The organism is Synechococcus sp. W60.1 (genome assembly GCF_047461575.1).
Lineage (GTDB): Bacteria > Cyanobacteriota > Cyanobacteriia > Thermostichales > Thermostichaceae > Thermostichus.
The window spans coordinates 49,497-103,450 of sequence record NZ_JANSHL010000011.1; the positions used below are offsets into that span (position 1 = coordinate 49,497).

Genomic DNA, 53,954 nt, shown 5'->3' on the forward strand with positions numbered 1-53,954 from the left:
GTACTTCATCAAAGCGCATTCCTCCCGGCACTGACCCTACGGGTACAGTGCGGGGCTCCTGCGATTTCTAGCTGAAGAAAAGCGAGCAGGAATGGCTCAGTCGCCTGGGAGCCTTGGGCAACCCAACCAACGGCGGATCTACTGCTGGCCAATTCAAATCTGCGGTGGGATTGTTTTCTGGAGAGTTGCCGCTACCATTACACTTTGAGCGTTGCCACCGGAAACTCCCCGGCGGGAAAAGAAGAGGGGGCTGCGTCCAAAGTGGGGGATTAAGGTCATGTTCCAGCGTATTGCTCTCGGCTCTGCTGCATTGGGATTGCTTCTGGCCATACCCGTCCTTCCCAGCCACGGGTTTGGAGAGCCCCGGGTCGTTCCTGATACCCCGTTCTACTTCGACAACCACCGCTTCGATCGCTACCCAGATGCGGTTGTGGTGCGGGTGGTCAACGGCGACACCCTAGTGGTGCAAATCGAAGGGGAACAGAAGATGCGCCTAATCCGGTTGGCCGGGATCGAGGGTCTCAGCCCGGAAGAAAACCCCTATTACCAGCAAGCCATTGAACTGATGCGGGAGCGCATCCTCTACCGCACCGTCAAGCTGGAAGGGGATAAGTTGCTGCGCAACGTAGATGCTACGGGCTTGGTGGAGGCCTATGTCTGGTTAGAAGGCCATCAGATGAACGCCATGTTGGTGCGCAATGGCCTGGCCCGCATCATCCCCTACAGCCACAACATCAAGTACGACAGCTACTACGGTGGCCTACAAGAAAAAGCCCAGCAGGAGCGCCTTGGCATTTGGAGCCGTCTCTGAGTTGGCTTTATACTGAACTTCAGTTCTTTAATCTTCAAGGGAGCAGAGAGGAAAGAGCTTCTCCCTTCTCTCCCGTTACTTCCTCTAGGTTATGCCTAGCCTGCCTTGACGGTTGAACCCACTCCAGCCCCCAGGGATCCCAATCGCTGGGTGAGGCGGCTGCCTCTGGTGACCGGCCTTTTGGGCAGCGTCCTTTTGGTTATTAATCGACTGGCCTTTACGCCGGAATTGCTTACCAGCCAGTCCCGTTCAGATGCCTTGGGGATCCTCCTCAGCGCCGTTTTGATCCTGACCGGCCTGCTGTGGCAGCAGATCCAGCCTCTTCCACCCCAAACGGCCCCCCTGCAGGGGATCCCCGGCTGTGATTGGCATCCCGATCTTTCCGAAAGCGAGAAACTGGAGCTGGCTTGGGCCTCCCATACCCTGCTCAGCACCACCGCCGCCCGCACCGTGGTGATCTGGGTGGGTGGGCGAACCCTCCTGCAACGGGGGATCCTAGCCACCCCCGGCCAGATGCCCTCCATTCAGCCCAAGAGCGTTTTACAGCGGGTCTTGCAGACGGGGCGGCCCGTGTATTTGGTGGATCTCAAGCTGTTCCCGGCCCGCGCCGAGTTCGATGGCCTGTTGCCCCCCGGATCCCAGGCCGTGCTGTGCCAGCCCATCGGCCAGCGAGGGTGCTTGATTTTGGGGAGCGATACCCCACGCAGCTTCAGCCGGCAGGAGCAAACCTGGATTGCCGCCATTGCCGACAAGCTAGCAGCCACCCTACTCCCCTCTCCCCCTGGGAGAGGGGCTGGGGGGTGAGGGCTAGGCGGCGCTCTCTAGGCTCACCTGGAACACTTCGCTGAAGGCTTTTTCCACCTTGTAGCCGGAGTCGATGGTTTCCAAGGGATCCTTGCGCAGGCGGTGACGCAAACACAGGCTGATCACCCGACGGATATCGGCGGCGGTGACCTCACTGCGCCCCTCTAGAGCTGCCAGGGCTTTGGCAGCCCGGTTGGTTACAATGTCTCCGCGCAGTCCATCCACCTCCAAAGCCGCGCATACCCCAGAGATCTTCAAGCGCAAGTCGGGATCCACTGCCACGTTGGGCAAAAGATGTTGGGCTTTTTCGATGCGCTCCCGCAGGCGCTGCTGGGAATCGGCATACTTGGCCAAAAAAGCCTGGGGATCGGCGTCGAACTGGCTGCGCTCCTCCACGATCCGCACCCGCAGGGCAGCATCTCGCACCGTTTCGATCTGGACGAACATGCCAAAGCGATCCAGCAGTTGAGGCCGCAATTCCCCCTCTTCCGGGTTGCCGGATCCCACCAGCACAAACCGAGCCGGATGACGAATGGAAATGCCCTCCCGTTCCACGGTGTTCCAGCCTGAGGCCGCCGCATCCAGCAACACATCCACCAAGTGGTCATCCAGCAAATTGACTTCATCCACGTAAAGGATGCCTCGATTGGCCTTGGCCAACAGCCCTGGCTCAAAAGCCTTCACCCCCTGAGCTAAGGCCCGCTCAATGTCGAGAGTGCCACACACTCGGTCTTCTGTTGCCCCCAAGGGCAGATCCACCATCGGCACCTGGATCCAAGTGCTTTCCAGCGTTTCTCCCGCCTGCAGGCGCTCCCACACTTGATCGCTCATCAAGTCCCGCTGCCGCGGGTGGCTGTTGAAGGGATCCCCTTTCACCACCTCGATCTGGGGCAGCAGGTCGGCCAAAGCGCGGATGGTGGTGGATTTGCCCGTGCCGCGATCCCCCATGATCAGCACTCCGCCAATGCGCGGGTCGATCACGTTGAGGAGCAAGGCCAATTTCATCTCCTCTTGGCCAACGATGGCCGTAAACGGGAAAACCGGGCGACGTTCCAAATGCATAGGGGCAATAACCAACAATTCATCCCCATTATCCCAGAGGCCACTCCCTTCTGGGTGTCAGATAGGCTGGAAAGGGACTGGAACTGGAACCTAAAGACCAGTTTTCGGTCAAATGGAAAAGCAAGCTCAGTTGTCAGCGTGGACGACGCCCTGGGCTTTCACAGAGAGGAGCAGATAGGATCGAAGCCCGCGGGGTTCATCAGAGTGTTGAACCGGCGTGGGGCCGAAAGCTCACAAAAACCCTAGGCAACCTGAGCAACAGTTGGCGGGTGGGGAGACATCAGCGGTGTCAGGCAAAGCAAGTCGGAGACGGTGGACGGCATTTCCAATCCAAAGCGTGGTCCAAAAAGGGCTGGTGGGTTTGATCTGGGTTTGCACTTGGATCCCTGTGCTCACTGTCTCTCTGGCCGTGGCTCAAACCCCCACCACCTCTGTGGTGTTGAGCGATGAGCAGGTAACAATGTACGCCCGTATCGTCTTGGAGATGGAGCCCCACCGGCAAGAGGCCCAAAAGCGCTCCCAAGCCACAAACGACCCAGCCAGCAAAGATCAAATCCGGCGAGAATTCATCCGCACCGCGACCGAGATCATCACTCGCCACGGTATGACTGTGCCCGACTACAACCGCATTACGCTCTTGATCCGCTCCGAAGAGGGCAAAGCTTTGAAACAGCGCATTGAGGCCGAAATTCTCCGCCTGCAAAGCGAGGATCCCCGACCGCCAGTCCGATAAAAGTGACTGGTAAAAGTGACTGGGGCCGGAGAATGAAGATAGGCTGGAAGCGAACGTTGGTGTTCATCCAGGCGAGCGGGGGAAAAAGATGAACGAGCCCATGTCGCCGTCAGTGCGGGCGGCTGTCGAGCGGATGAAGTCTCGCTTGCGCCTGACTCGTCGCTTCGGGTTTTGGTTCCAGGCGATCTTGGGGGCGACGGCGCTGCTGCTGTGGTTCGGCTTTTTAATTGGCCAGAATACCGTCTATCGAGATGACTCGCTGGGGGCTATCATCGCCTTCTGGTTCACCTTGTTTACGTTGCTCACCCTGGCAGCCGGTCTGTTCTTCAACTGGCGCTACTTGCTCCACGCGGAGCGCCGCTCAGCTTCTGCCGATGCCTTAAGCCAATTGGATCTGCCCAAGCAGTTGCAGTTGGTCACCTATATCAGCCTCATTGGGGCCTTCCTCGCTCTGATTGGTATGGAAGCCCAAGTGGGCGAGCTGTTGGCGCGCATGTTTTCCCGCACCCAGGCCAACCAGGTGACAGGAGTGCTGCTGCTGGCCGCCAACATCAACGTGACGTTTGCCCACTTCGTCTGCTTGGCAGGGGTTCTCTGGATTACCGGTGTCCTCGACCGCGAACCCTAGCGCCGGATCCCTGGCCCAGTTTTGGGAGTCATTGGCATTTACGTTTTTGACCAGTGACAAGACGGCTTGTCGCTTTTGCCGGGGTATAGCAACAAACCCCCCAACCTGGGAGAGGAGCTGGGGGGAAGCACCTCGGCCCTGCCTGAGTTTCCTCCGGACAAGACCTCAGCAGGAGCGATGGCTTCACTTGAAGCCCACTGCCGCTTGCCAGACAAAGGCCAGCAGGAAAAACAGAACAGGGATGATCGGCAAAATGTCGATCAGCGGGTCAAACAATTCATAGCCTTCCGGCAAACTGGCCAGGAGCATCATCGCTGACATGGCAACAAACCTCAGGGGAAAACGCGGCTGAAGGAACTGCTTTTTTCAGAATCGAAATAGAGTGTAACATCACCAAGCAGGGATCCCGGCCAAGTTCAAGAAACTTGACATACCCCCCTGCCTACAGGCAAGGGATTCTGGTTCCTGGTTCTGCGACAGCACTTACTGTGTTGGGTTGTCCCTCCACGACAGCGGTGCTTATTTCCCCAGGCGTTCCCTCTTCCGTTCGCGTCAGCCTAAAGAACGCCAATGTTGGAGAGGCCCAAAACGACCCCCACCCCCAGCAAGTGGCCAAAACTGGCAACCCCAATGACTTCCGGCCAGGTCATTCCCAGTACTGGCCCGGTCTCTGAGGCCACTCCAGAAGAGGATTTGAAGCTCAGGTAAGCCAGCCCTGTGCAGAGCAGAATGATCACGGCGCTCAGGGGGGACCAGGGGCTGGTTTGAGCGGTCAAAGCCAGCGGCGCGACAACAGGCATCATGGTTTTCGTCCTCAACTCAGGTTGACCGACCCTTAGATTACCGCTCCTGCTGAACCCCGGATGGGATCCCCTGGCGATCTACACATGAATTGCAACAGAGGCTGCAACAGAACCTCACACTACGGCTTTTCTCCGGCTTCAGGGACGGTTTGCTATTGCCGGGATCCTGCAGGAATCCTCTAGGTAGGAGAAGAAGGTGCCCCCAGGGCTGTGGTTGATAGGAAAATGAGGCTTGGGCTGAGAAGCTGGGCAGGTCTCTGCCGTATACTAACGAAAGTTAACAAACTTATCTCTTCGATCTCTTTTCGGTGTGATGACTGGGACGCGCTGCCTCGACCCATCCTCTCTGTCTGCACTGTGCGCACCTAAGGATGGCTGCCGATGACTGTTGCTGCTACTGCTGAATCGGCCCACAAACCCTTCGCATTGCCTCGTGAGCTGTTGGGGCCACCCTCAGAATTTTGGAATCCCACCTTGCTGATGTTTTTGGCTGCGGTGGTGCTTTCGGCCTCTTGCTTTGGCGGGTACGCCTTTTGGCACTGGCCCAAATGGATGGTGTTCTGGCTCAATTTTGTGGCCCTCTATGTTCTGGGCACGGTGATTCACGATGCTTCCCATGGCTCGGCCCACCGCAACCGCTTTCTGAACGAGGCACTCGGACACGGCTCTGCCCTGTTGCAGGGTTTTGTCTATCCCGTCTTTAAGCGGGTACACATGCAGCACCACGCCCACGTCAACCATCCTGAAGACGATCCAGATCACTATGTCTCAACGGGAGGGCCGCTGTGGCTGATCGCGCCGCGGTTTTTCTACCATGAGGTGTTTTTCTTTAAGCGGCAGCTCTGGCGGAAAGGTCGCTGGGATCTGCTGGAGTGGGGCTTGAGTCGGCTGGTGGTTATCCTGACCTTTGGTCTGGCCAGCTACTTCGGCTACACCGACTACATCATGAACTATTGGCTACCCCCTGCCTTTATCATGGGGTTCTTGCTGGGCTTGTTTTTTGACTACCTGCCCCATCGCCCTTTTCAATCCCAAGAGCGGTGGTCCAATGCCCGCGTCTATCCCGGATGGCTGACCAACATTCTGCTGTTGGGGCAAAACTATCACCTGATCCACCATCTCTGGCCTTCTGTTCCCTGGTACAAATACCAAGCAGCCTACTGGGCAGCCAAACCTGAGCTGGACGCGCGCAACTGCCAGCAAACGCTGGGGATCTGGGAGAAGGGAGAGTTTTGGGGCTTTTTGTACGATGCTCTGATCGGTCTGCACTGGCACAAGCCCACTTCAGCTCACCCCGCTGCGCCAGCCAATCCAGAATCGGAGGGATCCCCTGCGGATCCACAGCTTGGCTAGCATGGTTTGGCCAACGCTGCAAGTCCCGCAGGTGCTGCTGTTTGTGGAAGCGGCCAGCCTGTTGCAGGACTCTAGCCAGGTTTTGTTGCAGGCCGGTCGGGCAACGGCAGATTTGCCGGAGTTGATTGCAGAAGCACAGGCGCGGGCCGAAGCCCAGGTGCAGCTCCTTGGGATCCCCGCAGACTTGCGGGCACAGGTGCGAGGGATCCTCAGGTTGACCTCGCCCCAAGAGGTGCTGGCCTACTTGCAGGACTTGCTGGACAGGGGATCTGGCCCGGATTTGGAAGCCTTTTTGGAGCAGGCGGGATCCGCCTCTACGGTGCTGCGCTTCCCCCCCCTGTTGGTGGGGGCTGTGGCTCTGCAGGTGTTGCTGGAGCGGTTGGACTTTTCTCCAGAAGAGCGGGCTGTGGTGCAAGCCCAACGGGATCAATGGGAACAGGCCCTGGCGGAATTGGCCATCCACCACAGGGTTTCCCCAGAGCCGCTGCAGGCTGCTGCCGAGACGGTGCTGCGGGCGGCTTCAGCAGAGGAGCTGCTGCAACTGGGTCAGGATCTTTTTCAAGATCTCCAAGATCTCGCTGTTGCTGATTCTGAGCCAGAAGCCGAGCCTCAGGTGGAATTGGCGGGGCCTCTGCTGTTCATGATGGTGGCCGATCACCTGTTGGCCCAAACGGAGTATCCGCTGACCCCGGAGCAGCGGCTGGACTTGCAAACCAATCGCGCCGAGGCAGAAACCCGCTACTTGGCCATGCAAAAGTTGGGCCGCATTGAAAACTTGGCGGAGCAGCAGGCTTATATTCGATCCTGGATTGACCAAGCTTCCGTACCGGATTTGCTGCAGGCTTTGGATCGCTTTTTTGCGGCGTCTGAACCCAACTCATGAGGCTCAGGGATCGCCGAAGATTTTGGATCCCCTATGCTGGAGTCAAAGGGATCCCACTTGAGGTGCGAAAGTGGACTGGGGCAGCCTGTTCTGGATTTTCCTGATCTTCAGCTCTTTGCAACCTCTGCTGAACCGTCGTGCCCAAGAGTTCCGGCGCTTGATGGCCATTCGGGAGTTGGAGCAAAAGCGGGGCAGCCGGGTGATTCTGCTCATTCACCGCCAGGAGTCGATCAGTTTTTTGGGGATCCCGGTTTCCCGCTACATCAGCATCGAGGACTCCGAGCAGGTATTGCGGGCGATTCGCCTCACTCCACCCAATACCCCGATTGATTTGATTTTGCATACCCCCGGTGGCCTGGTGCTGGCTACGGAGCAAATTGCCCGCGCCTTGATCCGCCATCCGGCCAAAGTGACAGTGTTTGTGCCCCACTACGCCATGTCGGGGGGGACGATGCTGGCCCTGGCCGCCGACGAAATCGTCATGGATGCCAATGCAGTCCTGGGGCCGGTGGATCCACAGTTGGGGGGGTATGCTGCCGCCAGTATTCTGCAGGTGGTGGCGGATAAACCCATTGCCGAAATCGATGACCAAACCTTGATCCTGGCAGATCTGGCCCGCAAAGCGATGCAACAGGTACAGAACTTCGTGCGGGATCTCCTGAAGGACGATGTGCCCAAGCGCAAAATTGCCCCCGAACGCATCGAGCCCCTCATCCAGTACCTAACCAGTGGACAAGTTACCCACGACTACCCGATCACTGCCGAAGAAGCCCAAAGGTTGGGCCTGCCCATTTCTACTGAGTTGCCACCCCAAATCTATGCCCTGATGGACTTGTACCCACAGGCCACCATGGGCCGCCCTTCCGTGCAGTACATCCCCATCCCCTATGATCCTCGCCCCTCTCTGCCCAGGGGGGGATCCCGCTCTGGCTTAGGGTGAACTCTTGGCGTAAGCTTCCATAGCTTCCAGGCGCAGCCCCCCTGCCCGGCGAAACAGCTCTTGTCCGGTGTGCAGATGGCGGTCGTCGAAGTTCAGGGGGAAATACTGCAGCTCCTCTAGAGCGTCCTCTAGGTGGTTGAGGGCGTAGTAGAGGCGAGAAGCCACTCCCCCCAGGCTGCTGGGATTGGGGAGGCGGCCAAAGATCTGCTGGGCTTGGGCCAGTTTCTGCGCACACTCTTCCAGATAGTCAGCAAAAGACTGCAACAGGTTGGGATCAAAGGGATCCGCCGCCAAAGCATGCAACTGAGGCTCTAGGGAAGACAGCAGGGGCCCCAAAACTCGGTTTAGGGGGGTGTAGACCTGTCGGATCCAGGCTGCACGGGCGATGGCTTCGTGGCTGACGGTTTCACGGGGGGATCCCGTCGGCTGAGGGCAGGGTGAGGTGCGGCTGGAGTGCAATTGCCGGTCGTAGTCGCGGCGAGATTGCGGATCTTTGAGCACCGCGTAGGCAGCGTTGATCTGGCGGATGCGCTCAGCGGTGGCCCGATCTTTTTTGGCCAGCAGGCTGTCGGGATGGTGGTACTTGACCAAACGACGGTAGGCGGACTTGATCTCCTCCGCCGTCGCCCCCACGGAAACGCCCAAAACTTCGTAGTGGGATCCGCTCTCCATACTCCCCAGGCTTGCCGGAAAGAAAAGAAACTTCCACATTGTACCTGCAGCCTAGAATAAAGGTGAGTTTTCCGGTGCTGCCCCATGTCTTCTTCTCCACAGGGATCCCCCCATCCTTTCAGTGCCCTCTTGGGGGCCGCCATCGCCGTCAGTTTGGGCTACGGGTTCTTTCAACTGCTGCTCTCGATGTTGGCCAAGTTGCCGCCAATTGAGGTGGAGATTGGATCGTTGGCCCGCGGAATCAGCATTCTGGTGCGCTACCTGCTGGTCGGTTCCGTTTCCCTGATTGCCTTCATGTTTGCCATGGTGGGGTTGGGGCTGGCGGCCTATTGTGTGCAATTGCTGGGAGAGCGGCTGACCTCCTCTCAGCGCTGAACCTAGGGGCACAACCTCTGGCCGACTCGTTGGGCGTTTATCATGATGAGCCAGCTTCTTCTCAGCGCAGCACCACCTTGGGGGAGAGCAACAAAGTCAGGGATCCCTGGCGGTAGTCAATCCGGCCTTCGGCAAAGCGCACTTGGGCTAGGCCCGCTTTTTTGAGGGTGATCGCGTGGGCGTTGGCCGGGTTTAGACCAACAGCCGCTTGTACCCACAGGCTCAGATCCGGCTGGTGACCGACCAGAGCCAAAGACGCCAGAGGTTCCCGCTCTGCTTGCCAGCGCACCAGGTCAGCAAAACTGCCGCCCGGAGCCAGCGGTTCAAACACCTCCACAGCTTCGGCCAGGTTCTCGTCCAAAAAGATCTCAGCCGTCTGCCGAGCCCTCACCAGGGGACTGGTGAGCAGGAGATCCCACCTCCAGCCCATGTTCTTGAGCTGGCGGGCAATCTTGCGGCAGCGCCTGCGACCTTCGTCTGTAAGGGCCCGAAAGGCATCCTCGACTTCTGGCCGGGGTTCCTCGGCTATGCCATGGCGAATAAAATCCACAGCCAGCTCCTGCCGGGCAGCTTGCTTTTCTGCCGCACCCTGATAGTGCTCCGCACCGCTAACGCGACAGTGCTCCGCACCGCTAACGCAAACGCCCTCCTGTTGTTCAAACCCAGAGACCATAGAACCCCGTCCTGTCAGCGCGAACGGCACTGTCAAATCTTGACTGCCAAATCTTGGAATAACTGTAACTCTCCCAGAATACTGTGGGAAAAAAGCCCACTCCCTCTACGGCAGCACTCCCGCGACAAAACCGGAAGTCATGAAGAAGACGAGGGGTTATGCAGTCGCTGGCTGACCAGAGTGCGCCCCTCCTGGGTGTAGAGCTGCCAGTAGTTCCAGTAGTTGCCAAACACGGACTTCACATAGCTCCGGGTTTCGGGGAAGGGGATCTGCTCCACAAACACGTCCGGATCCCCGAAGCCAAAGCGGTTCAGCCATCTGGCCACGTTGCCGGGGCCACCATTGTAGCTGGCCAGGGCCAGCAAGGTGTTGTCTTGATAGGTGCGGTGGGTGTAGTCGAAGTACCAGGATCCCAGGTAGAGATTGTCGGCGGGGTTGGTGAGGCTGTACTGGGCCAGGCCGATCTGCTGGGCAATCCAGCGGCCAGTAGCGGGCATCACCTGCATCAAGCCCAAAGCCCCCGAGGCCGAGACGATCTCTGGCTCAAAGCGGGATTCCTGCCGGATCAAAGCCGCCACCATCAAGGGATTGAGGTTAAATTGCCGTGACCAGTGGGCCAAGCCGGGTTGGGCGTAGGGATCCCCGCTCCAGGAATTGTCTGGGCCGGCATAGTAGTGCAGCGGATAGATGGCCTGCCAGAAATCTTGGCGCTGCCTCAACGTCTCCAGCAAGGGATCCGGCTCTTCGCTAAAGCGCAAAGCAGCCACCTGGTTAATGCCCCGCAGGTGATCTCCGGCGCTGTTGCGCAAAATGCCCGTGACAAAGCGCTCGGCAACGCTCATCTGGCGGGGATCCCGCTGCACGGGAGCTTCGCCCTGCCAGCGTTCCCAGGCCAGTTGGCTGGCTCCCATCAAATGCAGGGTTTGCGTAACTGCAGAGACCCCTGGCAACGGTTGGCGCACCGGCTGAAAATCCACCTCAACCCTTTTGCGCCCGCTGTAGAAATCCCCCACCGGCCAGCCCAGTTGCACTGCCGACCGCCAGCCGTAGTAGGTGTGGGGAAACTGACGCAGTACCTGCCGATAGGTCTGCCGAGCTGCAGCCACATCCCCCTGCTGTTCCCGCCATTTGCCCGCCCAGTAGAGCAGTTGTGCCCCCATTTCTGTATCCCGCTGGGCGGATCCGATCTGTTGGGCCAGGGCGATGGCTTGGCTGAGATTGCCTGCTTGTGCTTGGCTCCAGGCCACTGTCCAGGCGGCATTGGCCGCAGCTTCGCTGGCTGGAAAGCGATCCCAAAGGGCTTGCCGAGTAGCCTGGGCCGATTGGGGGCTGGCGTTGCGATCATAGAGCTGGCTGAGGCTAAGCAACGCCTCTGGAGCTTCTTTATCTGAGCCGGATCCCACCTGTCGGAGGAGTTCAATTGCCGTCGGCAGGTCGCTCAGTTCCGCCAAACGGCGGCGGGTGAGAGAAGCCTCTGGCCCATCGGGAAACTGTGCCAGCAGCGCTTGGTAAGCCGCTTTGGCCTGGGGAAACTCCCGCGAGATCTGGTGGCTGCGGCCCCAGCGGTAGAGGTTCTGAGAGGTGGCGGGGGCACGCCCATAGGCCCGGGCAGCTTTGCCGTACTCCCGTTGCTCCCAGTAGGCATCGGCGAGGATCTGCCAGTCGGAAGCCGTGAGGGATCCCTCCTGAGCCTGCCGCCAGCGATCCAGCAGCGGCGTTAGCCCAGGGGTTTGCGGGTGATGTTGGGCCAAATCCCGCAGCAGGTCATAGCGGTCGGGATCCAGCTCCAGCAAATGCTTGAGGGCACGTCCGGTCAGCGGATGGGTGGGAAATTGCTGCCGCAGCCGATCCACCTGGCCCATCCCCCAGAGGGCATAGGCAGCGACAGGGCTGTGGGGATATTCCTGCAAAATCTTGGGCCACCAGATCCCTTGGGCTGTTTCCTTGTCCTGCAACTGTTCATAGGCTTGGGCCCTGAGCTTCCAAATCTCTTCCCTCAGAACCGGCAGGCTCTCTTCCAGCCCCTGCAAATGCTTCAAGGCAGATTGCGCTTGGCCGGCTTGCAGCGCTGCGTAGGCCCGCAGAAAGGCCGTTGTGGAAGTTTGGGGCAGTTGCGTCGGATCCCTGCCTTCTCGTGCAGAGGCCACTTCTACGGTTTCTGCCCAGGATGAGGTGTAGAAGCCCCAGACAGCTCCACCCAGAGCCGCTCCTGCTGCCAGCACACCGGCAGCCCATCTTGTCCAGCGTCGTTGGCTGCTTGTCAGGATCCCCATGCTTTACCTCCCCACCACCTCTGACCTACGATACTCAACTTGACTGCGTTGAGTCACCAGACAACTCGATACTTGCGAAACGGCTGGAAAGCTCACCTGGCAAGCGGTCGCCGCGCATTGTGGCCAGGCGATAGGCAGGGAGAGATACAGCGATTTCTTCAAACTTCAAACGGCGGTGAAACGGCTCATTTCCCCAATTGCGCTGCCGGGCTTTCACTGCGGTACACCTTGGCCCCGACACTGCGCAGCTTTTCGTCAATGGCTTCATAGCCACGGTCGATGTAGTGCAATCCGTGGATTGTGGAGCAGCCTTCAGCCGCCAGGCCGGCCAGCACCAGGGCTGCACCCGCCCGCAGGTCGGCGGCCACCACCGGAGCGCCGGAAAGAGACGGCACCCCCCGGATCAGGGCCACTCGGTTCTTCAGGCGAATATCGGCTCCCATGCGGTTGAGCTCGGGAATGTGGTGCATGCGGTTTTCAAACACCGTCTCCTCAATGGTGCAACTGCCCTCGCTCAAGGCGGCCAAAGCCATGATCGGCGCCTGCACATCGGTGGGGAAACCGGGATAGGGCAGCGTTTGAATATCAGTTGCCTGACAGAGCCAGCCTGAGCTCAGTTGGGCTGGGGCAATGCGCAACCGGTTTGGGCCCTCTTCTTCCACCCGCAGACCCATGGCTTGCAACTTGGCGATCACCGCCCGCAGATGATCGGGAATGACAGGGCCAACTGTGAGGTGAGAGCGGGTAATGGCCCCGGCAATGAGATAGGTGCTGGCCTCGATGCGGTCGGGAATGACCGTGTACTCTGTTCCATGCAAGCGGGGCACCCCTACCACCACAACCGTATTGGTGCCGATACCGCGAATGCGGGCCCCCATGGCTTGACAAAAGCGGGCCAGATCCGCCACCTCCGGCTCTTGGGCGGCGTTCTCGATCACCGTTTCTCCATCCGCCAGCGTAGCGGCCATCATCAAGGTCTCGGTGGCACCGACGCTGGGATAGTCCAGGTAAATACGGGTTCCCAACAGTTTACGGGCATAGGCATGAACCACCCCATGCTCGATTTGGACCGTTGCCCCCAAGGCTTGCAGACCCCGCACATGCAGATCCACAGGACGAGACCCGATCGCACAGCCGCCGGGCAGGGGAACTCTGGCCACCCCCAGCCGCGCCAACAGAGGCCCTATGATGAAAAAGCTGGCCCGCAACTGGCTGACCAATTCATAAGGGGCTTGAGAGGTTTTCAGGGAGCTGGCATCCAGGTCCAGGGTATTGCCAACATGGGAAACCTTAACTCCCAGCGTGGCCAGGATCTGCCCCATGCGTTCAATGTCCAGCAGACGCGGCACGTTGTGAATTCGACAGGCCTCAGGAGCCAAGATGGACCCGGCCATCAGCGCCAAGGCAGAGTTTTTTGCCCCGCCAATAGGGATGTGGCCACTCAGGGTCTGCTTGCCAATGATTTTCAGCACTGGCCCCATCATCTCTGGCGCGGTTGCCATGCCGGTCTGGGGCGGCGTCAGGCCAGGCTCTAGGGGATCCGCCCCGCTGACGCGATTGTCAAAACCTTTCAATCTCCCTCCTCACCCACAAAAAATAGGCGAACCCTTCTCAGAGAATACTCTGGGGATCACAGCAGCGGCTAAACTCGCAAGCCAAATTGGGTGTGAGGAAGAAGTTCCCATGGCTGTGCTTCTATCCTGCAGCAGCGGACAGGGGAGCGGCTAGGCCAGTTCACCAGATGCAGGTTCTCAGCGAAGGCAACTGGGGGGCAGCCCAACAGCAGGGGGCGGTATGATGGATGCTCAGGGGAAGTGCTTGCAAGGAAAACAGGAAGGAGACAGCCGATGATTGCCACTCAAGTCTCTGCCCAAGAGTTGTTTCGGGCCGCCTATGAAAACCGCTACACCTGGGATCCCGCTTTCCCAGGCTACAGCGCCGAGGTCACCTATTGGGATGGGGAGCGCACATTCGTTGGGCAGGTGCGAGTGGGAGCAGACCTAAAGGCCACTGTTACCGGCGTAGAGGATGAGGAAGCTCGAAAAGCCATTCACAACCAACTTTGGGAGATTGCCATTCACCGGGTGCGCCGCAGCTTCGACGAGACCCATGGGAACAACACCTTCCGTTATGGCCAAACCCTGCCCGATGGCACAGTGGAGATCCTGGTGGGGGGCAAAGCAGAAGGGGATCGCTACCACGTGCGCGATAACCAGGTTACCATGGTGCACCGGCATATCCACGGAGTGGTGGTTACCATCCACACCTTCAGCAGCCACGATACCGGCGAAGGCTATCTTTCCCACCGCTACGATTCCGTCTATCACGATCCCCAAACGGGCGAGCAAAAAGGCGGGCGCAGCCAATTCGAGGATCTGTACACAAAAGTGGGCAAGTATTACATCCTCTCGGAGCGGCGTATCCAGACGGAGACGGAAACCGGCCCTGTGGAGAAGCGCTTCACCTTCAGCAACTTGACCTTGCTAGACGTTGGGGCGTGAGCGACCCGGCATTGCTCTCTGCGGGGTAGAGGGCCGGCTCTCCCATTCGTCATTGTTGGGCAGCTACCGGGAGGCTGAGTTCACGCCCTTCTTGGCGGCCAAGCCTTTCTCGATAACGGGAAAGCCGATCTGTACGCTTTCAAGCTTTGTTGCAGAACGATCCTCCCGGTTAGAAAAAGCAAGAGAGCCTGAGCTATGCTTTGAATATTCTCCCGCCTGCGATTGGCATGGACAACACCACAGCAAGACCCGACCCGGATGCCGAAGCCCCCATTGGTGCCCCTGACCTGATCATTCGCCCCGCCCAACTGGGGGATCTGGAGGCTGTGGAAGAGATTTTGGCGCAAGCCTTTGATGAAGAGTACAGCAGCCGCTCGGTGGATATTCGTCGCCAAGTGCGGCGGTTGCGCCAGTGGTATGGGCCCCTGAAAACCCTGACCCTGTTTCCCAATCGCTTCCAGCACATGTTTACAGTGCATGTGGCGGAGCTGAAGGGCAAGATTCAGGGGGTGATTCAGGTTTCTCCCTTCAACCATTCCCGCAGCACCTGGCGGGTCGATCATATCGCAGTGGCGCCCTCTGCCCAGCGACAGGGGGTGGGATCCCGGCTGCTCAAGCACTGCATGGAGCACTTTCGGGAAGCTCGCACCTGGATCCTGGAGGTGAACATCCACAACAAGGGGGCAATGGCGCTCTACCGGCGCAACGGCTTCCAACCCTTGGCTCAGATCACCTACTGGTCGATTCCAGCCGATATTCTGGCAGCTCTCAGCCAGCACGAGCCCAAATTGCCCAACCTGGTGCCGGTGACCAACCGGGATGCCTATGCCATCTACCAACTGGATACGGGATCCATGCCGGCCACTGTGCGCCAGGTGTACGACCGTGAGGTGAACGATTTTCGCACTAGCCCACTGGATTGGCTTTTGGAGCAGGCCAAATGCGCCATTAGCCAGACGGAGCGGGTGGAAGTGTGTGTTTACGAGCCCGAACGCAAAACCGCCATCGGCTACTTCAACTTGAAGTTGGATCGCACCGGGCAGCAACCTCATGTGGCCAAGCTTACGGTTCACCCTGCCTACACTTGGCTCTACCCCGAACTCATGGCCAAGATGGCCCAGCTTACCCAGGCTCATCCGCCGCAATCTCTGGCCTTGGCCTCCACTGATTACCAGCCGGAACGGGAGGAGTTCTTGCTGAAGCTGGGAGCCCAGGATGTAGAGCGGACGTTGCTGATGTCGCGTTCGGTGTGGCACAAAATCCGCGAAAGCCGCCTCTTTACCTGGGATAGTGCTTATCTCAACGCGATGCTGCGGGGATTACAGGTGAAGCAGCCGGTGCCGGAGCGGTTTGAGGGGCCGCCGGAGGGCTGGGTAGAGCACCACTTTCATCCCATTAGCCCAACTGAGCCGGATCCCAGCTCTGGTCGCATCAGCGGTGTGGAGTCTTCACCAGGGCTCTCCAGAGACTCCCAATCTGAGGCTTCTCCACCCCCTAGCTAAGGGAGAGAGAGCCCCAATCCTGGCTTGCTTGCACCTTGCGAAAAACGGATGAAAGACCCGAAGGGCAATTCTACTGCGGATCCCTCTTGGCGGGCGCTGATTCAGGCGGCACTGCACCGGAACCGTAGCGATCCCGGTGTGCGGTATTTGCAATTGGCCACGGTGGATCCCCAGGGGCATCCGCGCAACCGCACGGTCGTTTTCCGGGGGTTTTTGGGCGATACCGACCGCATTCAATTGGCGGTGGATAGTCGCAGCGAGAAGATCCGACAAATTGCCCACTGCTCCCAGGCTCAGATCTGCTGGTATTTCTGCAAAACCCGCGAACAATTCCGCATTGCCGGCACCCTTGAGGCCATCGCCGCGGATCATCCGGATCCCCAAGCTCAGCGCCAGCGGCAGCAGTTGTGGCAACAGATATCGGAAAAAGGACGGCTCCTCTGGTTTTGGCCGGAACCCAAAGGGCCGCTCGCCCCGCCAGAGGCTTTTATTCAAGAGTTGCCGAAAGAGAAAGATCCGCTGCCCCCGCAGACTTTTGTGGCATTACTGCTGGAGCCAACAGAGGTGGATCACTTGCAGCTTAAGGGGGATCAGATCTATCCCCAATTGCGGACAGTGTACGAACGTACCTCCCAAGGGTGGCAGCGTCGGGCTGTGAATCCCTAAAAGGGATCCAAACTTGCTTAGCCTGGTCTGGAGTGGGGGATCCCTTCTTTCCTTGACGTTCCCCGAAAGCCCAAAGAATAGAGGAATGGACGTGTTAACGTAGCTGAACAATCCTGTTCTGCACGGTGGGGGGCGTTGCCCTCAGATGGAACTCTGTATGCGCATGCCTGGTCTATCGGTGGTAGGGCAACGGCTGATGCCTTTCCTCTAATCGACACGTATCACTTGGGCTTGCAGTGGTCTCGATGTGCGTCTTGATCTGGTCATTTTCTGCCTACATTGCTCGGGCTGTCGCCTCTCTTTTCGCTGGTGGGCCATCCATGAACAGGGCCTTGAGGGGCAAGGGATCCCTAGTGTTGTCTGCCGCTCTGGTTGGGGTAGGGGTTCTCGTGCAGGGATTGAGGGCACAGACTCTGGAGAAACCGACGCTGAAAGCCTTGGAGGATTCCGTTGAGGGGAATGTTGTCCCTGTTCTGCACTCAGAACCTGCCTTGCCCCCCCAGGCTGTCCCCACCTCCGCCCGTACGGGACCCTTTCGGGTCGGCAATCGCACGCCCCATCCGGTTCGGCTGGTGATCTTGATGCGCAGCGGCGAACGGATGATCAATCCGGAAACGGCCCACTGGGACTTTGCCCCTGGAGAGGGGGGGAGCGAGGGATTGCTGCTGAGCTTGGGAGAGGAACCGCTGCAAATCGGCCCCGGAGACATTGTGGTGGCTTTCGCCCTGGATGGAACCCGCCGGCTATTGGGGGCCCAATGTGGTGGGAGAGTCTCTGGCCCCGTTTTGGGATGGGGAGAGCGGCTCCTGGTCGATGATCTTGCAGCCTTAGGGTGCTCCGCGCGCAGCTTGGACATTTGCAGCGGTCACCTCAAACTCCTCTGGGGCAACTTCTCCATTCCTCACTCTTCTGGGCCAAAGGGGGAGGATCCAAGCAACAGAACATTTTGAGAACAGTCTCCAAACCATAGTCATTTCAAGCTAGATTGAGACACTCCCCAAGCGCTCTGTGCCGCTGCCGCGACCAACCCCAGCTCTTCTCCCAGAGAGAGAGGGAAGTTAGGGAACAATGCAACAGAAATGTTTCATTCCTGTTTAATAATGACTACACAAGTGGCTGCGCAGTTTATAGCTCTGTAGGGTGTTGGCCAGCAGCATCGTTACCGTCATCGGCCCTACGCCGCCCGGTACGGGCGTGATGGCAGCGGCCAACTCTTTGACCGCTTCATAGTCCACATCTCCCACCAATTGCTCGGCTCCGGTGGGGGTCTCGATGCGGTTGATGCCAACGTCGATGACCACCGCGCCGGGTTTCACCATGTCTGCCCTCAATAGGCGGGGGCGGCCCACGGCCATCACCACAATGTCGGCGGCGCGGGTCACTTCTGCCAAGTCGGGGGTGCGGGAGTGGGCTAGGGTGACCGTCGCATCGGCGGCCAACAACATCAAGCTCAAGGGCTTGCCCACCAAGATGCTGCGACCGACCACCACTGCCTTTCGGCCTGCAATCGGGATCCCTTCTGCCTGCAACAGGCGCATCACGCCCAAAGGGGTACAACTGCGTAGGCCGGGCTCGCCGCGCAACAGCCGGCCCAGGTTGAGGGGATGGAGTCCATCCACATCTTTGTCGGGATTGATGGCCAGAAGGGGGGGGATGGGATCCCAGCCGGGGGGCAGGGGCAGTTGGACGAGGATGCCATCCACCCGCTCGTCCTGATTGAGTTGGTCGATGGTGTCGAGCAAATGGGCAGGGGAGTCTTGGGCGGAAAAATGTCGGCCAAAAGAAGCAATGCCCAACCGCTCACAGGCCCGCTCTTTGCCACGCACGTAAGCCGCACTGGCGGGATCCTCTCCAACCCGCAGCACTGCCAATCCCGGTGGCCGCCCCACCTGGGGTATCCAAGCTTGCACTTGGGCGGCCATCTCCGCTTGCAAGCGGGCGGCTAAGGCTTTGCCATCGAGGATCTTTGCGGGCATGGGGGCGCAAGGATAAAGACAACCATCCAACGACCATCCATAGTGAAGCAGAATGGCGACAGCAGTGCAGGGGGAATGATCAGGTGGGATCCCTATGATTCGGGCAGGTCTTCTTCCTCTTGGCCCAATTGCTCGATGATGATCTCCACCTGCTGCCGCTTTTGCTCTAAAAAGTCCGCGCAGGTTTTCAGGGTTCGGGCGGCCTGTTGAAAGCGCTCCACCACCTCGGCCAGATCCAGCTCCCCCGACTCAATCTGGGCAATCAAAGTTTCCACTTCGGCAATGGCCGCTTCATAGCGCCACGGCTCCTCACGTTTGCGGCGGTTCATGGCTCTCCTCTACTCGTACCCACAGGCTTCCCGAGGCCAGTTGTATTATCAGGCGGGTTTGGGGGGGCAGTTGATGGGTGCGGATGAGGGATCCCTCTTCATCTCGCACCAAGGCATAGCCCCGTTTCAGAATGGCTTCGGGATCGAGCGCTTGGAGGCGATCTTGCAGGGCCTGTTGGTGCTGTTGGCGTTGCCGGAGGCGATGGCGCACGGCTTGGAGCAGGCGATGTTGGTGTTGGGTCAAGCGATCCTGAGCCTGTTGCAACAGCCGCTCTGGATGCACGTAAGCCAGGTGGTGTTGGGCCTGCTGCAAACGCTGCTGGGCCCTTTCCAAAGCTTGGCGAGTGCGTTCGATCAACTTCTGGCGCAACTGGGATCCCTGACGCTGCAATTCCCCCAAATCCGGCACGATCCGCTCGGCAGCCGCCGTTGGGGTGTGGGCGGCGTAGTCGGCAGCGTAGTCCGCCAGGGTTTCATCCCGCTGGTGGCCAATCCCGGTGACCACCGGGATCCGACATTCGGCAATGGCTCGCACCACCCGCTCATCGTTAAAACAGGCCAAATCTTCGCTGGCTCCACCGCCCCGCGCCAAAAGAAGCACTTCGGCCCGCCCATCCCGCTCCACCCGGCGAATGGCCCGCACAATTGACTCTGGGGCCGCTTCCCCTTGCACTTGAGCCGGGGAGAACAGCACCCGTAGCCCGGGGTAGCGCTGGTTGAGGGTGCGCCGAGTATCTCCCCAGCCGGCAGCGTGGGGGGAAGTAAACTACCCGACTCTGACTACTTCGCAGTACAGGGCAGGCTTTCGGTAGCCCTGCAGTTGGCAAGCCAACCACGGACCTCTAGGCTGGTTTACGGCAGCCCCCAAAAGCGCAATCACCTTCGCACCGTTAAAATCCGCATCCCCTTCCCATCCACAGTGCCCACACTTAAACTGCTTCCCATTGCGGTAGGATTGCGCAGGGTCGGGATGGATATGCAAACACCGGTGGCAGGTCTGCGACGTGTAGGCAGGCGGAACCAGCACCACAGGTACTCCGGCGATGGCAGCCTTGTAGACCACAAACATCCTAAGCTGGTAGAACGCCCAGTTATTGGTTCTGCGGCGCTCAGCTTTGCTGCGTGGCTGTTGATTGACCCTTTCCCGGATCCCTGTCAGGTCTTCCAGGGCAATAGCGCTGTTTGTGGTCTTTGCCCTAGAGACAATAGCTTTGGAGATGCGATGATTGACCCACGCCTGAAAGCGCCTCTCCTTGCCAGACAGCCGTTGCAGCAGTTGACGGCATCTGCGCCGCGAACTGCGTGTGCCCTTACTGGCTTTGCGTTGGAGTACCGCCCTCAACCGGGAGTAGCGCTCTCGGACTCTGCTCAACTGCTGTCCATTCCAGTTGTCCCCCTCTGACGTATGGGCAATATCTGTCCTCCCAAAGTCCACCCCGATCACCTTGTCGGTATCTTGTTGCTTGGGTGGCTTTTTCTCTACGCAAATCTGGATGTAGTAGGAGCCATCTTTGCGCTTGATCAGCGTGGCAGCTTTTGGGTTGGAACCAGCCAGCATCCCACGCTGGTAGTTGCCAATGGCCAGTTCAAAGCGTTCTCTCCCTTCCACCGTGGTCAGCGACACCGTCCAGTCTTTTTGACGGAACGAAAAGATGCGAGCGTCGTAGGTAACAAAGCCGCTCTTAAACTCCTTGACGGGACGCTTTTTCTGCTTAGCCACTTTGCGGGAACCCGCTACCCGTCTGCACACCTGTTGAGCCAAGTTACTGGACAAGCCAAACCGGGCTCGAATCTCGTAGTAGCAAAGGGATTGGAGTTTGACTGCGTTGACTACTTTTTCTGGTGTGTTTTGGTTGACCCAGTTCAATGCCTGTACAAAGGCATCCATCGTCGCGTCCAATTTGGCGGCTTGCGACGGGGACACCTTGAGCTTGCAGGATATGGTCAGGACTTGGCTCATAAGTTCATTGTACTTCATCAAAGCGCATTCCTCCCGGCAGTGACCCTACGGGTACAGTGCGGGGCTCCTGCGATTTCTAGCTGAAGGGACAGGATCGCGCATCCAGGGTTCTCGAATAGCGATGGGACTTGTCGGGATCCCATCTAGAATAGGCGACAACCGGGCGAGAGAGGAGGTGAGCTGGCGGGTGACCTTCGCCCAGTGGCTGGGGCTAGGGGCGCTGTTGGGCCTGCTAGTTCTGCTTTGGCAGATCCGGCAGATCCTGCTGTTGGTGTTCGCGGCCATTGTGTTGGCAGTAGCATTGGATACCTTGGCCCAGATCCCACAGCGCTACGGCTTTCGGCGTGGCCCCTCAATTGTCATCACCAGTTTGACGGTTTTGGTGGCCGCGATCTTGGTGGGGCTAATCGTGGTGCCCCCCCTGGCAGAGCAGTTGCGGCGGCTGTTTACCGATGGGGTGCCCGCCGGGATCGTTCAGGCCCAGCGACTGTTCGAGAGCTTGATTCTCTCTTTGCCGACGGATATTGAGCTGCCGACGCTGCGGGAATTGGCCAATAGCTTGGTGCCCCAGGCCACCGAGTTGGTGCGACAGGTGCGCGACTTTTTCTCCGAGTCCTTCACTGCCTTTTTTGGCACCCTGCTCAACCTATTGTTTGTAATCATCCTCACCATTTTGTTGTTGGCGGATCCCCGAGCCTACAGTCGCGCTTTTGTCTCGGTTTTCCCGGCCTTTTACCGTCCCCGCATTCGCTACATCCTCAAGCGCTGTGAGCTGGCGCTGCGAGGGTGGCTGATGGGGATCCTCTTCACCAGCACCTTGGTGATGCTGCTGAGTGGGATCGGGCTGTGGATTTTGGGGGTGCCCCTGATCTTGGCCAATGCGGTGCTGGCGGGATTGTTCAACTTCATCCCCAATATCGGCCCCACCTTAAGCGTGGTAGCCCCCATGCTGGTAGCCCTCACGGATGCCCCTTGGAAGTCCTTGGCAGTGCTGGGGCTGTATATCCTGATCCAGCAGTTGGAAAGCAGCGTCTTCACCCCCATCGTTATGTCCCGACAGGTGTCGCTCCTGCCCGCCCTAACCCTAGTAGCTCAAGTTACTTCAGCCTTTTTCTTTGGGGTGCTGGGCCTGTTCCTGGCCGTGCCTTTGGCGGCAATCCTGCAGGTGTGGATTCAGGAGGTGCTAATTCGGGATGTCCTGGATCCCTGGCAGGGATCCCGATTGCGGCCCTTGCTCAGGTTGGAAAGCAGAGAGAATGGGATCCAGAGCTCCACCCAGGCGGAAAACCAGGATCCCATTCCGCGACCGCAATCGGTGCGAGAAGGTTGAGGGGGCAATGCTCCTGACTTGGCTCAGCCACACCAGCCTAGCTACGCGACCAAGAGAGCAGAAAGCGGTTCTTGCCCTGAAGGACTTGACCGGTATAAAGGCCCCGCACCGCTATCGCGAGCGAGAATCCAACAAGCGGCAACCGTGCGCCCAGGCAGAGGGGCATTGGGAGAACAGTGAGACCTACGGCCCGCTGCGCGAAGGGCATTCTATCAACTTTCTATCAACTCAAGGACTCCGTCCCGCTATTGCTCACCTGGCAAGGTTGGACTGTGGAGTCCCGGCGGGAAAAGCCGCAACCCCTGCTGTCGCACCCGCCGCTCCTGGAAGGGAATGGGGGTCACGCGCGGCAAAGGCGTAGCCACAGGCTGGGGAGTTGAAGTGGGCACAGCTTGCGGAGAGGGCTCTGGGCTGGGCTCAGGCGTAAGCTCAGGTTCAGGAGTGGCCACCACGGGCGGTGGCGTTGGAACAGCCGGGATCCCCTCTGGTGTCGGACGGGGGCGGCCCAGTTGAAAGCGCGGCTGGCGACGAGGTGCAAGCGTGGGCGTCGGGCTGGGTGTTGGCGTCGGAGTAGGAGTGGGCGTGGGTTCCGGAGTCGGCGTGGGTGTGGGCTGCGGCTGCACAATGGCGAGGGCCTCTTCGGCTTTTAGCTCCCCCCGAACCAGCTTGGAGAGGGTATCTTGGCCGCCAGGGGTGTAGGTGATCTCGCGGGCGGCGCTGTTGAACACATTGCGGATGGGATCCCCTTTGCTGTCCACCAGTTCCAGCACCATCACATTGCGACCGGGCCTGAAGCCCTTCAGATAAAAAGACTCCCAGCGATCCAGCAGGCCAGATTGGCCGTTGAGGGTGTAGCGGATCCGCCAGTCCCGTGGCAAGTCACTCAACAGGCTCTCCCGCACCGGGGCATTGGCCAGCCAGAAATCCACCAAGATTGGCTCGGCCCCGTAGCTGCCTGTGGGGCGGTTGTAGGTGAGCAGGGGCAGTTGCGGCTGTGGCACGTACTCGGGGGTGGGAGCTAGCACGTGGAAGCTAACCTGGGCATAGGCTTCAGAGTTTTTGAAGCTCTCGTGCCAGGGTTTGCCGGCAAACACCCGCAGAGTATGGGATCCCGGCTCCAAATCCTTGAAAACGAGGGGAGCATCGGCATCGTAATGGGCGATGTAGGGACGGTTGTCCAGCACCACGTGCAGATGAGGGCCGAGACCCAATTGCGGATCTTGGAAAAGCGGATACCCTTGCACCGCGAAGCGAACGGTTACCTGCCGCTCTGACAACACCTCACCTGGCTTGGGGCTGAGGATCTGAACTTGCGGGCGACAGTACTGCAAATGGGCATCCAGCTTGGCAATCTCCGGGGGAACCGGCACGCGCTCTAGCTGGGGAAGCTGTTCCTGCGGGGGTTCAGGCGGGGATCCCCCACAAGAGGCCAAAACGAGGGCGGCCAACAGACAGATCCACCATCTCAACAACCCCCACCTTCTCAACCTGGCATTTCCCGCGTGTTCTTGCATGAGCCTCACATCCCGACACTCTCGGTACCCTGCCGAGCTGCAGATAAGCCATCCCCACATTACCAGCATGTGTCCTTTGGGGAAGATCCCTTCCCCCGCCCTAGAATGGGATCAACTGGCCTGGCTCAAGCCGGGTCGGAGACACTTTTGAGGTCGTGTATGGCTCTGTTGGCGATAACAGCTCTTGCGGGCATGGATCTGGCCCAGTGGCAAGCTCTGCTCAACAACGTGGCGTTTGCCATTTCTCTGGGGGCCATGCTGTTCTACTGGGGTGGGGCAGCTTTTCCCCAGGTGCAGCTTTTGGCCGAATTGGGCCTAGCGGGGATGATCGGGGCAAACTTGACGATGGCCGCCCTGTTGACGGCCCGCTGGATCGATGCAGGCTACTTCCCCTTGAGTAATCTGTACGAGTCTTTGTTTTTCCTGGCCTGGGGGATCACCGCTTTGCACCTGCTGGCCCTCCACTGGAGCCGCAGCCGCTGGGTGGGGGTCATGACTGCCCCAGTTGTAACCGGGATCGTAGCCTTTGCTGCCTTGGTGCTGCCGGAAGATATGCAGGTAGCCCAGCCCCTCGTGCCGGCTTTGCAATCCAACTGGCTGATGATGCATGTGACTGTGATGTTGCTGGCCTATGCGGCGCTGTTGGTGGGATCCCTTCTCTCCATCAGCTTTCTCATCGTCACTCGCGGTCAGGAAGTGCATCTCAAGGGCAACTCCCTCGGCCTGCAATTTCGCCCTCCCCAACCCCAAACCCATCCCGAATGGGCGGAAGCCACCCTGCCTTCCCCGGCTTCAGAACTGGCCGACGCCGGCCGCCGCTCCCCCCGTCCTGCCCCCTCGTCCGCTGAACTCCCCCCCCAACCGGCCCCCGAAGGGATCCCCTGGCAACGGCTGAGCCTGGCAGAAATCTTGGACAACACCAGCTACCGGCTGATCGGGCTAGGGTTCCCCCTGCTCACCATCGGCATTATTGCCGGCGCCGTTTGGGCCAACGAAGCCTGGGGTACCTACTGGAGCTGGGATCCGAAAGAAACCTGGGCCTTGATTACCTGGTTGGTCTTTGCCGCCTATTTGCACGCCCGCATCACCAAAGGCTGGCAAGGCAGACGCCCCGCCCTCTTGGCCAGCTTGGGTTTTGGAGTGGTTTGGGTATGTTACCTGGGGGTCAACTTTCTGGGCAAAGGCTTACACAGCTATGGCTGGTTTTTCTAAGAAACCGATCCCCGTTTATGAGTATCCTGGTGCTGGCAAGCCGTAGTGGATCCCTTCGAGGAGAAAAACGATGCGACTGTTCAACTACCTGATCTTGTTTTCAGCCCTCCTGGCCATTGCCCTCTTTGCCATGCAAAACGCCACCCCAGTCACGATTACCTTTGCCCCTGGCGTCAGCATCGAAAGCCCTCTGGTGATGGAACTTCTGGCTGCTGCTGGGATTGGGGCCGCCCTCGCCTGGCTGTATAGCCTCTGGATGCGCGTACAGTTCAGCATCGAAGCCCGGGAAAAAAATCGGCAACTGCAGGAGAAGGAGGTCACCATCACCGAACTCAAGGAAATGGTGGTGGAGCTGGAAGCCAAAGTGAAGCAACTGCCTCCCAGCAAGCGTGCCGAACCCCAAGAGGACATCCAGGATGTGAAAGAAGTGGCCACCGAGGGATCCCCTGCCTAAAATCCCCAGGTTGACCCACAGGCCGTTGAGGTAGAATTGAACTTCTACTTGCCCCTCTCCCTAGCTCATACTTCCTATGCAGGTTATCCAAGAAAAACGCCCTGGCAGCCGGGTCGGTCTCAAAATTGTGGTAGAAGCCGACCGGGTGAAGCGCTCCTACGAAAAAACCTTGCGTCAACTGGAGCAGAATATCCAAATTCCGGGATTCCGCAAGGGCAAGGCCCCCCGCAACCTCGTTGTGCGGCAGGTGGGCCGCGAGCGCATCATGGCCAGTGCTGTGGATGACCTGATCAGCGAGGCCATTCAACAGGCTTTCAAGGAAGCTCGGCTCACTCCCATTAGCCGGTTCGAGCTGGATGATGAGGTGGGTCAGCTCTTGGCTCAGTTCAACCCCGAAGCAGACTTCAGCTTCTCAGGATATGTTGAGGTGTACCCCGAAGCCCGCGTTGGCCAATACAAAGGGCTGACCGTTACGGCAACCCGCGTTGACGTCAAGCCTGAACAAATTGACCAGCTCATCGACCGATGGCGGGATCAGCGGGCCACCCTCTTGCCGGTAGAAGATCGGCCTGCTCAGTTGGGGGATGTGGTGGTGATCGATTTTGTAGCCCGCGATGCAGAAGGCAATCCCCTCGACGAGATGACCACCCAGGACTTCCAGCTGGAACTCAAGGAAGACAACTTCATCCCCGGTTTTGTGGCGGGCATCGTGGGCATGCAGCTCGACGAAACCAAGGAGATCGCAGCCACCTTCCCCGACGACTACTTCAGAAAAGAGTTGGCCGGGAAAACGGTTACCTTCACTGTCTGCCTGAGGGAGATCAAGGCCAAAGAGCTGCCCGAATTGGACGATGCCTTTGTGCAAGAGATCAGCAGCTTCCAAACGGTAGCCGAGTTGCGGGAACACCTGCAAAAGCGCCTCGAACAGGATGCCCTGAGACAATCCGAGGAGAACCTCGAAACCGCCATCCTCAACGCCATCTTGGAGACTACTGAGGTGGATTTGCCGGAAACCCTCATCGAACAAGAAACGACACAACTGCTGGCCCAGAGTCTCCAGGCCCTGCGGCAGGAAGGCATCAAGCCGGGGGAGCTCCGTAAGTTCTTGTCCGAGTTGCCTCCCGAAACCCTTAACCAGTTGAAAGAGCGCCACCGACCCGAAGCCATCGACCGGCTGCGGCGCACCTTGGCCCTGAGCGCCATCGTTCGGCAAGAGCAAATTGCCGTAGGCTCTACGGAGTTGGACGTGGAAGTGGAAGAAGTGATGGCGGCCTACGCCCAGCAAGGGCAGAGGCTGGATCGGGAACGAGTACGCCAAGCCGTCTATGAAGGCTTGCTGACCAACAAGGTGATGGCCTGGCTGAAGTCGCAAACTACGGTCAACTGGGTCGATAGCGAGGGGAATCCAACCCAGGCGCCTACTTCTTTGTCAAGCTCGGAGGAGAAGGTTGCAGTGCCAGAGGCCGAGTTTGAGGCCGATGGGCCAGAAGCAGAGGTATCTGGGATCCCTGAGGCAATTGAATCCTCATCAGAGACGGCTACGGGGGCGGAAACGGATGGAGAAGCCGCAGTCGTGGAAGCCGAGCCAGCTACAGAAAAGGCTGTAGAAGCATCCCCTGCTGAAACCGTCTCAGCCTCTGCGGCAGAGGCAACGCTACCAGTTGAGGAGAAAGCGGCAGAGACCGCTACAGAGATCCCGGCAGCAGAAAAGCCCAAGCCGAGCAAAAAGGACAAAAAAGGCAAGTGAATGCGCTGGGGATTTTCTGGCTGAGGGCATTTCCTTCAAAAGCAAGGGGGCGCAGCCCCTAGTGTTCCAAGTCGCAAAAAATAGATATCTACCACTGCTGGCAGTGGCAAAGGGGAGCGTTTAGGGTTTATCCTATTCGCAACATCTGCAAGAGGGCAGGCTGCCATGAAGGGATTTGCGCGCGTACTTGGGGCTTGGGGGATCCTCACCCTGATCGCCGGGATCTCGCCCGGCAGCGCTGTGGGCCAATCGGCCTTGCCTCCTGTGCCCATCATGCCCTCGGATCCCCAAGGTTCGTTTCCCGATCCAGGGATCCCGGCAGCCCCTTCCCCTCCCCGTGAGCCGGTCGGGCTGGATCTCCGCCATCTGGTGGGATTGTTCATCAACGAGTCCTTGGGTGCAGGCAACCAAGCTGCCGCAGTCAGTTACAACGACCTCTACACCCGCCTGTTGGCCCGAAGCTACGGGGATCCCCGCCCCCCCATTGAGGTGGAGTACGAGTTCATTCAAGAGATCCTGCGGGAGTATGGGGATCCCGCCGATCGTTTCTGGGATCCGCAAGCTTTTAAGGACTTGCTCAACCGTCCTCGTCCTCCCGTACAAGCCCGCGGGATCGGCCCGCGCCAGGTTTACTTGGCTGTGCCGGATCTCACCCCAGCCACGGCTCAGCAAATCCGCCAAACCCTCCACACCCAAGACTACAGCCAGGGCATTGTCCTCGACCTGCGCGGCTCGGTGGGCTACGACCCCCAAGTGGTAGCAGATGTGGCGCGCCTGTTTTTGCCCCGCTCCGTCCAGCCGCTGCTGATTACCGAAGACCGATTCGGGCAGCCCACCCTCTGGAACAGCGAAAATCTGCCCATTGCCGCCGGGATCCCGTTGGCCGTTCTGGTGGATGGCAACACCCGCCAGGGGTCCACCCTCCTGGCTGCCCAGTTGGGAGCCAGCGGCAGCACCCTCATTTTGGGGCAGCCCACCCAGGGCAGCGAACGACAAACCCGCTTCTTTGCCCTTCCCTCCGGCGCGGCGGTGGAACTGGCCGTGGCCACCTGGAAAACAGGGGATGGTCGCTCTTTGGAGCGAGGTTTAGTGCCTTTGCAGACGGTGGAAGGAGATGACAATGCTTGGCTGAATGCCGGCCTGCAAGCGCTGGCCTTGCCCCCACGGCGACCCACCCTGCCCCCACGGCCTACCGTGCTGGTGCAAGAGGGCCGAGTTGGCCGCTTTGAGCTGGGCATGGATACCCGCAACGTCGATACCCACCTGCTGGGCAATGTCGATCAGATCCCAGCAGCCTCCGGAGCTAATGTGTTTCAGCCCAACAGCGACTTGAAGATCTTTTACCTACAAGACTACATCCTCTTCACCTACCGTCATCCGGGCATTGTGGATAGCTTTTTCGCCAACCGCATCTACACCACCCACCCGGAAGCCATGACCGGCGAAGGGATCCGCATTGGTTCCACCTACTCAGAAGTGATCGCCGTTTACGGCGGGCCCGGCGAGAACGGCTACAACGAGGTGGTACCCTATCCCAAGGGAAGCCGAGAATATCTGCGCGACGACCGCTACTACGTCAACTACGATGCCCTGGGCCTGGCCTTTGCCTTTGAGGTGGGATCCAACCAGGTCACGGCCATTGGCCTGTTCAAGCCGGGGAGCTGAAGGCGAGGGCAACTGGGGAATCTCTGTTGGCTTGCCAGAGGGTTCGGGGATCCCGCCCATCTCCACGTTGTCCCCTGCCGGAGAAAAGTTAATCGATTGTTAATCTTTTTGTCCTGATCTCTCAACATCGCCCGGAGCGATGCGGTAGATTAGTGCAGCAACCCCCGCAAAGGGGATTTTTTGTGCCATCTACGGACTGTAGGAGAAGCTCTTGGCAAACGTCGTGGTTGTCGGTGCCCAGTGGGGCGATGAAGGAAAAGGGAAGATCACCGACCTCCTCAGTGAAAAGGCCCATGTGGTCGTCCGCTATCAAGGTGGGGTGAATGCAGGGCATACCCTGGTGGTGGGGGGCCAAACCTTCAAGCTACACTTGATCCCCTCTGGCATTCTCTACCCCGACAAACGCTGCATCATCGCCAGCGGCACGGTGATCGATCCCGAGGTTCTGCTGGCCGAGATCGACCAACTGCATCAATTGGGCATTTCCACCGACAACCTGTTCATTGCCGAAACGGCCCACGTCACCCTGCCCTACCACCGGGTCATTGACATCGCAGAAGAGGAGCGGCGTGGCATTTACCGGCTGGGCACCACCGGCCGGGGCATTGGCCCCACCTATGCCGACAAGGCCGAGCGCATGGGCATTCGCGTCGTGGACTTGATGTACCCTGACCAGCTGCGGGAGCGCCTCAGTTGGGCCATTCCCTACAAAAATGTCTTGCTGGAAAAGATCTATAACTTGCCGCCCTTGGATCCCGAGCCAATTATCGAGCAATACCTGGCCTATGCCGAGCGGCTGCGCCCCTATGTTACCGACGCTGCTCTGCTTCTCACCCAAGCCATCGAAGATCGGGAGAACATCCTGTTTGAAGGGGCTCAAGGCACCCTGTTGGATCTCGACTACGGCACCTACCCCTACGTCACCTCCTCCCATCCCATTGCCGGTGGCGCTTGTATTGGCGCTGGGATCGGCCCCACCAGCATTGACCGGGTGATCGGGGTGGCCAAAGCCTACACCACCCGCGTTGGCGAAGGCCCTTTCCCCACCGAGCTCAAAGATGAGATCGGGGCGTACCTGGGGGCAACCGGTGCTGAATTTGGCACCACCACAGGGCGACAACGGCGCTGCGGCTGGTTTGACGGGGTAATTGGGCGCTACGCGGTGCGAATCAATGGCCTAGACTGCCTGGCCATCACCAAACTGGATGTGCTGGATGGCTTGGATGAGATCAAGGTGTGCGTGGCCTACGAGTACCAGGGGCGGGAAATTCGTCACTTTCCCAGCGATGCCCGGGTTTTCGCCCAGTGCAAACCCATCTACGAAACCCTGCCGGGCTGGAAATGTTCCACCAAAGATTGCCGCTCCATCCAAGACTTGCCCCCCGAAGCCCATGATTACCTGAAGTTTTTGGCACAGTTGATGCAGGTGCCGATTGCCATTGTTTCTCTGGGGGCCAGCCGCGACCAGACGATTATCGTCGAGGATCCCATCCACGGCCCCAAGCGGGCCCTTCTCTACCCCAATGGTGGCAAGCGCGCCCACGCCCTCATGCCCGACTGAGTGGGCTCAAGAACAATTGGGAACAAGGGCAATCATAGGGCAATCATTAACAATGTAGTGATCAAATGCTCAGTAATGATCAATGTGAGTTAAGTTATGGTCATTTCAGGTTAGGGTGAAACGCCTAAGCTACGGAGAAAAGCCTTCCGGCCCTGTGCGTTCAACGTCTTAGGTGTGGATGCAGTGTCCTAGTTTATAGTCATTTAAGAGGGAATAAAACTGTTCCGTTGTCTTGCTTCCCAGCTCCTCACTGCCGAGCGAATAGGAAGCGTCTTAATCTAACTTGAAATGACTCTAATGGTTTGAGAAAAACAATATTGCCGCAGTTGGGCCAGTTCTACCTCACTGAGATCTTGCCACTGGCCAGGAGCAAGCCCCGCCAGAGAGAGGGGCCCCAGTCCAACCCGAACCAACCGCAAAGTTGGGATCCCAACAGCAGCAGTCATGCGGCGCACCTGACGATTACGACCCTCCTGCAGCGTCAGTTCCAGCCAGGTGGTGGGGATGGAGCGGCGAAAGCGAATGGGGGGATCCCGTGGCGGCAGGGTGGGTTCCTCAGCCAAGACTTTGACCTGGGCCGGGCGCGTTTTTCGCCCTTGGATGATCAGCCCCTGTTGCAGCTGTTGCAGGGCTTGGGGGGTGGGGATCCCTTCCACCTGAACCCAGTAGATGCGCTCATGGCCGAACTTGGGATCGATCAAGCGGGCATTGAGGCGACCATCATCGGTCAGCAGGAGCAGCCCTTCGCTGTCGCGATCCAGTCGCCCCACCGGATAAACCCTGGGCACCGGGATAAAAGACTGGAGGGTGGGCCGTCCCTCTCGGTCGGTGAATTGGGTGAGCACGCCATAAGGCTTGTAGAACTTGAGATAGCGCATGACACACAAAACAACAAAACTGTGAACCCAACCTTTCCAATCTTTAAGATTTGGCAGAAAGATTTGGCAGAGCGGCTTCAACGGTAAGATCAAGCCTTAAGGAGCAATATCCCTCCATCGCCAGCAGCGTTTGACGGGGCTCACCCCATGACCATAGACAACAACTTACTCTGGGTTTTGGTTGGAACAGCAGGGCTCTCTCTCCTCAGCCTGGTGTACGTGCTGGTGGATGAGGGCAACAAACGTCGCCGCTACGAACAGCAAAAGGAAAAAGAAGCTGCTCAGCCACCTGCGGTTGTTCCTGCAGAAGAAGCCGGGATCCCAGCTGCACCTCCTCCTTCTGCTCCTGAACCTGTTGCTGCTCAGCCCGCTTCAGCGCCACACACTGCTGACGGGTTCCCAGAAGCGTCGCGTAGCGATGACGAGGAGCCAGAAACCTCCCCGGAAGCGGTTCGCGCCAGCAGGACAGAGTCCTTGCCCAGCCCTGAGGACTCTGCTCTCCCCAAGGAGCCGGATGCAGGGCCTGACCCCGCAGAGGAAATGCCGAAAGATACCCCATAACAGTTTTTTTCGGTTCTGGGGAAGTTCTGGGGATAGATGGGATCCCCATCCCGCAAGAGGGGAGCTTCATGCCCTCATCAGGGTTTGCTCTCCGTAGCGCAGCATCATCTCCAAAGCCGCGAGACGGTTGCCCCAAACTTGAACTCGATAGGGGTTGCGCAGAGATTCCAGCCGCATCCAAGTGGCAAGATTGGTTTTCAAGTTGCCCAGTTGCTGACGGGCTTGTTCCAGGGCTTCCGGGGTGGGATCCGCTGCCAAGGCCGCCAGGGATCCCTGCACCCGCTCTATTTGCTCCATCCATTGGCTGTGCTCCCACAACCCCAACCGTTTCTGCTCGAGCAAAAACATCCACTCCTGCCGCAGCGCCTGGAAGCGATCCCGAACAGCCCCAAAGGGATCCCGATAGGGAATGCGAGTCGAGGCAATGGCGGAGGACCTGAGGATGGCTTCCAGCTCTGGGGTAAGCTGCCGCACCGAGAATAAAGCAAACCCCCCGGTGGGCAAATCCCGCACCACCTGCAGTTGATCCAAGAACTCGACGGGCGGCAAGTTCAACAAATTAAGGCTGGGGACGAAGAGGGTGGAGAAGCGGCTGACAATTTCCAAATTGGGCTGCACCAGTTGCGCCAAACGCCGTGTATTGCCCGCATAGGTGAGGGGGATCAACAGATCCAGCTCCCCTGCCTGGATCCACTCTTCCCAGTTCTGCTGCAGCCTTTGCAGGCGCTCCTGCTTGGGCAGAGCATAGACAGCTGCCGAGAGGATCACGCGCGGGTTGAGGGAGCGGGCGGTGCGGGCAATGGCCTCCACCACCTCGTTCACCTGCTGGGTGCGGTAGCGGGTCCACAACTGCCAGAGGGAGCGATCCCTCAAGGGATCCAACTCCAGCGGATCGACGCCGGACAACTGCTGAAACCCCTGACGAGCGGCCCGACCGAAGCCAAACACCTGGCGGCTGGCAGCGTTTTGGAAGGGATAGCGGATGTAGTCCAGGTGGATTCCGTCTACCTGGTAGTCTTGCACTAGCTCGCGGGTAAGAGCCAGGAGATAGCTGCGCACCTGCGGATTGGCTGGGTCTAGCCAGGTTTCCGGCTGCCCGCGCGGGAACAGACGGCCACGATTGTCCAGATTGGCCCAATCGGGGTGAGCCGTCAGCACCGGGCCGATGTAGTCTTGGGGCAAGCTGATCTCCGGCAGCAGATTGTGGCGGGTGTTGCCCACCGCAAGAGTCCAAATCCAAGCGTGCAATTCGAGGCCCCGCTCATGAGCCAAGCGCACCGCCGCCCGCAAGGGATCCCAGCCACGGGTGAGGGGGTTCTGTTGGGGGGCGACGCGGCTGGGATGAATGGCAAAGCCAGCATTCATCGTCTCGAAAAAGACGGTGTTGAGGCCAGCCTGAGCCAGGCGATCGAAAATCTGAGCCAGCCCTGCCTCAGAGCCTGCCTCGACAATGGTGCTCCGATCCAGCCAAATGGCCCGTACCTCAGACAAAGCCGTCAACCGATCCACCGGGTAGTGGGCCCACAGATCCGCCCGTGCCTGTTCAAAAGCCTGCCGCGCCTGCTCGTATTGCCCTGCCTCCACCCAGGCCGGTAGCTGTTGCAACACGCTGCGGGCTTGCTCCAAAATGGGCTTGTACTCGGCTGCTTCTACCCCCCCTTGAGTGGCCCGAGCCAGCAACAGGGATCCCTCTACCCGACCCAGCAAGCTCCCCAGCTCTTGGCGCATGGCCAGCAACTCCAGGGTGTTGATGGTGCTCCGCACCGCTGGCAAAGGGGATGGGGTGGCAGCAGCCTGTCTGAGGGCAGCGAAACGGCCTTGGGCCCGGCGCAGAGCCGCTTGCAACCACTCCCGATCCAACTGCGCCGTCTCCTCGGGAAACTCCCCCCAACGCCAACCCAGGTACACACTCTGGCGGCTGGCAATCACCGCATAGGCATTGTCCCCCATGTCCACCTCTTCCCAGACGGCCACCAGACGACTTTCCGGGCCGGTGGGCAAGAGGGCTCCCCCGGCAACCACAAAGTGCTCCGCACCGCTGGCGCGATCGGCCGCCTGAACGCTGCGGGCCCATGCTTCAGCAAACTCTGTCAGGCGCACAGCACTGGCCAGAGGAATATCTCCGCTCCAGTAGGCGCCAATCAGGCTGCGTAAGGGATCCCGTGCCTCAGCAGGGATTTCCAGCGGGCCGCTGACGATCAACTGACCCCCTTCCTGTTGCATCCATTCGGCGAGAGCATGGGCTTGAGCAACGGTTAGGCGATTCACGTTTGGCAAAAAGACTGTGCTGCGCCCCCGCAAACCTGCTGGCTCGATCCCGTCGATCACCTGGTAGCTGAGGCCGCTCTGCTGCAGTTGCCGCTCGATATTGGCCCAGTTCTGCCCTGGCAAGCGTACCACCGTCAGAAGGTGCTCCGCACCGTGGACAGCGCTTTGGCCCTGGGCAACCGGGGATCCCGTCCAAACCAGCAGACCCACCCAGAGGAAACCCAGACAAACTGCCAGGGGCTTGAAGGATCTTAAGATGAAGCCCCAGAAACGATCCCTCACCATCCCAGACCAGCCTGCTTGAGGACTCCGTCCCGCCAAAGGACTGGGGAACCGAACCGCCAACAGCATTGGATCTCCTTTCTTTGAAGACCATCCGTCAGGAGCGCGGATATGAACCTGCACCCGCCCAGACCATTCAACATTATTCAATTCAACAATGATGTTGGTGAGGATCCCTGCCAGTGGAAGGGGGAAATCCCCAGGCGGCGCTAGGGCAGGCGAGGGATCCCGTTGCTTGTCCAGGTTGAGAAATAGGGCTTATTTTGGAGTGTGACATACTCCCGCACTCATGCTGACGCAAAGCGCTCCGCGCCGCTAACGCGAAAAGGACGTTTCCTGCGCTTGAGGACTACGTCCCGCTGACGCGAAAAGAACGGGATGCCCCACCGCCCTGTGCTTGATGTTGATGGCCGCATGGTGGTCGCGCTCTAGTTCTAGCCCACAATGGGAACAAGAATGCCACCTGTCTTGAACCGCCTTCGGTACTCTTTGACCGCACCGAGAGCAGTTTTGACTGCTGCCGTTGGGATTCACTGCAATCGCCCTCAGCCCAGCTCTTTCAGCCTTGACTGCCAGAATTCGCAGAAATTGTCCCCACCCAGCATCATAGGTAGATTTTGCTAGTCGGGTTCTAGCAACACCTTTGATATTCAGGGCTTCGTACCCAATATGCTTGCCCTTGCTTACCAGCCAGTTCGCTGTTTTGTCATGAAAATCTTTGCGCTGAGATAGTGGTTAGTGGATAGTCACTATTCACTATCCACTGGTCACTATCCACTAGTCACTAGCCATAGGCGGTTTGACCCTTTCTTCTTGCGAGACACTGCCCGCTGCAGTCTCTTTAACCGCTTTTGGGCTCTGCGGTAATACTGGGGAACTGGAACAGACTCCCCCGCGTCGGTCACCAAAAAGGAGTCCAGTCCCACGTCGATCCCCATCGTGTTTTCCAGCGTTGCAGACTCAGGAGTAAACTCAGGGACGGACGAATCTTGCAGGCTCAAGGTCACATACCACCCGTCTGCCTTGCGGCTGATGGCAGCGGTCTTAATCACAAAGCCCTCAGGCAAAGGACGGTGCTGAATTATCCGAACAGCACCGATTTTGGGCAGATGGATAAACTGCCCGCAAATGCAGTCCTGTTGCATCGGGGGGAAACTGAAGGAGCGATACCGCCCAACTCCCTTGAATCTGGGTTTCCCTGCCCGCTTGCCGTTACAGTCGCCCTTCAGCCAGCGGTCGAATGCTTTGTGCACTCGCTCTATGCAGTTCTGGAGGACTTGCGAATGGACTGCTCTGTACTCCGGAAACAGGGCTTTCGTGCTCACCAAGTCCCGTTTCTGGGAGTAGAAATCGGGCTTGTCTTTCAGCTCAGGCAAGTGACAGATTAAGGGACAAGCATTGCTATCACAGCGATTGTGTTCCCACCACGCAAAGCGCTCTGCCAAGCGATAGTTATAGTGCTTCCGCAACAACTCTAGCTATTGCTCCATTAGAGCAACTTGGCTAGAGGTAGGGCGTAAGCGATATTGATAGGCAGTTCTCATGATGAGTTTATAAAAGTTCTCATGATGAGCGTATAAAATCCTGCTACGCCGGTCATAGCACCAGTAAGGACAAAGCATCGTGTCCTTGCCTCTCATCCCGACCCTCACCCTGGATAGTGGTGAGTGGATAGTGACTAGCCACTAGTCACTAGTCACTAACAGAGGGTGGGGCTTCCCGGCGGTCTAGCTAACTGCGACCAGGGCTTGATTAGCGCTCCTCCGCCAACCGCACCTGTACCGACTGGCCGTGGGCGGGCAACCCTTCCGCTTGTGTGAGAGCCTGAATGGCGCTGGCCACCTCCCGCAAAGCCGCTGAGCTGTATTGAATCAGACTGGAATGCTTTAGGAAAGTTTCCACCCCCAAAGCCGAGGCATAGCGGGCCGCACCGGCGGTGGGCAAGGTATGGTTGGGGCCAGCCAGGTAATCTCCTACCGCCTCCGGAGTATGGTGGCCCAAGAAAATGGCCCCCGCATGGCGAATGGGATCCAACAAAGCCCAGGGATCGGCCACCTGCAATTCCAAATGTTCTGGCGCAAACAGGTTGGACAAGGCCACCGCCGTTGACAGATCCGGCACCACCGCAATCAGACCGTAGTTCACCACCGACTTTTCCACCATCAGACGGTTGGGATGGGCCTCCATCTGGGTGGCCACCGCCTGCTGCACCTGCTGGGCCAGCTGGAGATCGGTGGTCAGAAGGATGGCCGCTGCCAAGGGATCGTGCTCGGCTTGGGCCAGCAAATCGGCAGCCACATAAAGGGGGTTGGCGCTCTCGTCGGCGATGATCAACACCTCCGATGGCCCGGCCAGCGAGTCGATCCCCACCGTGCCGTACACCAGCTTTTTGGCCAAAGTTACGTAGATGTTGCCGGGGCCGGTGATCACGTCCACCTTGGGGATGGTCTCGGTGCCGTAGGCCAAAGCCCCTATTGCCTGAGCCCCTCCAACGCGATAGATGGTGTGGATGCCTACTTCTTGGGCGGCCACCAAAATGGCCGGGCTAATCCCCTTGCCCCCCGAGCCGTCAGATCCCGGTGGCGTCACCATCACAATCTCGGGCACCCCCGCCACCTGGGCCGGGATGGCGTTCATCAACACAGTGCTGGGGTAGGCGGCCCGCCCCCCCGGAATGTATAGGCCGGCGCGATCCACAGGGCGGTATTGCTTGCCCAAGACGATCTCAGGGCCGGGAAAGCTTACCCAACTGCTGGGCACCCGCTGCCGGTGAAAAGCTTCAATGCGCTGCTTGGCCAGCCGTAGGGCTGAAAGCAATTGCGGAGACACCGCCTGGTAAGCCGCCTCCAGCTCGGCCCCAGACACCTTCAGTTCGGCAACGCTCAGCTCCACCTGGTCAAACTCAGCCGTATAGGCCAGCAGGGCCCGATCCCCCTGACGGCGTACCGCTTGCAGGATCTCCCGCACGGTTGCTTCACGGTGCAGGTTCTGGTCAGCCTGAGTGCGCTCCGAGATCCGTCTAAGCTCGGCTTCAGCCTCGGCTAGCTGGGTGACGATTCTCAGCATGGCAACTCCTTCGCATAGCGCGCCGTAACCCCATACTAACGAGGGATCCGGCGGCATCGCGGTAGCAAAGCGGATCTTTCGCTGGGTCGGCTTGCGGCGACAAGAAGGGACATCCCCAGGCAGGGATCTTGTCTGCACCTGGCGTGATCCGGGTTGAGCATGGTCATAGCTTAGCCTGGATTGTCCTCGGCCAAGCGCCGATAGCCCTACTTAGGAAAAAGCCTGCCCCTTTTTCATAGGCCCAGTTCTGTCGATTTGATCAAGTTGCGAAAATCGTGGATTACCTCTTCACAGCGACGGAAAAAAGCCAGCACCCAATCCCGTAGCACCCTTTGCTGAGATTCGTCCAGTTCCTTGAGGGATCCCCGGTAGTGGATCTGGCCGCTGCGCTCGATCTCGAACTGGTTCAGCCATTCTGCTTTGGATCCCTGGCGTTCCACCACTTCCTGCCGTGCTGCCTTCCAATAGTTGACGATCACCGCCTTGCCCAAATAGCCGGTTGTAATCTGGCAGAGACGGTTCAGAGATTGCACGAAGACATCCATCTCCATGCGCGGGCCCGCCGCAGGAGCGGAACTGGGCTGGGTAGCGTTCCGGCCTGCCTCCGCCTGGCTGGTAAATAGACGAAAGGTGGCCAAGCCCTTTGGCGTATCCTGCTGCAGCTCGGCTCGCAGGCGGTTCACGGCCAAGGTGTAAACCGGCATCACCAGCTCGTCATTCACCGCCACCAGCAGCGCCCATTCCGGCCCGAGGGGGTAAACGAAGACCCGCTGCTCGGCAAACTGAAAATCAAAATAGTCAAGTCCTGGGGGCATGGTCTGCAAAACTTGAAACAGCCCTTCGGTGAGGGCCTGTTGCTGTCGGCTATCCAAATCCTGAAAAGAGCGGTAGAAAAAAGGGCGACCTGTCCGACTCAAGAGCGCCACCCCCATCACCCCGCGGATGGACAAAAAACTGTCGAGCGTTTCCTTCTCCATGCCCACTCAACTTGGGTAACACTCTTATCCTGACTTAGATTGCCCGAGGGTGGGCGAGCACAACCAACCGAGAGCTGGATGCTCGATGTTTGGGATTGATGTTTGGGATTTAGGAAATGCACCGGGACAAAAACGCCTCGATCCGTCCCACCGCCTCCTCCAGACGGGATCCCTCGACCACCAAAGCAAAGCGGACATAGCCTTCCCCACTGGGGCCAAAGCCAGAACCCGGAGACAGGGCAACCCCTGTGGCTCTCACCAAGTCCAAACAAAACTGGGCAGAAGAGCCGCGATAAAACTCCGGCAGAGGCGCCCACAGATACATGGTGGCTTCTGGCAAGGGCACAGGCCAACCGATGCGGTGCAGAGCCGCCACAGCTATATCCCGTCGCTCTCGGTACACCTGCCGCCAGCGCTCCAAAAAACTATCGGGAACTGCCAAAGCCGCTGCTGCCCCCCGCAGAATGCCCTGGTACTGATGGAAGTCGATGGTGGATTTCACCCATCGCAGGGCTCGGATCAGCTCCCGGCTGCCAATGGCGTAGGCTACCCGGAATCCCCCCATGTGATAGGACTTGGAGAGAGAAAAAAACTCGATGGTGCGGGTTTTATCGGGATCCGCCTGCAGCGCAGAAGGGGCCACCTGGCCGTCGAAGCGCCAGTCCACATAGGGAAAATCGTGGGCCAGAACGATGTCGTACTGCTGACAAAACTGCAGGGTTTCTTGCCAAAACTCCGGGGTGACGGTGGCAGTGGTGGGGTTGTGGGGGTAGTTCAACACCAGCAGCCGCGCCTGCCGGCAGATCGCTGCCGGGATCCGATCCCAGCGGGGCAAGAAGCGGTTTTCCGCCCGCAGGGGCAGGTAGTAGGGGATCCCGCCCGCCAGATGGATCCCGCCCACGTGAGAGGGATAGGCCGGATCGGCGACCAAGGCAACATCGCCAGGATTGAGCAAAGCCAGGGGCAAGAGGGCCGTCCCCTGCTGGGATCCGATCAACGGCAGCACCTCTGTTTCCGGATCGATCTCCAGGCCGAACTTCCCCATGTACCACTTGGCGCAAGCCGTCCGAAAGTCCGCCGTGTCGTGAAACAGCGTGTAGCCATAGGTAGAGGGATCCGACAGAGCCGATTGGATGGCCGCCAAGGAGTCTGAAGGTGGGGGCAGATCGGAGGATCCCAGAGACAGATCGATCACATCCAGGCCAGAGCGACGAGCCTCTCGCTTGGCTCGATCCATTTGGTCAAACACATTGCCGCCGAGGGGCTGAAGTCGCTGGGCGAGGGGAATCGACATGCAACAACTCTTGCAAAGCAGGGGGGTCTATCCTAGCTTGAGGATCCCCTCAGGGATTGTCGTCAGCATTGGGGGAAGAAGGTGAGGTTGGACGCGTGCTGGCCGCCGGCCCCCGGTCGAAAATCTCGATGTGCCACTGTCCTTGGCCGTTGCTCTCAAAAGCGATAAACCGGCCATCGCCGCTGATGGTGGGGTTGCGCACATCTCCTGGCACCCGGCTGCTGATGTTTTCTATCCTGCGAGTTTCCCGGTCGTAGAGGAAGATCTCAGACTTGCCCAGAGCATTGGACACGTAGACGATGTAGCGGCCATCAGCGCTGATGTCGGGCGAGGTAGCCGCCACGTCGCTGGAGTTGAGGCCGGGCAGATCCACCAAGCGACGTTCCACCGTGTCGTAGAGAAAAATATCCTGGCTGCCGCTGCGGGCCGAGGAAAACACCAGGTAGCGGCCATCTCCGTTGAAAGCAGGCTCCCCATCGGGGAAGATGCTGTTGAGGCCACTGTTGGTCAGGCTGGGACGCGGGGTGCGAAAACCTGCGGGGCTGCAGCCCAACAGCACCAAGCTCAATCCGGCCAGGCCCAGCTTTCTCGCCCACCGGGCCGCGCCAAACAGGATCCGGCCATTGGTCAGCATGGCATCGCCTCTCCAACCCACTCTTCCCATCATACCCGGTTGACAAACTCGGCTCCGGCTAGGGCTCCACCTTGACACCCTTCCAGAAGGCCACATAGCCCCGGATGTTGGCCGCAGCGGGTTTGGGATCCGGGTAGTACCAGGCGGCATCTTTGTTCTCCTGGCCGTTGACCACGAGGGTGTAGTAGCTGGCCTCCCCCTTCCAGGGGCAGGTGGTGTGGGTAGAGCTGGGCTGGAAGTATTCCCGGCGCAGAGATTCCGGCGGAAAATAGATGTTGCCTTCTACGGTTTCGTAGCGGTCTGTCTCGGCCACCACTACCCCATTCCAGATAGCCCTGGGCATGGAAAACCTCCTCTTGCAAAGTTTCGGATATCGGATTTTTGAGTTGCGGATCCCGGCGGCTGAGGCCGCCTTGCTTTGAGCTTTGAGCTTAACTCTTCCCTTCCTCTTATGATCGTCTTGTATTGTCCCTTGTATTGTCCGATGAGAAGCTCTCTGTCCGGTGGGGAAGCCTGCCGATCCCGAGAGCAAAGTGGAGTCTTTTAAGGGCTGCTTCCTACCGCTATTGAGCGCTACGGCTATGGCTCGCCGCAACACCCTACAAGATGATCTCAACTACCAACAAGCCAAGCGCAGCCTGCGCCAGTGGGTGGCCCAACTGGATCTGCGCCCCCAAGAGGTCGCGGGCTTAGAAGGGGAGTTGGAGAGCTTGCAAGCGCTCTTGGACAAGCTGGAAACCGAGGTCATCCACATCGCCGCCTTTGGTCTGGTGGGGCGAGGCAAGTCTTCCCTGCTCAATGCCCTGCTGGGCGAGCCAGTCTTTGAGACGGGGCCCACCCATGGCATCACCCGTACCCAGCAAGCGGCAACTTGGAACATCAGCTGGGAAACCCGCCCCCAGTCCTCCTTCTCTGGCACATCCCTGCAGGGATCCCGCCTCCCCCCTTCCTCGGTGCAGTCGGTACAGGTCGCCCATTGGCAGGGATCCCGTCTGGAGCTGATCGACACTCCCGGCCTGGATGAAGTAGACGGCGAAGAGCGGGCGCGGCTGGCCCGAGAAGTGGCGCAGCGGGCGGATTTGATCCTGTTTGTCGTCTGCGGGGATCTGACGCGGGTGGAGTTTGAGGCCCTGGCCACCCTGCGGGAGGCGGGCAAGCCTATGCTGCTGGTGTTCAACAAGATCGACCAGTACCCAGAGGCAGATCGCCAGGCCATTTACGACAAGATCCGCAACGAACGGGTGCGGCAGCTCCTTTCCCCCGACGAGATCGTCATGGTGGCGGCCTCCCCTCGCGTACCTCGCCTGGTGCAAAGGCCGGATGGGAGCTTTGCTGCCCAGATGGAAGTGGGATCCCCGCAGGTGGATGAGCTGCGCCTGAAAATCCTGGAAGTCCTGCATCGGGAGGGGCGTTCGCTGCTGGCCTTGAATGCCCTCCTGTTTGCTGATCGGGTTAACCAGCAGGTAATTGAGCGCAAGCTGCAAACCCGTGCCCAGCAAGCCCAAGACCTCATCGCCTCAGCCGCCCGCACCAAAGCGCTGGCGGTTGCCCTCAACCCCATCACCCTGCTCGATACCTTGGGAGGGCTGGCCATCGATGTCACCCTGATCCTGCGCCTGGCCCGCCTGTACGGCTGGCCCATGAGCACTGCAGGAGCCACACAACTGCTGCAGAAGATCATCCTCAGCATGCTCAGCCTGGGCGCCGGCGAGTGGGTGGCGCTGTTGGGCCTGGGATCCCTGAAAACCTTGCTGGGGGGATTCTCTCTGGGAGCCTACGGTTCCGTGGCCCTGACGCAGGCGGTGTTGGCCGGGTTTTCCTGCTATGCCATCGGCGAGTCCGCCCGCCGCTACCTGGCCCAGGGAGCCAGTTGGGGGCCAGAGGGCCCTAAAGCCGCCATAGCCCAGATTTTGGCCGATTTGGACGAAGCCTCGATCACCGCCCGCCTGCGGGAGGAAATCCGCCACAAAATCGGATTTGCTTTCCCCTGAACCTCTACAATCGCCTCTACAATCAGAGAGCCGAGCCGCATCGTTCGCATGACCTACTGCCTTGGCATCATCACCCGCTTTGGCTTGGTGATGGCGGCAGATTCCCGCACCAACGCCGGGGTGGACTACGTCTCCACCTACCAAAAGCTGTTCGATTTTTCCGTGCCCGAAGAGCGGGTGATCTTGATCTGCACCTCCGGCAACCTGTCCATCACCCAGGGCGTTTTGACCGAAGTGCAGCGGGATCTGCGCCAACCGGAAAGTTCCAATCTCCACACCTTCCCCCATCTCTACGACGTGGCCCGCTACCTGGGATCCAAAATTCGTTACATCCAGGAGCAAGACCGACCCTGGCTGGAAAAGGACGGCATCGACGCCCAGTGCAGCCTGTTGTTGGGGGGACAGATCCGAGGCGAGGAGCCGGCCCTCTTTTTGATCTACAGCCAGGGCAACTGCATCCAGGCCACCCCGGAAACCCCTTTTTTGCAGGTGGGGGAAACCAAATACGGCAAGCCAATCTTGGATCGCACCCTCTCCTACGAAACCTCGCTAGCAGATGCGGCCAAATGCGCTCTTCTCTCCATTGACTCCACCATGAAATCCAACATCTCCGTCGGCCCCCCCATCGATTTGGTGATGGTGCAAGCGGATCAGTTCAAGGTCACCCACCGTCTGCGCCTGCGCACCGGGGATCCCTACCTGGCCAAGATGCGCAAACTGTGGGAGAGCGCCCTCAAACAAGCCTTCGACCAAATGCCCCCCATCGAGTGGGACTACTCGGATCCAGCTGATCGGGAAGAGCTGCTCGACTGAGAGGAGGAGATTGGTAGGATAGGGGTTAATCCATCTCTGCCCAACCCCTGCCATGTCAGCCCACACCTTTCAAGACTTGATCTTTCGCCTGCAACAGTTTTGGGGGGAGCAGGGCTGCTTGATCCTACAACCCTACGACCTGGAAAAAGGCGCCGGCACCATGAGCCCCCACACGTTTTTGCGCGCCTTGGGGCCGGATCCCTGGCGAGTGGCCTATGTCGAACCCTGTCGCCGCCCCACCGATGGACGCTACGGTCAAAACCCCAATCGCCTGCAGCACTATTTTCAATACCAAGTGTTGATCAAGCCCTCCCCCAATGACATTCAAGATGTGTACCTAAATAGCCTGCAAGCTTTGGGCGTGAACCCGGCAGAACACGATGTTCGCTTTGTGGAAGATGACTGGGAATCTCCCACCTTGGGGGCTTGGGGCGTGGGCTGGGAAGTGTGGCTGGACGGCATGGAAGTAACCCAGTTCACCTACTTTCAGCAGGTGGGCGGACAAGATTGTCGCCCGGTTTCTGTAGAAATTACCTATGGGCTAGAGCGCCTGGCCATGTATCTGCAGGGGGTGGATTCGGTTTTCGATCTCTGCTGGAATGAGCATCCTTCTCTGGGACGGATTACCTATGGACAAATCTATTTCCAAAATGAGGTCGAGCAATCTTATTACAACTTCGAGTATTCCGATCCGGAGATGCTACTGGAATTGTTCCGGCTCTACGAAGCCGAGGCCAAGCGTTTGATCGAAACCACCCAACAGAAACTGCAGAAACAGGTGTTGCCGGATCGGTTGGCCGTGTCTCTGCTCCTGCCCGCCTACGACTATGTGCTCAAGTGCTCCCACACCTTTAACCTGCTCGACGCTCGTGGTGTCATTGCTGTAGCCGAGCGCACCCTCTACATTGGGCGCATCCGTAACCTGGCTCGACAATTGGCGGAGCTGTACGTTAGCCAAGCCGATCGACCGGGATCCAGCTATGCCCTGCGGCAACCGGAACCCGCTTTGGTTTACAGGGGTGCCTCTCCCCAGAGTTGATTCTTGAGAAAGGGATCCCACCTTTGGCTATGATGAGAGATTGGTGTCAGCAAGGTGCTGGCTGCCCAAATGGCTCTTGTGGAAAGTCAGTGACCTCGTTTTCATCCTCTTTTTCTGACCAGTTCACCTTACTTTTTTCGGAAAAGCTTTATGTTTTACCATCATCCCGTCACTCGGGTTTCCATCTTTATTGATGGCAATAATATGTTTTATGCTCAACAGAAAAATGGCTGGTTTTTTGACCCACGCCGGGTGCTGGATTATTTTGTTAGATCACAGCCGAATGTTGAATTGGTCAACGCCTTTTGGTACACCGGCATCAAGGATCCCCATGATCAGAGGGCCTTTCGAGACGCTCTGATCAGCATGGGCTTCACTGTGCGCACCAAGATCCTCAAAGAATATCGAGATGAAGACTCCGGTCGGTACTCCCAAAAAGCAAATCTGGATATCGAAATAGTAATCGATATGTTCAACACCGTTGGCCAGTACGATAGGATCATTCTATTTAGCGGCGATGGAGATTTTGAGCGGGCCGTCGAGCTGTTGCGTTCCAAAAACACGCTGATTACAGTTGTCTCCACCGAAGGGATGATCGCCCGCGAGCTGCGCAACGCCACCGACCGCTACATCGACCTCAATGACATTCGCCCCTACATTGAGAAGTTAGACAAGTAGTGCTTTGGGCAGGGTTCTGGACTGCTTCCTCTGCCGTCAGGTCAGACCCATAGCCTCCTGGCGAGCTGGCGACAACACCGCCTAAGTTCGTTCTGGCTTTTTCCATCTTCACGGATCCCATCCCTGCCACACAAGCGGCACGTCCGTTGTACCGGGCATCGTCGGCGTTGCCGGAAAAAAGCAGTCCCGGCCAATGCGGAGGACGCTCCGGTGCCCGACAGAAGAGCTGTATCTTCTCCCCTCAGCAGCCAACTTCTGGGCAACCTTGGCTTAGGCAGAGGGCCAGACAGGCTAGCATTGTAAAAAATCTTTGCCCTGATCAGGTTTTTATGACCGGCGTTCCTGTCTCCCGTATTCGCAACTTTTCCATCATCGCCCACATCGACCACGGCAAATCCACCCTCGCCGATCGCCTCCTGCAGGAAACGGGCACCGTTTCAGCTCGCGAGATGAAGCCGCAACTGCTGGACAGCATGGAACTGGAGCGGGAACGGGGCATTACCATCAAGCTGCAAGCGGCCCGCATGAACTACCGTGCCCAAGACGGCCAAGACTACGTTTTGAACCTGATCGACACGCCAGGGCATGTGGACTTCACCTACGAAGTCTCCCGCTCCCTGGCCGCCTGTGAAGGGGCGCTGCTGGTGGTGGATGCCTCTCAAGGGGTGGAGGCCCAAACCCTGGCCAACGTCTACCTGGCCCTGGAGAACAACCTGGAAATTATTCCGGTGATCAACAAAATCGACCTGCCGGGGGCCGAGCCGGAGCGGGTGATTGCGGAGATTGAGCAGGTAATCGGCCTCGACTGCAGCGGGGCAATCCTCGCCTCTGCCAAGGTGGGTATTGGCATTCAAGAGATTCTGGAGGCCATTGTGCAGCGGGTGCCGCCCCCACGGGATACGGTGGCGGATCCCTTGCGGGCCTTGATTTTCGATAGCTATTACGACGCCTATCGCGGCGTGATCGTCTATGTGCGCATCATGGACGGGGAGGTGAAAACGGGGGACAAGATTTGCTTTATGGCCTCTGGCCGAGAATACGAGATTACCGAGCTGGGGGTGATGCGTCCCAACCAAGAGCCGGTGGATGCCCTACATGCGGGCGAGGTGGGCTACATGGCCGCCGCCATCAAGAGCGTGGAACACGCCCGTGTTGGGGATACCATCACACTGGTGAATCGCAAAGCTCCTGAGCCCCTGCCCGGCTACAAAGAAGCCAAGCCGATGGTGTTTTGTGGCCTGTTCCCCAGCAGCTCCGATCAGTACGCCGAACTCAAAGAGGCTCTGGAAAAGCTCAAGCTCAACGATGCTGCCCTGTACTTTGAGCCAGAAATTTCCAGCGCCATGGGCTTCGGCTTCCGCTGTGGTTTTCTGGGCCTGCTGCACATGGAGGTGGTGCAGGAACGCCTAGAGCGGGAGTACAATCTCGATCTGGTGATCACAGCTCCGACGGTGGTGTACCAAGTTACCCTCAACAACGGCTCTGTGATTCGGGTGGACAATCCCAGCAAGCTGCCTCCCCCCAACGAGCGCACCAGCATTGAGGAGCCGATTGTCAGGGTAGAGGTGATTCTTCCTGAGGAATTTGTCGGTACCGTGATGGAGCTGTGTGAGACCAAACGCGGCACTTTTAAAGACATGAAATATCTGGCGCAGGGTCGGACTACGCTGGTGTATGAGCTGCCCCTGGCGGAAGTGGTCACCGACTTTTTCGACCAATTGAAATCACGCACTCGTGGTTATGCCAGCATGGACTACCAAATGATTGGCTATCGCGCCGATGATTTGGTGCGTTTGGACATTTTGATCAACGGCGATGTGGTAGATTCTCTATCCACGATTGTGCATCGGGACAAAGCTTTTTATGTAGGCCGTTCTCTAGTGGCCAAGTTGCGGGAGCTGATCCCGCGCCATCAATTTGAAGTGCCCATTCAGGCGGCGATTGGCTCTAAAGTGATTGCTCGTGAAACCATACCGGCCCTGCGCAAAAACGTCTTGGCCAAATGCTACGGAGGAGACGTGACCCGCAAGCGCAAGCTTTTGGAAAAACAAAAAGAGGGGAAAAAACGCATGAAGGCGGTGGGAACGGTGGATGTGCCCCAAGAAGCGTTTATGGCCGTGCTGAAGTTGCAGAATGACTAGGGCCATGGGCACTCAACTGCAGCGGGAAGCGGTGTTGGCCTGGCTACAGGAGCAGGTGTCTCCCCCTCGCCTTCGCCATATTTTGGGGGTAGAGGCGATGGCCCGGCAACTGGCGGCCCACTACGGGCTGGATGAGCAGAAAGCTGCTTGGGCAGGGCTGATGCACGACTTGGCCAAGGCTTTCCCGCCGGAGCAACTGCTGAAAAAGGTGGCTCAGGAACGGGAGTTGGATGAGATTGAGCGGGCCGAACCCCATATCCTGCATGCTGAGGTGGGATCCCTGGTGGCGCGGGAGCAGTTTCAGGTACAGGATCCGGAGATCTTGGCGGCCATTGCCAACCACACGTTGGGTCGGCCCGGCATGGATCCCCTCAGTTGTGTGGTTTTCGTGGCCGATGCCCTGGAGCCGAATCGGGGCAGCAACCCAGAATTGGAGCGGTTGCGGCAGATGGCTTTTGTAGATTTGTCTAAAACCGTAGTGGGAGTATGTGACTTGAGCCTAAAATTTTTGCTAGATCGGAATCAGGTGATTCATCCGCGCACACTCATGACTCGGAATCACTTTTTGTTACATCCTTTAGAAAAAGCTGTGTCTCAAGTTAGCTCAGTCGTTTCAGGAGGGTTTTAGTTGCTACATCTCATGCCTGCCCCCGCTGGGGATCCCATCTATTGCATGGCGCTGAGTGCAGCTCGCGCGGCAGAAGAGAAAAAAGGTGGCGATATCGTTCTGCTGGATGTATCCCAAGTCTCCACTTTGGCAGATTACTTTCTTCTGGTCAGCGGCTACTCGCTCACGCAAGTCCGCGCCATTGCCCGAGCAATTGAGGAAAAGGTTTGGGACGAGTGGAAACAAACTCCGCGCCGCATCGAAGGGCAGGAATCGGCCTCTTGGATACTGATCGACTATGCCGATCTCATTGTCCATGTGATTATGCAACAGGAAAGGGACTACTATGACCTAGAGTCTTTCTGGATCCAGGCTCAGCGAGTCGATCTGCCCATAGCAGGCTAAATCTATTTGTTTTGGATCCCTGGATTTGGCAGTTCTTCAGAGCTTGGAGCCAAGGGAAGAGTTGCTCTTTACAACTCTTTAACTGCCTTCCAGGGCCTCCTTGACAGACAGAAGTTTTAGTCAATTGTCAAGAAATATGTAAGTTTCTTAATATTCCCGCAATTTCTTACACAGTCACGTGTTAGGGTAGTGAATGACAAATAGCTGAGTAAGATCTTCCTGCCTTTTGCAGTCGAGTTTCTATAGTCTTTGTTAAACGCTCTACCTTGTTTCTCTTGAACGCTGATAATTCTTCGTTGGTACTGAATACCAGCAAAAAGATTTTCCAGCTGCTGATGGCTCCTATTGGCTGCTTTCAGCGGCAAGTGGAAAGGCAAACGAGGCGAATAGAGGAGGCAAGGATTGGCTGCACAAGAGGATCTTACGAACGAAACCGCAACTTCTTCCCGACGGCAGACTTAACTGCAACCGGCTTAAATGGTCGGCTTGTAGGCAAAATCCGGTGCCAAAAGCAGCGGAGGAAGATGGGGAAGCAGCGTTTTTTGTTTAATGTCTGTTTTTAAGAGCGACAGGGATTTTTAGGAGGGACATTCATCATGGAAAAGATGTTGGTTAATATCGTTGAGTACCTGGCATTGGGAGAACTGGAAACTATCCTCTCCACTGAGCACCCCCATCAACAGGTGTTTTATGACGCTAGGGAGCGGGAAGCGATGATGCAGCAGATCCTAAACCGGGTCCCCGCCATCTACATGTGGCTGGCCGCCGATGAGTGTCCCAGCCGCGATCAACTCAATTCCTCTGAGCTGGAATTGCTGCGGTCGGTAGTGCGGGATGTGGTCAATCAAAAACTCCAACAAGCCTCTTTTGGCCTTGACCCCTATGCGGGATCCATGTCAGAGGTCTTCTACGGATAGAGGGGGCGGGCTTAAGCTACACTGCAAAGGCGTTGCCTTAGCTTGCTGGCTTTGTCCGTGTTGCCCGTTTACTATTCTGATGTTTTCCTCAGCCACGATACCGGGCCATTTCACCCCGAGCGTCCGGCTCGCTTGCAGTCCATTGTTAAGGCGCTGCGCGGTGCCTCTTTCGCCGACCGCTTGGAATGGCGGGATCCCCCCTTGGCGGAGCTGGCAGAGCTGGAGCGAGTACACTCGCGTCGGCACATTCAACAGGTGGCTGAGTTGGCAGCAGCAGGTGGGGGACGCATCGATGCCGACACTGCTCTCTCGGGGAGAAGTTTTGAGGCAGCGCGCCTGGCTGTGGGAGCTTGGATTGCCGGCTCTGCTTCGGTTTTGGCCACCGCTCAGCCGGCTTTGGTGCTGTGCCGTCCACCTGGGCATCACGCAGAGCCGGAACGGGCAATGGGATTTTGCCTCTTCAGCAACGCGGCCATTGCGGCGCTGTGGGCGTTGGATCAGCCGGGGGTAAAGCGGGTGGCGATTTTCGATTGGGATGTTCACCACGGCAACGGCACGCAGGCGGTGGTGGAGCGCTATCCCCAACTGGCCTATGCCTCCATCCATCAGTTTCCCCTCTACCCCGGCACCGGCTCCGCTCGCGAAACCGGGATCCACGGCAACCTCTGCAACGTGCCTTTGCCTGCCGGCTCGGATTGGTTGGCCTACAAAAAGGCCCTCGACGAGAAGATCTTGCCGTTCTTGCAAGCGTTCCAGCCGGATTTGCTGCTGGTGAGCGCCGGCTTCGACTGTGCCAAAGGGGATCCCCTGGCCGGTATGCAGCTAGAGCCGGAAGCCTTTGGCCGCATGGCCCGCCTTTGCCTGGAGCAGGTGACCCGCAAAACCCTCTTCGGCTTGGAAGGCGGCTATAACCTGGACAACCTGGCGCGCGGCTGGCTGAGCCTAGCCCAAGCTTGCCTGGAGAGTTAACCTTTCCACTTCACCTTGGGTAAAATCTGCCGCACATCCACCCGATCCTTGTACTTGAGAGCAAAGTTGAGCAGCGAATCCAAGAGGGAATCGGACAGATAGTGGGGCTGGAGGCCCAGGTCTAGGAGCTTGGTGTTTTTGGCGTTGTAGTAGTGCTCTTCCAGCTCGACGCGGGGGTTCTCCAGGTGGTTGATTTCCACCTTCAGGCCCATGGTGGCTCCCGCCTTTTGCACCAGCAACGCCAGTTGCTCAACACTAAATTGCTCTGTGAACTGGTTCATCACCCGGAATTGGCCCGGCTCGGCAGGGTGAGCAATGGCCAGCTCCACGCAGCGCACCGTGTCGCGGATATCCAGGAAACCGCGGGTCTGGCCGCCCTTGCCATACACTGTCAGCGGATGGCCCACGGCCGCTTGAATGCAGAAGCGGTTCAGAGCTGTGCCGAATACGCCATCGTAATCGAGACGGTTGATCAGCACCTCGTCCATGCCGGTTTCTTCTGTGAGCACGCCGTATACCACCCCTTGGTTGAGGTCGGTGGCCCGCAGGCCCCAGACGCGGCAGGCGAAGTGGATGTTGTGGCTGTCGTGTACTTTGGAGAGGTGATACATGGATCCCGGCTGCTTGGGGTAGGGCAGGGTATCCTTGCGGCCATTGTGCTCGATGGTGATGTACCCCTCCTCGATGTCGATGTTGGGGGTGCCGTACTCGCCCATGGTGCCCAGCTTCACCAGGTGGCAATCGGGAAATTCCTCCTTGATGGCGTAGAGGATGTTCAAGGTGCCCACCACGTTGTTCACCTGGGTCATTACCGCGTGTTCGCGGCTGATCATCGAGTAAGGGGCAGAGCGCTGCTCGCCAAAGTGAACAATGGCATCCGGCGGGAAGCGGCGCATGCAGGAGATCAGGGCTTCGTAGTTGGTAACGTCGCAGACAAAGATGGGAATGTCCTTGCCGGTTAGCCCCTTCCAGCGATCCACCCGTTGCTCTAGCTGGGCAATGGGGGTCAGGGTAGAAACCCCCAGTTGCAGATCCCAGAGGCGGCGGACGTAGGAATCGAGAATGGCCACCTCATAACCCCTGTTGGATAGGTGCAGGGCTGTCGCCCAGCCACAGTATCCGTCACCACCAATAACCAGGACTTTCATCAGGGAAGCAAAATTCGGCTGCTCACGAATCTACCAAGTTATGGCACCAAAGACAAACTCTCCTGGGATCCCTTTGAGCGCTGCATGGCTCCTCATTCAATGCGAGGCGGGTTGTCCAGGGTATAAACCGTGGTCTCGGCGGCAATGGCACGGCGCAGGTGAGCTGGGACTTGGTAGAGGCCCAGAAGGGTGATGCCATCGATGAATTGCAGTGCCCCTCGCTCGGGATCCAACTGTTGGCTCAGAATCTGGTCGATCTGCTCCGGTTCTGGCCTGGGGGAGATGGGATCCTGAGCTGCCAGGGCAAAACCCAGTGGGCCACCGTAGGTGGGGGCATAGATGGCGTAGGGCTGCACAGCGGCAAACACCGTTTTCAGGGTGCGAACAATGCGGGTGTGCTGGGGCAGCTCAACCGGACCCGTCGGCCCGGCTTGGATGGTGAAAGCCCCATCTGGCTGCAACTTGGAGCGGATCTGGCGGAAAAACTCCTGGGTGAAGAGGCGGTAGGCAGGGCCGGACTCAATGGGATCGGAAAGATCGGAAAGGATCACATCCCAAATGGGGCCTGTTTCCTGGAGAAAATCCAAGGCATCGGCAATCACCACCTCCACCCGCGGATCTTCAAAGGATCCCTGGTGCATTTCCGGCAGGTGCTCTCGGCAGGCTGCCACCACCTCCCCATCGATGTCCACCATCACCACCTGCTCCACCGAGCGCCAACGCAGCACCTCCCGCAGCGTTGCCCCTTCTGCCCCCCCCAACACCAGTACCCGCCGGGGGATCCCGCCCGCTTGGACAACCTGCACCATAGCCGGATGAACCAAAGCCTCGTGGTACAGAAACTCATCCACGGTAGTGGATTGCCAATGCCCATCCAGCATCAGACCCTTGCCGAAGGCCCCCGTCTCGGCGATCAGCATCTCCTGGAAAGGGGTTTTTCGGTAGGCCAAGATGCGCGTGACGGCACGGGCGGTGTAGTCCCAAGGGGTAAAGTACTCCTGAACCCAGAAGAAACTTCTCGGGCTGCTCATAAGCACCTCGCTACAGCTTTTTCCAGCAACATAGACTGACCTCTGGGGTGAATCGGATCCCACCCAGCCTACAGATGGCCCCCATGACAGTTTGGAAAAAGCTGCGATTGGCGAGGATCTCAGCGCCTTCGTCGGCTCGCTTCACAGGTGAGCACCTCAGCCGAGTCTGGGGCCTCTTCCAGGAGTGTCGGTTGCGCGGTGCGGCGGGGCACCTTGCGCAGGGAATATCGTCGCGCTTGAAACACGTCGATCAGATATTCACAGGCCGCTTCCGGTCGGGTGTGGCGACCACAGGTGAACACATCCACCGCCGCGTAGCCCGCTTCGGGCCAGGTGTGAATGGAGATGTGGGATTCCCCCAAAAGAGCGAGGGCTGTAATCCCCTGCGGCTCAAATGGATGGCACAGCTCTCCCAGAAAGGTGGAGTTGGAGCGTCTCGCTGCCTCCCGCAAAGCCTGTTGCACCAGAGAGGCATCATCCAAAAGTTTGGCCGGGCAGTCGTAAAGCTCCAGGATACAGTGGATCCCGATCAGAGCTGGAGACCTATCCCCTAATTGGCCAGATAGTGTGTGCAGCATACTATCCCCTAATTGGCCAGATAGAACTGATTAGAACCAGAGGCTGCACAGAAAGCGCAGCTTTACCATTATCTCACAATTTACATACTCCCCTGCCTAAAGGCAGGGGATTCTGGTTCCTGGTTCCACGACAGCACTTACCATGTCAGGTTGCCCCTCCACGGCAGAGGTGCTCGTCTCCCCAGGCGTTCCCTCTTTCGAGGCAGTTCCCCAATGCCCTTGGGTACTGTTGTTCCACTCCTCACCCAACAACTCCAGCCCTTTGCGCAGGATGTTGATGGCCGCATTCTCATCTCGGTCAATCACCGCCCCACACCGCGGGCAGCGGTGAGTGCGAGTGGACAGCGTCTTCTTCACCCGATGGTCACACTGAGAACAGTCCTGCGAGGTGTACTGGGGCGGCACGGCCACCACCACCTTGTTGAAGACCTTCCCGTAGTAGTCGAGCCACCCGGTGAATAAGCTCCAGCTCGCATCGTGAATCGACTTGGCCAAGTGGTGATTCCGCACCAAGTTACGCACCTGCAAGTCCTCGTACGCCACGACGTCGTGAGACGCCACCACGCACCGGGCCAACTTGATGACCCAGTCTCTACGCTGGCGCTGAACCTTCAGGTGCACCTTGCCCAGCCGATTCCTTTGCTTGTGGTAGTTCTTGGATTGGGGTCTGGCCCCTCTCTGAAACTTCCGGCTGAGCCTGCGCTGCTCTCGCTTCAACCTCCTTTCGGCACGACGCAAGAATTTTGGGCACTCTACCTTGTGGCCGTGGCTGTCGGTGTAGAAGTGCGTCAAGCCCATATCCAGCCCCACCACCTGGCCGGTGTACTCCACCTGCTCACGACGGTCTACGTCCAGGCAGAACTGGGCGTAATACCCATCGGCCCTGCGTATGACCCGCACCCGGTTGATTTTCAGGGTGAGGATGTCTCGCCGTGCCTCGCCGTTGCAGTAGAGAGCAAAGGTGCCCGCATGGAAGCCGTCCGTGAAGGTGATGGACATGCCGTCAGGAGACAGCTTCCAGCCAGACTGCTTGTACTCCACGGAGCGACAGTGTTTCTGAAACTTGGGATAGCCCTTCCGGGCTGCCTTCTCCCTGCAGCGGCGGTAGAAGTTGGAGATGGCAAACCAGGCTCGCTCGGCACTGGCTTGCCGGGCAGAGGAGTTCAGCTTCTGGGCGAAGGGGAACTCTCTGGCCAAGTCCTTGCAGAGGGAGTACAACGTGGCCCTGTTCACCCCCTGATGATCCATCC

At 58.6% G+C, this 53,954-nt stretch carries 52 protein-coding genes and 1 pseudogene; 28 read left to right on the top strand and 25 right to left on the bottom strand.

Annotation, left to right across the window (positions count from 1 at the left end; all coding sequences use genetic code 11):
• Window positions 1–277: 277 nt before the first annotated feature.
• Together NW805_RS10350 and NW805_RS10355 are read left to right on the top strand one after the other, a co-directional pair.
• Window positions 278–811, top strand: coding sequence for a thermonuclease family protein (locus NW805_RS10350; protein WP_011431781.1), 534 nt, complete (start codon window positions 278–280; stop codon window positions 809–811).
• Between the two features lie 105 nt (window positions 812–916).
• A complete protein-coding gene (locus tag NW805_RS10355) occupies window positions 917–1,615 on the top strand; it encodes a cofactor assembly of complex C subunit B (protein WP_414355440.1) in 699 nt (232 codons plus the stop codon).
• Between the two features lie 3 nt (window positions 1,616–1,618).
• Here NW805_RS10355 and bchI read toward each other — a convergent pair whose 3' ends face one another.
• A complete protein-coding gene (gene bchI, locus NW805_RS10360; protein WP_414381708.1) occupies window positions 1,619–2,677 on the bottom strand; it encodes a magnesium chelatase ATPase subunit I in 1,059 nt (352 codons plus the stop codon).
• Between the two features lie 388 nt (window positions 2,678–3,065).
• Between bchI and NW805_RS10365 the strand changes: the two genes are divergently transcribed.
• Entirely contained in the window at window positions 3,066–3,410 is a 345-nt protein-coding gene (locus NW805_RS10365) for a DUF4168 domain-containing protein (RefSeq protein WP_414422434.1), read from the top strand.
• A gap of 88 nt (window positions 3,411–3,498) precedes the next feature.
• A complete protein-coding gene (locus tag NW805_RS10370; RefSeq protein WP_011431777.1) occupies window positions 3,499–4,038 on the top strand; it encodes a DUF3611 family protein in 540 nt (179 codons plus the stop codon).
• A 183-nt stretch (window positions 4,039–4,221) separates the two neighbouring features.
• On the opposite strand, the gene NW805_RS10375 is transcribed toward NW805_RS10370, so the two are convergent.
• Both NW805_RS10375 and psaK read right to left on the bottom strand, forming a co-directional pair.
• Window positions 4,222–4,359 (bottom strand): photosystem II reaction center protein K, encoded by a 138-nt coding sequence (locus tag NW805_RS10375; protein ID WP_414350277.1) that lies wholly within the window; start codon window positions 4,357–4,359, stop codon window positions 4,222–4,224.
• Window positions 4,360–4,595: 236 nt separating this feature from the next.
• Complete coding sequence (gene psaK / locus NW805_RS10380) at window positions 4,596–4,841, bottom strand: photosystem I reaction center subunit PsaK (RefSeq protein WP_414332568.1); 246 nt, start codon at window positions 4,839–4,841, stop codon at window positions 4,596–4,598.
• Between the two features lie 381 nt (window positions 4,842–5,222).
• Between psaK and NW805_RS10385 the strand changes: the two genes are divergently transcribed.
• From NW805_RS10385 to NW805_RS10395, 3 genes are all read left to right on the top strand, one after another.
• On the top strand, window positions 5,223–6,194 hold the full coding sequence (locus tag NW805_RS10385) for a fatty acid desaturase (RefSeq protein ID WP_414422435.1): 972 nt from the start codon (window positions 5,223–5,225) through the stop codon (window positions 6,192–6,194).
• Between the two features lies 1 nt (window position 6,195).
• A complete protein-coding gene (locus tag NW805_RS10390; protein WP_414422456.1) occupies window positions 6,196–7,077 on the top strand; it encodes a hypothetical protein in 882 nt (293 codons plus the stop codon).
• A 70-nt stretch (window positions 7,078–7,147) separates the two neighbouring features.
• Window positions 7,148–8,017 carry an SDH family Clp fold serine proteinase gene (locus NW805_RS10395; protein ID WP_414350282.1) on the top strand — a complete coding sequence of 290 codons (870 nt, stop codon included), beginning with the start codon at window positions 7,148–7,150 and terminating at the stop codon, window positions 8,015–8,017.
• Here NW805_RS10395 and NW805_RS10400 read toward each other — a convergent pair.
• Window positions 8,009–8,689: a J domain-containing protein gene (locus NW805_RS10400; RefSeq protein ID WP_414422436.1), complete on the bottom strand. Its 681-nt coding sequence runs from the start codon at window positions 8,687–8,689 to the stop codon at window positions 8,009–8,011. The two genes, NW805_RS10395 and NW805_RS10400, sit on opposite strands and share 9 nt — an antisense overlap.
• 84 nt (window positions 8,690–8,773) lie before the next feature.
• Between NW805_RS10400 and NW805_RS10405 the strand changes: the two genes are divergently transcribed.
• Entirely contained in the window at window positions 8,774–9,064 is a 291-nt protein-coding gene (locus NW805_RS10405; RefSeq protein WP_414408575.1) for a DUF3082 domain-containing protein, read from the top strand.
• 61 nt (window positions 9,065–9,125) lie between these two features.
• On the opposite strand, the gene sixA is transcribed toward NW805_RS10405, so the two are convergent.
• The 3 genes from sixA to murA form a co-directional block, all read right to left on the bottom strand.
• A complete protein-coding gene (gene sixA, locus NW805_RS10410; RefSeq protein ID WP_414422437.1) occupies window positions 9,126–9,737 on the bottom strand; it encodes a phosphohistidine phosphatase SixA in 612 nt (203 codons plus the stop codon).
• Window positions 9,738–9,874: 137 nt separating this feature from the next.
• Window positions 9,875–12,010 carry a transglycosylase SLT domain-containing protein gene (locus tag NW805_RS10415; RefSeq protein ID WP_414422438.1) on the bottom strand — a complete coding sequence of 712 codons (2,136 nt, stop codon included), beginning with the start codon at window positions 12,008–12,010 and terminating at the stop codon, window positions 9,875–9,877.
• Between the two features lie 185 nt (window positions 12,011–12,195).
• On the bottom strand, window positions 12,196–13,512 hold the full coding sequence (murA, locus tag NW805_RS10420) for a UDP-N-acetylglucosamine 1-carboxyvinyltransferase (protein ID WP_414422457.1): 1,317 nt from the start codon (window positions 13,510–13,512) through the stop codon (window positions 12,196–12,198).
• Window positions 13,513–13,857: 345 nt separating this feature from the next.
• Between murA and NW805_RS10425 the strand changes: the two genes are divergently transcribed.
• The 4 genes from NW805_RS10425 to NW805_RS10440 all read left to right on the top strand — a co-directional run bounded on the left by NW805_RS10425 (window position 13,858) and on the right by NW805_RS10440 (window position 17,629).
• Window positions 13,858–14,511 carry a DUF3386 domain-containing protein gene (locus tag NW805_RS10425; RefSeq protein WP_414422439.1) on the top strand — a complete coding sequence of 218 codons (654 nt, stop codon included), beginning with the start codon at window positions 13,858–13,860 and terminating at the stop codon, window positions 14,509–14,511.
• Between the two features lie 227 nt (window positions 14,512–14,738).
• Window positions 14,739–16,013, top strand: a complete 1,275-nt coding sequence (locus NW805_RS10430; protein ID WP_414422440.1) for a GNAT family N-acetyltransferase — start codon at window positions 14,739–14,741, stop codon at window positions 16,011–16,013.
• Window positions 16,014–16,061: 48 nt separating this feature from the next.
• Entirely contained in the window at window positions 16,062–16,679 is a 618-nt protein-coding gene (locus tag NW805_RS10435) for an Npun_F5749 family FMN-dependent PPOX-type flavoprotein (protein ID WP_414381697.1), read from the top strand.
• Window positions 16,680–16,999: 320 nt separating this feature from the next.
• The gene (locus NW805_RS10440; protein ID WP_414422441.1) at window positions 17,000–17,629 is read left to right on the top strand and encodes a hypothetical protein; all 630 of its coding nucleotides are present in this window, start codon (window positions 17,000–17,002) and stop codon (window positions 17,627–17,629) included.
• Window positions 17,630–17,773: 144 nt separating this feature from the next.
• Here the strand turns inward: NW805_RS10440 and folD are convergent, their stop codons facing one another.
• The 4 genes and pseudogenes from folD to NW805_RS10460 all read right to left on the bottom strand — a co-directional run bounded on the left by folD (window position 17,774) and on the right by NW805_RS10460 (window position 20,944).
• A complete protein-coding gene (gene folD, locus NW805_RS10445; RefSeq protein ID WP_011431762.1) occupies window positions 17,774–18,655 on the bottom strand; it encodes a bifunctional methylenetetrahydrofolate dehydrogenase/methenyltetrahydrofolate cyclohydrolase FolD in 882 nt (293 codons plus the stop codon).
• A gap of 92 nt (window positions 18,656–18,747) precedes the next feature.
• Entirely contained in the window at window positions 18,748–18,984 is a 237-nt protein-coding gene (gene xseB / locus NW805_RS10450; RefSeq protein WP_414408568.1) for an exodeoxyribonuclease VII small subunit, read from the bottom strand.
• A pseudogene (xseA, locus tag NW805_RS10455) lies at window positions 18,965–19,687 on the bottom strand (exodeoxyribonuclease VII large subunit); the annotation flags it as partial. The pseudogene xseA and the gene xseB, both read right to left, overlap by 20 nt.
• 63 nt (window positions 19,688–19,750) lie before the next feature.
• Window positions 19,751–20,944 (bottom strand): RNA-guided endonuclease InsQ/TnpB family protein, encoded by a 1,194-nt coding sequence (locus NW805_RS10460; protein WP_414422458.1) that lies wholly within the window; start codon window positions 20,942–20,944, stop codon window positions 19,751–19,753.
• Between the two features lie 175 nt (window positions 20,945–21,119).
• On the opposite strand from NW805_RS10460, the gene NW805_RS10465 reads away from it, so the two are divergent.
• On the top strand, window positions 21,120–22,274 hold the full coding sequence (locus NW805_RS10465; protein WP_414422442.1) for an AI-2E family transporter: 1,155 nt from the start codon (window positions 21,120–21,122) through the stop codon (window positions 22,272–22,274).
• Window positions 22,275–22,519: 245 nt separating this feature from the next.
• Here NW805_RS10465 and NW805_RS10470 read toward each other — a convergent pair whose 3' ends face one another.
• Entirely contained in the window at window positions 22,520–23,722 is a 1,203-nt protein-coding gene (locus tag NW805_RS10470; protein WP_414422443.1) for a hypothetical protein, read from the bottom strand.
• A gap of 258 nt (window positions 23,723–23,980) precedes the next feature.
• Here NW805_RS10470 and ccsB point away from each other — a divergent pair, with 258 nt between their 5' ends.
• The 5 genes from ccsB (at window position 23,981) to NW805_RS10495 (ending at window position 30,427) form a co-directional block, all read left to right on the top strand.
• On the top strand, window positions 23,981–25,000 hold the full coding sequence (gene ccsB, locus NW805_RS10475) for a c-type cytochrome biogenesis protein CcsB (RefSeq protein ID WP_414422459.1): 1,020 nt from the start codon (window positions 23,981–23,983) through the stop codon (window positions 24,998–25,000).
• Between the two features lie 70 nt (window positions 25,001–25,070).
• Window positions 25,071–25,454 (top strand): lipopolysaccharide assembly protein LapA domain-containing protein, encoded by a 384-nt coding sequence (locus tag NW805_RS10480; RefSeq protein ID WP_414422444.1) that lies wholly within the window; start codon window positions 25,071–25,073, stop codon window positions 25,452–25,454.
• Window positions 25,455–25,530: 76 nt separating this feature from the next.
• Complete coding sequence (gene tig, locus NW805_RS10485; RefSeq protein ID WP_414422445.1) at window positions 25,531–27,201, top strand: trigger factor; 1,671 nt, start codon at window positions 25,531–25,533, stop codon at window positions 27,199–27,201.
• Between the two features lie 165 nt (window positions 27,202–27,366).
• Entirely contained in the window at window positions 27,367–28,866 is a 1,500-nt protein-coding gene (locus tag NW805_RS10490; protein WP_414422446.1) for a S41 family peptidase, read from the top strand.
• Window positions 28,867–29,077: 211 nt separating this feature from the next.
• Window positions 29,078–30,427 carry an adenylosuccinate synthase gene (locus NW805_RS10495; RefSeq protein ID WP_011431751.1) on the top strand — a complete coding sequence of 450 codons (1,350 nt, stop codon included), beginning with the start codon at window positions 29,078–29,080 and terminating at the stop codon, window positions 30,425–30,427.
• Window positions 30,428–30,705: 278 nt separating this feature from the next.
• On the opposite strand, the gene NW805_RS10500 is transcribed toward NW805_RS10495, so the two are convergent.
• Window positions 30,706–31,305 (bottom strand): pseudouridine synthase, encoded by a 600-nt coding sequence (locus tag NW805_RS10500; protein ID WP_414422447.1) that lies wholly within the window; start codon window positions 31,303–31,305, stop codon window positions 30,706–30,708.
• Between the two features lie 147 nt (window positions 31,306–31,452).
• Here NW805_RS10500 and NW805_RS10505 point away from each other — a divergent pair, with 147 nt between their 5' ends.
• Window positions 31,453–31,866 carry a hypothetical protein gene (locus tag NW805_RS10505; RefSeq protein WP_414422448.1) on the top strand — a complete coding sequence of 138 codons (414 nt, stop codon included), beginning with the start codon at window positions 31,453–31,455 and terminating at the stop codon, window positions 31,864–31,866.
• A gap of 66 nt (window positions 31,867–31,932) precedes the next feature.
• On the opposite strand, the gene NW805_RS10510 is transcribed toward NW805_RS10505, so the two are convergent.
• From NW805_RS10510 to NW805_RS10545, 8 genes are all read right to left on the bottom strand, one after another.
• Window positions 31,933–34,485: a glycoside hydrolase family 10 protein gene (locus NW805_RS10510; protein WP_414422449.1), complete on the bottom strand. Its 2,553-nt coding sequence runs from the start codon at window positions 34,483–34,485 to the stop codon at window positions 31,933–31,935.
• A 246-nt stretch (window positions 34,486–34,731) separates the two neighbouring features.
• Window positions 34,732–35,106 (bottom strand): RNA-guided endonuclease InsQ/TnpB family protein, encoded by a 375-nt coding sequence (locus tag NW805_RS10515; RefSeq protein WP_414422460.1) that lies wholly within the window; start codon window positions 35,104–35,106, stop codon window positions 34,732–34,734.
• Window positions 35,107–35,186: 80 nt separating this feature from the next.
• Window positions 35,187–35,888, bottom strand: a complete 702-nt coding sequence (locus NW805_RS10520) for an RNA-guided endonuclease InsQ/TnpB family protein (protein ID WP_414422450.1) — start codon at window positions 35,886–35,888, stop codon at window positions 35,187–35,189.
• Window positions 35,889–36,168: 280 nt separating this feature from the next.
• A complete protein-coding gene (gene hisD, locus NW805_RS10525; RefSeq protein ID WP_414422451.1) occupies window positions 36,169–37,482 on the bottom strand; it encodes a histidinol dehydrogenase in 1,314 nt (437 codons plus the stop codon).
• Between the two features lie 233 nt (window positions 37,483–37,715).
• Window positions 37,716–38,459, bottom strand: coding sequence for a hypothetical protein (locus NW805_RS10530; RefSeq protein ID WP_414343014.1), 744 nt, complete (start codon window positions 38,457–38,459; stop codon window positions 37,716–37,718).
• A 109-nt stretch (window positions 38,460–38,568) separates the two neighbouring features.
• A complete protein-coding gene (locus tag NW805_RS10535; RefSeq protein WP_414422452.1) occupies window positions 38,569–39,753 on the bottom strand; it encodes an LL-diaminopimelate aminotransferase in 1,185 nt (394 codons plus the stop codon).
• 49 nt (window positions 39,754–39,802) lie between these two features.
• Window positions 39,803–40,387, bottom strand: a complete 585-nt coding sequence (locus NW805_RS10540; RefSeq protein WP_414328852.1) for a TolB family protein — start codon at window positions 40,385–40,387, stop codon at window positions 39,803–39,805.
• A 58-nt stretch (window positions 40,388–40,445) separates the two neighbouring features.
• Window positions 40,446–40,730 (bottom strand): DUF427 domain-containing protein, encoded by a 285-nt coding sequence (locus tag NW805_RS10545; protein WP_414328853.1) that lies wholly within the window; start codon window positions 40,728–40,730, stop codon window positions 40,446–40,448.
• Window positions 40,731–40,968: 238 nt separating this feature from the next.
• Between NW805_RS10545 and NW805_RS10550 the strand changes: the two genes are divergently transcribed.
• The 9 genes from NW805_RS10550 (at window position 40,969) to NW805_RS10590 (ending at window position 49,947) form a co-directional block, all read left to right on the top strand.
• Entirely contained in the window at window positions 40,969–42,378 is a 1,410-nt protein-coding gene (locus NW805_RS10550) for a DUF697 domain-containing protein (RefSeq protein WP_414356311.1), read from the top strand.
• Between the two features lie 48 nt (window positions 42,379–42,426).
• Window positions 42,427–43,191, top strand: a complete 765-nt coding sequence (locus tag NW805_RS10555) for a peptidase (RefSeq protein WP_414387909.1) — start codon at window positions 42,427–42,429, stop codon at window positions 43,189–43,191.
• Between the two features lie 52 nt (window positions 43,192–43,243).
• Complete coding sequence (gene glyQ / locus NW805_RS10560) at window positions 43,244–44,230, top strand: glycine--tRNA ligase subunit alpha (RefSeq protein WP_414422453.1); 987 nt, start codon at window positions 43,244–43,246, stop codon at window positions 44,228–44,230.
• A gap of 150 nt (window positions 44,231–44,380) precedes the next feature.
• The gene (locus NW805_RS10565; RefSeq protein ID WP_011431737.1) at window positions 44,381–44,908 is read left to right on the top strand and encodes an NYN domain-containing protein; all 528 of its coding nucleotides are present in this window, start codon (window positions 44,381–44,383) and stop codon (window positions 44,906–44,908) included.
• Window positions 44,909–45,237: 329 nt separating this feature from the next.
• On the top strand, window positions 45,238–47,049 hold the full coding sequence (gene lepA / locus NW805_RS10570) for a translation elongation factor 4 (protein ID WP_414328663.1): 1,812 nt from the start codon (window positions 45,238–45,240) through the stop codon (window positions 47,047–47,049).
• Window positions 47,042–47,677 (top strand): bis(5'-nucleosyl)-tetraphosphatase (symmetrical) YqeK, encoded by a 636-nt coding sequence (gene yqeK / locus NW805_RS10575; RefSeq protein WP_414422454.1) that lies wholly within the window; start codon window positions 47,042–47,044, stop codon window positions 47,675–47,677. The genes lepA and yqeK overlap by 8 nt, the downstream gene beginning before the upstream one ends.
• A gap of 12 nt (window positions 47,678–47,689) precedes the next feature.
• A complete protein-coding gene (rsfS, locus tag NW805_RS10580) occupies window positions 47,690–48,061 on the top strand; it encodes a ribosome silencing factor (RefSeq protein WP_011431734.1) in 372 nt (123 codons plus the stop codon).
• A 596-nt stretch (window positions 48,062–48,657) separates the two neighbouring features.
• Window positions 48,658–48,978 carry a hypothetical protein gene (locus NW805_RS10585; protein ID WP_011431733.1) on the top strand — a complete coding sequence of 107 codons (321 nt, stop codon included), beginning with the start codon at window positions 48,658–48,660 and terminating at the stop codon, window positions 48,976–48,978.
• Window positions 48,979–49,035: 57 nt separating this feature from the next.
• The gene (locus NW805_RS10590) at window positions 49,036–49,947 is read left to right on the top strand and encodes a histone deacetylase (RefSeq protein ID WP_414422461.1); all 912 of its coding nucleotides are present in this window, start codon (window positions 49,036–49,038) and stop codon (window positions 49,945–49,947) included.
• On the opposite strand, the gene NW805_RS10595 is transcribed toward NW805_RS10590, so the two are convergent.
• The 4 genes from NW805_RS10595 to NW805_RS10610 all read right to left on the bottom strand — a co-directional run.
• On the bottom strand, window positions 49,944–51,095 hold the full coding sequence (locus NW805_RS10595) for an NAD-dependent epimerase/dehydratase family protein (RefSeq protein WP_414373485.1): 1,152 nt from the start codon (window positions 51,093–51,095) through the stop codon (window positions 49,944–49,946). The two genes, NW805_RS10590 and NW805_RS10595, sit on opposite strands and share 4 nt — an antisense overlap.
• Before the next feature lie 92 nt (window positions 51,096–51,187).
• Window positions 51,188–52,126, bottom strand: coding sequence for a spermidine synthase (locus tag NW805_RS10600; protein WP_414382989.1), 939 nt, complete (start codon window positions 52,124–52,126; stop codon window positions 51,188–51,190).
• Between the two features lie 119 nt (window positions 52,127–52,245).
• Window positions 52,246–52,704: an adenosylmethionine decarboxylase gene (gene speD / locus NW805_RS10605; RefSeq protein ID WP_414342990.1), complete on the bottom strand. Its 459-nt coding sequence runs from the start codon at window positions 52,702–52,704 to the stop codon at window positions 52,246–52,248.
• 96 nt (window positions 52,705–52,800) lie between these two features.
• A partial coding sequence (locus NW805_RS10610; RefSeq protein WP_414422455.1) for an RNA-guided endonuclease InsQ/TnpB family protein occupies window positions 52,801–53,954 on the bottom strand: 1,154 nt, incomplete at its 5' end.

Bases quoted from the DNA above. Each gene is read 5' to 3' on its own strand.
- NW805_RS10350 (WP_011431781.1), top strand. From the start codon at position 278: ATGTTCCAGCGTATTGCTCTCGGCTCTGCTGCATTGGGATTGCTTCTG.
- bchI (WP_414381708.1), bottom strand. From the start codon at position 2,677: ATGCATTTGGAACGTCGCCCGGTTTTCCCGTTTACGGCCATCGTTGGC.
- NW805_RS10370 (WP_011431777.1), top strand. From the start codon at position 3,499: ATGAACGAGCCCATGTCGCCGTCAGTGCGGGCGGCTGTCGAGCGGATG.
- NW805_RS10375 (WP_414350277.1), bottom strand. From the start codon at position 4,359: ATGTCAGCGATGATGCTCCTGGCCAGTTTGCCGGAAGGCTATGAATTG.
- psaK (WP_414332568.1), bottom strand. From the start codon at position 4,841: ATGATGCCTGTTGTCGCGCCGCTGGCTTTGACCGCTCAAACCAGCCCC.
- NW805_RS10385 (WP_414422435.1), top strand. From the start codon at position 5,223: ATGACTGTTGCTGCTACTGCTGAATCGGCCCACAAACCCTTCGCATTG.
- NW805_RS10390 (WP_414422456.1), top strand. From the start codon at position 6,196: ATGGTTTGGCCAACGCTGCAAGTCCCGCAGGTGCTGCTGTTTGTGGAA.
- NW805_RS10400 (WP_414422436.1), bottom strand. From the start codon at position 8,689: ATGGAGAGCGGATCCCACTACGAAGTTTTGGGCGTTTCCGTGGGGGCG.
- NW805_RS10405 (WP_414408575.1), top strand. From the start codon at position 8,774: ATGTCTTCTTCTCCACAGGGATCCCCCCATCCTTTCAGTGCCCTCTTG.
- sixA (WP_414422437.1), bottom strand. From the start codon at position 9,737: ATGGTCTCTGGGTTTGAACAACAGGAGGGCGTTTGCGTTAGCGGTGCG.
- NW805_RS10415 (WP_414422438.1), bottom strand. From the start codon at position 12,010: ATGGGGATCCTGACAAGCAGCCAACGACGCTGGACAAGATGGGCTGCC.
- murA (WP_414422457.1), bottom strand. From the start codon at position 13,512: ATGGCAACCGCGCCAGAGATGATGGGGCCAGTGCTGAAAATCATTGGC.
- NW805_RS10425 (WP_414422439.1), top strand. From the start codon at position 13,858: ATGATTGCCACTCAAGTCTCTGCCCAAGAGTTGTTTCGGGCCGCCTAT.
- NW805_RS10430 (WP_414422440.1), top strand. From the start codon at position 14,739: ATGGACAACACCACAGCAAGACCCGACCCGGATGCCGAAGCCCCCATT.
- NW805_RS10435 (WP_414381697.1), top strand. From the start codon at position 16,062: ATGAAAGACCCGAAGGGCAATTCTACTGCGGATCCCTCTTGGCGGGCG.
- NW805_RS10440 (WP_414422441.1), top strand. From the start codon at position 17,000: ATGAACAGGGCCTTGAGGGGCAAGGGATCCCTAGTGTTGTCTGCCGCT.
- folD (WP_011431762.1), bottom strand. From the start codon at position 18,655: ATGCCCGCAAAGATCCTCGATGGCAAAGCCTTAGCCGCCCGCTTGCAA.
- xseB (WP_414408568.1), bottom strand. From the start codon at position 18,984: ATGAACCGCCGCAAACGTGAGGAGCCGTGGCGCTATGAAGCGGCCATT.
- NW805_RS10460 (WP_414422458.1), bottom strand. From the start codon at position 20,944: ATGAGCCAAGTCCTGACCATATCCTGCAAGCTCAAGGTGTCCCCGTCG.
- ccsB (WP_414422459.1), top strand. From the start codon at position 23,981: ATGGATCTGGCCCAGTGGCAAGCTCTGCTCAACAACGTGGCGTTTGCC.
- NW805_RS10480 (WP_414422444.1), top strand. From the start codon at position 25,071: ATGCGACTGTTCAACTACCTGATCTTGTTTTCAGCCCTCCTGGCCATT.
- tig (WP_414422445.1), top strand. From the start codon at position 25,531: ATGCAGGTTATCCAAGAAAAACGCCCTGGCAGCCGGGTCGGTCTCAAA.
- NW805_RS10490 (WP_414422446.1), top strand. From the start codon at position 27,367: ATGAAGGGATTTGCGCGCGTACTTGGGGCTTGGGGGATCCTCACCCTG.
- NW805_RS10500 (WP_414422447.1), bottom strand. From the start codon at position 31,305: ATGCGCTATCTCAAGTTCTACAAGCCTTATGGCGTGCTCACCCAATTC.
- NW805_RS10505 (WP_414422448.1), top strand. From the start codon at position 31,453: ATGACCATAGACAACAACTTACTCTGGGTTTTGGTTGGAACAGCAGGG.
- NW805_RS10510 (WP_414422449.1), bottom strand. From the start codon at position 34,485: ATGCTGTTGGCGGTTCGGTTCCCCAGTCCTTTGGCGGGACGGAGTCCT.
- hisD (WP_414422451.1), bottom strand. From the start codon at position 37,482: ATGCTGAGAATCGTCACCCAGCTAGCCGAGGCTGAAGCCGAGCTTAGA.
- NW805_RS10530 (WP_414343014.1), bottom strand. From the start codon at position 38,459: ATGGAGAAGGAAACGCTCGACAGTTTTTTGTCCATCCGCGGGGTGATG.
- NW805_RS10535 (WP_414422452.1), bottom strand. From the start codon at position 39,753: ATGTCGATTCCCCTCGCCCAGCGACTTCAGCCCCTCGGCGGCAATGTG.
- NW805_RS10540 (WP_414328852.1), bottom strand. From the start codon at position 40,387: ATGCTGACCAATGGCCGGATCCTGTTTGGCGCGGCCCGGTGGGCGAGA.
- NW805_RS10545 (WP_414328853.1), bottom strand. From the start codon at position 40,730: ATGCCCAGGGCTATCTGGAATGGGGTAGTGGTGGCCGAGACAGACCGC.
- NW805_RS10550 (WP_414356311.1), top strand. From the start codon at position 40,969: ATGGCTCGCCGCAACACCCTACAAGATGATCTCAACTACCAACAAGCC.
- NW805_RS10555 (WP_414387909.1), top strand. From the start codon at position 42,427: ATGACCTACTGCCTTGGCATCATCACCCGCTTTGGCTTGGTGATGGCG.
- glyQ (WP_414422453.1), top strand. From the start codon at position 43,244: ATGTCAGCCCACACCTTTCAAGACTTGATCTTTCGCCTGCAACAGTTT.
- NW805_RS10565 (WP_011431737.1), top strand. From the start codon at position 44,381: ATGTTTTACCATCATCCCGTCACTCGGGTTTCCATCTTTATTGATGGC.
- lepA (WP_414328663.1), top strand. From the start codon at position 45,238: ATGACCGGCGTTCCTGTCTCCCGTATTCGCAACTTTTCCATCATCGCC.
- yqeK (WP_414422454.1), top strand. From the start codon at position 47,042: ATGACTAGGGCCATGGGCACTCAACTGCAGCGGGAAGCGGTGTTGGCC.
- rsfS (WP_011431734.1), top strand. From the start codon at position 47,690: ATGCCTGCCCCCGCTGGGGATCCCATCTATTGCATGGCGCTGAGTGCA.
- NW805_RS10585 (WP_011431733.1), top strand. From the start codon at position 48,658: ATGGAAAAGATGTTGGTTAATATCGTTGAGTACCTGGCATTGGGAGAA.
- NW805_RS10595 (WP_414373485.1), bottom strand. From the start codon at position 51,095: ATGAAAGTCCTGGTTATTGGTGGTGACGGATACTGTGGCTGGGCGACA.
- NW805_RS10600 (WP_414382989.1), bottom strand. From the start codon at position 52,126: ATGAGCAGCCCGAGAAGTTTCTTCTGGGTTCAGGAGTACTTTACCCCT.
- speD (WP_414342990.1), bottom strand. From the start codon at position 52,704: ATGCTGCACACACTATCTGGCCAATTAGGGGATAGGTCTCCAGCTCTG.